Source organism: Pseudomonas sp. NFR02, assembly GCF_900119375.1.
GTDB lineage: Bacteria > Pseudomonadota > Gammaproteobacteria > Pseudomonadales > Pseudomonadaceae > Aquipseudomonas > Aquipseudomonas paracarnis.
This window is the reverse complement of the sequence record NZ_FPJJ01000006.1, coordinates 57,335-113,159: the sequence shown is the minus strand read 5'-3', so window position 1 is coordinate 113,159 and position 55,825 is coordinate 57,335. Positions and strand designations below refer to the sequence as shown.

At 60.7% G+C, this 55,825-nt stretch carries 52 protein-coding genes and 4 pseudogenes (2 of these 56 cut by a window edge); 29 read left to right on the top strand and 27 right to left on the bottom strand.

The window, feature by feature from the left end:
• The 6 genes from BT199_RS18640 to BT199_RS18615 form a co-directional block, all read left to right on the top strand.
• A protein-coding gene (locus BT199_RS18640; protein ID WP_072435250.1) for a serine/threonine-protein kinase crosses the window boundary here: on the top strand, positions 1-1,664 show its 3' portion. Its footprint begins 1,315 nt before the window's first position; 1,664 of the gene's 2,979 nt are visible here — the last part of the coding sequence; the start codon falls outside the window, past its left edge; the stop codon is at positions 1,662-1,664.
• Positions 1,664-2,368: an ABC transporter ATP-binding protein gene (locus tag BT199_RS18635; RefSeq protein ID WP_014720492.1), complete on the top strand. Its 705-nt coding sequence runs from the start codon at positions 1,664-1,666 to the stop codon at positions 2,366-2,368. Before BT199_RS18640 ends, BT199_RS18635 begins: the two co-directional genes overlap by 1 nt.
• Positions 2,368-3,552 (top strand): FtsX-like permease family protein, encoded by a 1,185-nt coding sequence (locus BT199_RS18630; RefSeq protein ID WP_019818122.1) that lies wholly within the window; start codon positions 2,368-2,370, stop codon positions 3,550-3,552. Before BT199_RS18635 ends, BT199_RS18630 begins: the two co-directional genes overlap by 1 nt.
• Positions 3,545-5,257, top strand: coding sequence for a formylglycine-generating enzyme family protein (locus BT199_RS18625; protein WP_072435249.1), 1,713 nt, complete (start codon positions 3,545-3,547; stop codon positions 5,255-5,257). The genes BT199_RS18630 and BT199_RS18625 overlap by 8 nt, the downstream gene beginning before the upstream one ends.
• An 84-nt stretch (positions 5,258-5,341) precedes the next feature.
• Positions 5,342-6,265, top strand: coding sequence for a type VI secretion system-associated lipoprotein TagQ (tagQ, locus tag BT199_RS18620; protein WP_003195532.1), 924 nt, complete (start codon positions 5,342-5,344; stop codon positions 6,263-6,265).
• Between the two features lie 124 nt (positions 6,266-6,389).
• Positions 6,390-6,767: a helicase gene (locus tag BT199_RS18615; protein WP_072435248.1), complete on the top strand. Its 378-nt coding sequence runs from the start codon at positions 6,390-6,392 to the stop codon at positions 6,765-6,767.
• Positions 6,768-6,896: 129 nt separating this feature from the next.
• Here the strand turns inward: BT199_RS18615 and BT199_RS18610 are convergent, their stop codons facing one another.
• Entirely contained in the window at positions 6,897-7,139 is a 243-nt protein-coding gene (locus BT199_RS18610) for a DUF6124 family protein (protein ID WP_046070102.1), read from the bottom strand.
• A gap of 441 nt (positions 7,140-7,580) precedes the next feature.
• Between BT199_RS18610 and BT199_RS18600 the strand changes: the two genes are divergently transcribed.
• The 4 genes and pseudogenes from BT199_RS18600 to BT199_RS18585 form a co-directional block, all read left to right on the top strand.
• Positions 7,581-7,958 carry a PAAR domain-containing protein gene (locus BT199_RS18600; protein WP_072435247.1) on the top strand — a complete coding sequence of 126 codons (378 nt, stop codon included), beginning with the start codon at positions 7,581-7,583 and terminating at the stop codon, positions 7,956-7,958.
• A gap of 59 nt (positions 7,959-8,017) precedes the next feature.
• Positions 8,018-9,421 (top strand): annotated as a pseudogene (locus tag BT199_RS18595) (S-type pyocin domain-containing protein).
• Positions 9,421-9,897, top strand: a complete 477-nt coding sequence (locus BT199_RS18590) for a DUF6392 family protein (RefSeq protein ID WP_046070099.1) — start codon at positions 9,421-9,423, stop codon at positions 9,895-9,897. Before BT199_RS18595 ends, BT199_RS18590 begins: the two are co-directional and overlap by 1 nt.
• Positions 9,898-9,951: 54 nt before the next feature.
• Positions 9,952-10,239 (top strand): annotated as a pseudogene (locus BT199_RS18585) (helicase); the annotation flags it as partial.
• Between the two features lie 55 nt (positions 10,240-10,294).
• Here BT199_RS18585 and BT199_RS18580 read toward each other — a convergent pair.
• A complete protein-coding gene (locus BT199_RS18580) occupies positions 10,295-11,218 on the bottom strand; it encodes a hypothetical protein (protein WP_072435245.1) in 924 nt (307 codons plus the stop codon).
• Positions 11,219-11,389: 171 nt separating this feature from the next.
• On the opposite strand from BT199_RS18580, the pseudogene BT199_RS26985 reads away from it, so the two are divergent.
• Positions 11,390-11,482: pseudogene (locus BT199_RS26985) on the top strand (helicase); the annotation flags it as partial.
• A gap of 129 nt (positions 11,483-11,611) precedes the next feature.
• Here BT199_RS26985 and BT199_RS18575 read toward each other — a convergent pair.
• The 6 genes from BT199_RS18575 to exbB all read right to left on the bottom strand — a co-directional run bounded on the left by BT199_RS18575 (position 11,612) and on the right by exbB (position 18,409).
• Positions 11,612-13,012, bottom strand: a complete 1,401-nt coding sequence (locus BT199_RS18575; RefSeq protein ID WP_072435244.1) for an aminoacyl-tRNA deacylase and HDOD domain-containing protein — start codon at positions 13,010-13,012, stop codon at positions 11,612-11,614.
• A 77-nt stretch (positions 13,013-13,089) separates the two neighbouring features.
• Positions 13,090-15,165, bottom strand: coding sequence for an ATP-dependent DNA helicase RecG (recG, locus tag BT199_RS18570; RefSeq protein WP_003195525.1), 2,076 nt, complete (start codon positions 15,163-15,165; stop codon positions 13,090-13,092).
• Between the two features lie 8 nt (positions 15,166-15,173).
• A complete protein-coding gene (locus tag BT199_RS18565; RefSeq protein WP_003195523.1) occupies positions 15,174-16,094 on the bottom strand; it encodes a hydrogen peroxide-inducible genes activator in 921 nt (306 codons plus the stop codon).
• Between the two features lie 156 nt (positions 16,095-16,250).
• Positions 16,251-16,997 carry an energy transducer TonB family protein gene (locus tag BT199_RS18560; protein WP_003195521.1) on the bottom strand — a complete coding sequence of 249 codons (747 nt, stop codon included), beginning with the start codon at positions 16,995-16,997 and terminating at the stop codon, positions 16,251-16,253.
• On the bottom strand, positions 16,994-17,419 hold the full coding sequence (exbD, locus tag BT199_RS18555) for a TonB system transport protein ExbD (RefSeq protein WP_003195519.1): 426 nt from the start codon (positions 17,417-17,419) through the stop codon (positions 16,994-16,996). Before exbD ends, BT199_RS18560 begins: the two co-directional genes overlap by 4 nt.
• 6 nt (positions 17,420-17,425) lie before the next feature.
• On the bottom strand, positions 17,426-18,409 hold the full coding sequence (exbB, locus tag BT199_RS18550) for a tonB-system energizer ExbB (protein WP_032873316.1): 984 nt from the start codon (positions 18,407-18,409) through the stop codon (positions 17,426-17,428).
• Between the two features lie 188 nt (positions 18,410-18,597).
• On the opposite strand from exbB, the gene BT199_RS18545 reads away from it, so the two are divergent.
• Positions 18,598-19,449 (top strand): SDR family oxidoreductase, encoded by an 852-nt coding sequence (locus BT199_RS18545; RefSeq protein ID WP_072435243.1) that lies wholly within the window; start codon positions 18,598-18,600, stop codon positions 19,447-19,449.
• 125 nt (positions 19,450-19,574) lie between these two features.
• On the opposite strand, the gene BT199_RS18540 is transcribed toward BT199_RS18545, so the two are convergent.
• From BT199_RS18540 to BT199_RS18515, 6 genes are all read right to left on the bottom strand, one after another.
• Positions 19,575-20,315, bottom strand: a complete 741-nt coding sequence (locus tag BT199_RS18540) for a hypothetical protein (protein WP_014720485.1) — start codon at positions 20,313-20,315, stop codon at positions 19,575-19,577.
• Positions 20,316-20,371: 56 nt separating this feature from the next.
• Complete coding sequence (locus BT199_RS18535; protein ID WP_003176922.1) at positions 20,372-20,752, bottom strand: RidA family protein; 381 nt, start codon at positions 20,750-20,752, stop codon at positions 20,372-20,374.
• A 24-nt stretch (positions 20,753-20,776) separates the two neighbouring features.
• Positions 20,777-22,882, bottom strand: coding sequence for a bifunctional GTP diphosphokinase/guanosine-3',5'-bis pyrophosphate 3'-pyrophosphohydrolase (spoT, locus tag BT199_RS18530; protein WP_072435242.1), 2,106 nt, complete (start codon positions 22,880-22,882; stop codon positions 20,777-20,779).
• Positions 22,883-22,942: 60 nt separating this feature from the next.
• A complete protein-coding gene (gene rpoZ / locus BT199_RS18525) occupies positions 22,943-23,206 on the bottom strand; it encodes a DNA-directed RNA polymerase subunit omega (RefSeq protein ID WP_003195508.1) in 264 nt (87 codons plus the stop codon).
• Positions 23,207-23,373: 167 nt separating this feature from the next.
• The gene (gene gmk, locus BT199_RS18520; protein ID WP_019818119.1) at positions 23,374-23,994 is read right to left on the bottom strand and encodes a guanylate kinase; all 621 of its coding nucleotides are present in this window, start codon (positions 23,992-23,994) and stop codon (positions 23,374-23,376) included.
• Positions 23,995-24,004: 10 nt separating this feature from the next.
• The gene (locus BT199_RS18515; protein ID WP_014720484.1) at positions 24,005-24,868 is read right to left on the bottom strand and encodes a YicC/YloC family endoribonuclease; all 864 of its coding nucleotides are present in this window, start codon (positions 24,866-24,868) and stop codon (positions 24,005-24,007) included.
• A gap of 286 nt (positions 24,869-25,154) precedes the next feature.
• On the opposite strand from BT199_RS18515, the gene rph reads away from it, so the two are divergent.
• Both rph and BT199_RS18505 read left to right on the top strand, forming a co-directional pair.
• Positions 25,155-25,877 (top strand): ribonuclease PH, encoded by a 723-nt coding sequence (gene rph, locus BT199_RS18510; protein ID WP_003195497.1) that lies wholly within the window; start codon positions 25,155-25,157, stop codon positions 25,875-25,877.
• 22 nt (positions 25,878-25,899) lie between these two features.
• Positions 25,900-26,268, top strand: coding sequence for a DUF4870 domain-containing protein (locus BT199_RS18505; RefSeq protein WP_003195495.1), 369 nt, complete (start codon positions 25,900-25,902; stop codon positions 26,266-26,268).
• A gap of 59 nt (positions 26,269-26,327) precedes the next feature.
• On the opposite strand, the gene BT199_RS18500 is transcribed toward BT199_RS18505, so the two are convergent.
• Positions 26,328-27,107: an exodeoxyribonuclease III gene (locus BT199_RS18500; RefSeq protein ID WP_003195493.1), complete on the bottom strand. Its 780-nt coding sequence runs from the start codon at positions 27,105-27,107 to the stop codon at positions 26,328-26,330.
• 82 nt (positions 27,108-27,189) lie between these two features.
• Between BT199_RS18500 and pyrE the strand changes: the two genes are divergently transcribed.
• The gene (gene pyrE, locus BT199_RS18495) at positions 27,190-27,834 is read left to right on the top strand and encodes an orotate phosphoribosyltransferase (protein WP_014720483.1); all 645 of its coding nucleotides are present in this window, start codon (positions 27,190-27,192) and stop codon (positions 27,832-27,834) included.
• A 166-nt stretch (positions 27,835-28,000) separates the two neighbouring features.
• Here the strand turns inward: pyrE and argB are convergent, their stop codons facing one another.
• The 4 genes and pseudogenes from argB to coaBC form a co-directional block, all read right to left on the bottom strand.
• Positions 28,001-28,906 (bottom strand): acetylglutamate kinase, encoded by a 906-nt coding sequence (gene argB / locus BT199_RS18490; RefSeq protein WP_003213275.1) that lies wholly within the window; start codon positions 28,904-28,906, stop codon positions 28,001-28,003.
• A 20-nt stretch (positions 28,907-28,926) separates the two neighbouring features.
• Positions 28,927-30,333 (bottom strand): annotated as a pseudogene (locus BT199_RS18485) (phosphomannomutase/phosphoglucomutase); the annotation flags it as partial.
• A 254-nt stretch (positions 30,334-30,587) separates the two neighbouring features.
• The gene (gene dut / locus BT199_RS18480; protein ID WP_014720481.1) at positions 30,588-31,043 is read right to left on the bottom strand and encodes a dUTP diphosphatase; all 456 of its coding nucleotides are present in this window, start codon (positions 31,041-31,043) and stop codon (positions 30,588-30,590) included.
• Positions 31,044-31,048: 5 nt separating this feature from the next.
• Positions 31,049-32,257, bottom strand: a complete 1,209-nt coding sequence (gene coaBC, locus BT199_RS18475; RefSeq protein ID WP_003195481.1) for a bifunctional phosphopantothenoylcysteine decarboxylase/phosphopantothenate--cysteine ligase CoaBC — start codon at positions 32,255-32,257, stop codon at positions 31,049-31,051.
• Between the two features lie 142 nt (positions 32,258-32,399).
• On the opposite strand from coaBC, the gene radC reads away from it, so the two are divergent.
• Complete coding sequence (radC, locus tag BT199_RS18470; protein WP_014720480.1) at positions 32,400-33,074, top strand: RadC family protein; 675 nt, start codon at positions 32,400-32,402, stop codon at positions 33,072-33,074.
• A gap of 54 nt (positions 33,075-33,128) precedes the next feature.
• Here the strand turns inward: radC and BT199_RS18465 are convergent, their stop codons facing one another.
• Positions 33,129-34,721, bottom strand: coding sequence for an ABC transporter substrate-binding protein (locus tag BT199_RS18465; RefSeq protein WP_014720479.1), 1,593 nt, complete (start codon positions 34,719-34,721; stop codon positions 33,129-33,131).
• 457 nt (positions 34,722-35,178) lie between these two features.
• Between BT199_RS18465 and rpmB the strand changes: the two genes are divergently transcribed.
• Together rpmB and rpmG are read left to right on the top strand one after the other, a co-directional pair.
• Positions 35,179-35,412 carry a 50S ribosomal protein L28 gene (rpmB, locus tag BT199_RS18460; RefSeq protein WP_003176907.1) on the top strand — a complete coding sequence of 78 codons (234 nt, stop codon included), beginning with the start codon at positions 35,179-35,181 and terminating at the stop codon, positions 35,410-35,412.
• Positions 35,413-35,423: 11 nt separating this feature from the next.
• Positions 35,424-35,579, top strand: a complete 156-nt coding sequence (gene rpmG, locus BT199_RS18455; RefSeq protein ID WP_003176906.1) for a 50S ribosomal protein L33 — start codon at positions 35,424-35,426, stop codon at positions 35,577-35,579.
• Positions 35,580-35,731: 152 nt separating this feature from the next.
• Here the strand turns inward: rpmG and BT199_RS18450 are convergent, their stop codons facing one another.
• Positions 35,732-36,094 (bottom strand): cupin domain-containing protein, encoded by a 363-nt coding sequence (locus BT199_RS18450; protein WP_014720478.1) that lies wholly within the window; start codon positions 36,092-36,094, stop codon positions 35,732-35,734.
• 230 nt (positions 36,095-36,324) lie between these two features.
• Here BT199_RS18450 and BT199_RS18445 point away from each other — a divergent pair, with 230 nt between their 5' ends.
• On the top strand, positions 36,325-37,818 hold the full coding sequence (locus BT199_RS18445) for an aldehyde dehydrogenase (RefSeq protein WP_003195472.1): 1,494 nt from the start codon (positions 36,325-36,327) through the stop codon (positions 37,816-37,818).
• 177 nt (positions 37,819-37,995) lie between these two features.
• Complete coding sequence (locus BT199_RS18440; protein WP_072435241.1) at positions 37,996-39,138, top strand: MFS transporter; 1,143 nt, start codon at positions 37,996-37,998, stop codon at positions 39,136-39,138.
• A gap of 125 nt (positions 39,139-39,263) precedes the next feature.
• Here the strand turns inward: BT199_RS18440 and BT199_RS18435 are convergent, their stop codons facing one another.
• Positions 39,264-40,832: a phospholipase D family protein gene (locus BT199_RS18435; protein WP_072435240.1), complete on the bottom strand. Its 1,569-nt coding sequence runs from the start codon at positions 40,830-40,832 to the stop codon at positions 39,264-39,266.
• A gap of 61 nt (positions 40,833-40,893) precedes the next feature.
• Positions 40,894-42,318: an aminotransferase-like domain-containing protein gene (locus BT199_RS18430; protein WP_003195467.1), complete on the bottom strand. Its 1,425-nt coding sequence runs from the start codon at positions 42,316-42,318 to the stop codon at positions 40,894-40,896.
• 166 nt (positions 42,319-42,484) lie between these two features.
• Here BT199_RS18430 and BT199_RS18425 point away from each other — a divergent pair, with 166 nt between their 5' ends.
• Positions 42,485-42,709, top strand: coding sequence for a DUF1127 domain-containing protein (locus tag BT199_RS18425; protein WP_072435239.1), 225 nt, complete (start codon positions 42,485-42,487; stop codon positions 42,707-42,709).
• Here BT199_RS18425 and BT199_RS18420 read toward each other — a convergent pair whose 3' ends face one another.
• Positions 42,710-44,002 (bottom strand): NAD(P)/FAD-dependent oxidoreductase, encoded by a 1,293-nt coding sequence (locus tag BT199_RS18420; protein ID WP_072435238.1) that lies wholly within the window; start codon positions 44,000-44,002, stop codon positions 42,710-42,712.
• Between the two features lie 115 nt (positions 44,003-44,117).
• Here BT199_RS18420 and BT199_RS18415 point away from each other — a divergent pair, with 115 nt between their 5' ends.
• The gene (locus BT199_RS18415; protein WP_003195461.1) at positions 44,118-44,471 is read left to right on the top strand and encodes a YkgJ family cysteine cluster protein; all 354 of its coding nucleotides are present in this window, start codon (positions 44,118-44,120) and stop codon (positions 44,469-44,471) included.
• A 71-nt stretch (positions 44,472-44,542) separates the two neighbouring features.
• On the opposite strand, the gene BT199_RS18410 is transcribed toward BT199_RS18415, so the two are convergent.
• Entirely contained in the window at positions 44,543-45,031 is a 489-nt protein-coding gene (locus BT199_RS18410) for an Lrp/AsnC ligand binding domain-containing protein (protein WP_003176896.1), read from the bottom strand.
• Between the two features lie 156 nt (positions 45,032-45,187).
• Between BT199_RS18410 and dadA the strand changes: the two genes are divergently transcribed.
• The 6 genes from dadA to BT199_RS18380 all read left to right on the top strand — a co-directional run bounded on the left by dadA (position 45,188) and on the right by BT199_RS18380 (position 51,287).
• Complete coding sequence (gene dadA / locus BT199_RS18405) at positions 45,188-46,489, top strand: D-amino acid dehydrogenase (protein WP_014720473.1); 1,302 nt, start codon at positions 45,188-45,190, stop codon at positions 46,487-46,489.
• Complete coding sequence (locus BT199_RS18400) at positions 46,461-46,814, top strand: RidA family protein (protein WP_014720472.1); 354 nt, start codon at positions 46,461-46,463, stop codon at positions 46,812-46,814. The genes dadA and BT199_RS18400 overlap by 29 nt, the downstream gene beginning before the upstream one ends.
• An 80-nt stretch (positions 46,815-46,894) precedes the next feature.
• Positions 46,895-47,968 carry an alanine racemase gene (alr, locus tag BT199_RS18395; protein ID WP_034129082.1) on the top strand — a complete coding sequence of 358 codons (1,074 nt, stop codon included), beginning with the start codon at positions 46,895-46,897 and terminating at the stop codon, positions 47,966-47,968.
• Positions 47,969-48,084: 116 nt separating this feature from the next.
• Entirely contained in the window at positions 48,085-48,633 is a 549-nt protein-coding gene (locus tag BT199_RS18390; RefSeq protein ID WP_014720470.1) for a cupin domain-containing protein, read from the top strand.
• A gap of 182 nt (positions 48,634-48,815) precedes the next feature.
• The gene (locus BT199_RS18385; protein ID WP_019819811.1) at positions 48,816-49,226 is read left to right on the top strand and encodes a c-type cytochrome; all 411 of its coding nucleotides are present in this window, start codon (positions 48,816-48,818) and stop codon (positions 49,224-49,226) included.
• Positions 49,227-49,364: 138 nt separating this feature from the next.
• Positions 49,365-51,287, top strand: coding sequence for an acetyl-CoA hydrolase/transferase C-terminal domain-containing protein (locus BT199_RS18380; RefSeq protein WP_014720468.1), 1,923 nt, complete (start codon positions 49,365-49,367; stop codon positions 51,285-51,287).
• A gap of 116 nt (positions 51,288-51,403) precedes the next feature.
• Here the strand turns inward: BT199_RS18380 and BT199_RS18375 are convergent, their stop codons facing one another.
• Complete coding sequence (locus tag BT199_RS18375; protein WP_003195447.1) at positions 51,404-51,976, bottom strand: xanthine phosphoribosyltransferase; 573 nt, start codon at positions 51,974-51,976, stop codon at positions 51,404-51,406.
• 58 nt (positions 51,977-52,034) lie between these two features.
• Positions 52,035-54,044, bottom strand: coding sequence for a DNA helicase Rep (gene rep, locus BT199_RS18370; RefSeq protein WP_005792464.1), 2,010 nt, complete (start codon positions 54,042-54,044; stop codon positions 52,035-52,037).
• A gap of 266 nt (positions 54,045-54,310) precedes the next feature.
• On the opposite strand from rep, the gene BT199_RS18365 reads away from it, so the two are divergent.
• Positions 54,311-55,825 carry the 5' portion of a putative bifunctional diguanylate cyclase/phosphodiesterase gene (locus BT199_RS18365; protein WP_014720467.1) on the top strand. The gene runs 150 nt beyond the window's last position, so 1,515 of the gene's 1,665 nt are visible here — the first part of the coding sequence; the start codon lies at positions 54,311-54,313; the stop codon falls past the right edge of the window.

Here is a 55,825-nt window from a genome sequence, read left to right as displayed (position 1 = left end):
ATGGTCGCAGCGACGGTTGGCTGCCAGCCTCCCAGGTCAGCGACTGGAAACAAAGCCTGGTGCTCAAGTTCACCGAGCGCTCCGGCCGGGCTCCCGTGATGTTCCTGCGCCAGCCCGGTGAGGTGGAAAAACTGCTGGCGGACCCTGCCGCAGCGAAAAGCGCCTTGGCCAAGGCGCAGAACAACCGTGAAGACAACCAGCAAGTCCTGGCCCTGGAACCCACCGCCAGCGCGGTGCCGCAGAACCAGTTCTACCTGTTGCCGATCTTCGATTCCAAGGAGAGCTTCGACGACAACGGCCAGCCGGTGCAGTTGCTCAACGTGGCCTCCATCGACCCAGGCAGCCGCGCCGCTGCCAGACCCGCCAGCCCGACGCTCAGCGCCAATGCCGACGCGTTCCGCACGGCGGTGGTGCTGGTGGTGGACACCACCGTGTCGATGCAGCCCTACATCGACCAGATTCGCGACGTGGTGCACGAGCTGCAAACCCGCATTGCCGAGCGTGGCGAGTTGGACAGCGTCAGCTTCGGCATGGTCGGCTTTCGCAGCAGCATCCAGAAAACCCCGGGCCTTGAGTATGTCGCCAAGACCCTGATCAGCCTCGACCAAGGCCGCGACCCGCAGCGCTTTCTGGATATGGCGCGCCAGGTCAAAGCGTCGACGGTGTCCAGCCACTCGTTCAACGAAGATGCGTTTGCCGGGGTGATGCAGGCAGTGGACGGCATGGATTGGTCCGGCTACGGCGGGCGCATCATCCTGCTGGTCTCCGATGCCGGCGCGCTGCGCAAGAACGACCCGTTCGCCGCCACCCAGATGAACGAAGCGGAAGTGCGCCAGGCGGCGCTGGGCAAGCAGATCAAGATCTACGCGCTGCACCTGCGCACCGATGCCGGCAAGAAAACCCATGCCGGCGCCGAGAGCCAGTATCGCGTCCTCACCGCCGACGCCAACCCGCAGATCGGCGACCTGTACACGCCGGTGCCAGGGGGCGATGTGCGCAAGCTGGGTGAGCGCGTCGATGAGATCGGCACGGTGTTCGCCAACCTGGTGCATCAGGTGCGCAGCAACACGCCGCAGCCCGTGCCGTTGCTCAATGCCGCGCCGAGCCTGGCGGACAAGTCCGCCGCCGTCGGCTATGCCATGCACATGGACTTTCTCGGGCGCAAGACCGCGAGCCAGGCACCGCAATTGGTCAGCGCCTGGACCGCTGATCGTGACCTGACCAACCCGGCGCTGCCAGCGTTCCAGGTGTGCGTGATGTTGACCAAGCTGCAACTCAACGACCTGCAACAATCGTTGAAGTTGATCGTGGATGCGGCGCGCAAGACCCAAAGCTCGCCCAAGGATTTCTTCCAGGAAATCGCCAGCGCCTCGGCCTATATGAGCCGCGACCCGCAGGCCCTGCGCAAGGGCGGCAACCTGGCTGACGGCGGCCTGCTCGGTGAATACCTGGAGGGCCTGCCGTACCGCAGCAAGTCGCTGAACATGACCCAGGACCTGTGGTTGTCATTGAGCGTGGCCGAGCAGGAAGACTTTATCGACGAGCTGGATTCGAAAATCCGTCTGTATGAAACCTTCCATAACGACGTGGCTAACTGGGTCCGTTTCGGCGATGCCGAACCGGGCGATGCGTTGTATCGCGTGCCGCTGTCGACGCTGCCGTAATGTTGAACCTGAGCGCGGTGCACAAGAGCCGGGGCGTCGGTAGCCAGCGCTACAGCCTGGTGATCCCTGCGTTGCAGCTGGGCGCGGGTGAACAACTGGCAATTGTCGGCCCCAGTGGTTGCGGCAAGAGCACCTTGCTCGACCTGCTGGCGCTGGTGTTGGCGCCGGATCAGGTGGGGCAGTTTGCATTCAACCAACACGACGTCGGCGCGCTGTGGCGTGCCGACCGGCAATCGGCGCTGGCCGCGTTACGCAGCCAGCACTTGGGCTATGTGCCGCAGACCGGGGGGTTGCTGGGGTTTCTGGACGTGCGCGGCAATATCGCGCTGTCGCGCCAACTGCTGGGCTTGCAGGACGACGGCCGCGTGGCGCGCCTGGCTGAGCAGTTGCAGATCAGCGATCAGTTGGCCAAGCGCCCGGCGGCGTTGTCGGTGGGCCAACGCCAGCGGGTCAGCTGTGCGCGGGCTCTGGCCCATGGGCCGCAACTGGTGCTGGCTGATGAGCCGACGGCGTCCCTGGACCCGCTCAACGCCGAACGCGTGATGCAGGCGCTGCTGGCCCAGGCCCGCGAACACCGTACGGCCTGTGTGATCGCCACCCATGATGAACCGCTGGCCCGCGCCAGTGGCTTGCAGGTGCGGCGTATCAGTTGCCAGCGCGATCCAGACGGCGGTATCACCGCAACCCTCGGGGAGGCGTGCTGATGCGCATCGGCCTGGTTGCTTCGCTTGCGTGGCAGGACTACCGCAACGATGGGTGGTTGTCGGCCTGTTCGGTGTTGGCATTGGTGGCGGTTATCGCGCCATTGCTGGTGTTATTCGGGCTGAAATTTGGACTGGTTAGCAGTTTGACCGAACGCTTGGAGACCGACCCCGCCAGCCGTGAAATCATCCCATTGGGCGGTGGTCGATTCAGCGCGGCGTTTATCGCGCAACTGGGTGAGCGCAGCGAGGTGGCGTTTGCTGTGCCGCGCACACGGCAAATTGCCGCCACGGCGCAGGTGGGCACCCTGACCCTGGAAATGCTGCCGACTGCCGCAGGCGACCCGTTGTTGGCAGGCTTGCCGATGCCCCACGGCCTGGACCAGATCGTGCTCAGCCATACCGCCGCCGAAAAGCTCGCGGCAAGGCCCGGTGACTGGCTGGAAACCAGCTTTGCGCGGCAAGTGGCGGGGCGCGTCGAGGCCCAGCGCACGCGGTTGCAGGTGCTGGCGGTGTTGCCGCTGGAGGCCTTCGTTCGCGAGGGCCTGTTTGCCGATCTGGCGTTGTTGGAGGCAGCGGAAGATTATCGCGATGGCCGTGCGGTGCCGGCGTTGGGTTGGGCCGGTGAAGCGGCGAGCGTGAGCGAACAGCGTATCTACCCGGCGTTTCGCCTGTACGCGCGCAGCCTCAGTGATGTGGAACCGTTGCGGGTGTATTTCGCCGGGCAGAACCTGTTGGTTTCAACCCAGGCGCACACCATCGCTCAAGTGCAATCGTTGAGCCGCAACCTGTCGATTGTGTTCTGGATCATCGCCGGGTTGGCGTTGGCCGGGGCGTTTGCGGCGATTTTCGCGGGCACCCTGGCGGCGGTAGCGCGTAAGCACCGTGAACTCTCGGTGTTGCGCCTGCTGGGGTTTTCCACCGCCGCCTTGTTGCTGTTTGTGCTGCTGCAAGCGCTATACAGCGCGGGTTTTGCCGCTGTGCTCAGCGTTGGGCTGTATGGCCTGGCTGAGGCGGCGTTGAACAAGCTTTTTGTGCAGGTGCCGGGCGAGTACGCCAGCCACCTGTTGGCGCGCCATTATGGCCTGGCCCTGGTGGCGGTGCTCGGTGTCAGTGCCGTGGCGGCCGCCTGTGGTGGTTGGCGGGTGGCACGTATCCAGGCTTCTGAAGGAATCAGAGATGTATAAATTACTGGGCGCCTGCGTGGCGCTGAGCCTGGCCTCGCTGGCCTGGGCCGATGAGGCAAGTGACAAGCTCGACAACCCCAAGCCGTTGCCGGACGACGTGAGCCTGCCGCTGCCCTGCGAAGGTAACATGGTATTCCGCTACGCCTACATTCTGGCCCAGGGCACCCTGGATGACCGTGAAATCAACCTGGGCTACCCCTTTGCCGAAGGCGAGGCGGGTTATCAGCAGTCGTTTATTTCCGGCTACCGGCGCGACTTCATCAACGGCCAGTTCACCCTCAAGGACTTGCCCAAGGACTGGAGCAAGGTCATCGCGCCGCAGATGCCGAAGACCGACGCCAAGACCCCGCTCAAGCCCATGCTGTACTTTATCGGCAAATACGAAGTGACTGCTCGCCAGTACGCCCAGGTGATGGCCCAGGCGCAATCCCTGGCCAGCGGAGAACCGGCTCCCGCATGTGAGGCGCCCAGCGGCATGGCCGGGCGTTTGCCCAAGGTGAAACTGTCGCGCTTTGAAGCCGAGCGTTTCTCGGCGGTGTACAGCGCCTGGCTGATGAAATACCACCGCGAACTGCTGCCGGTAAGCGGGCGCGGTGCGTCGGCCGAAGACGGCGGCCTGGGTTTTGTGCGCCTGCCCACCGAAGTGGAGTGGGAGTACGCCGCACGCGGCGGCCAGGCGGTGAGCCGCCAGGACCTCGAAGGCCGTCTGTATCCACGGCGCGCCGAGGGCAGTGAAAGCGATGGTCCGCTGGCCGATTACGCGGTGTTCAACCAAGTGGCCGGCGGCACCGGCCAGGCGGCGCGGTTGATGCCCATCGGTACCAAGTTGCCCAACCCCATTGGCATGTTCGACGTGATCGGCAACGCCGCGGAAATGGTCCAGGAATCCTTCCAACTGGTACACGCTGGCCGCCGCCAGGGCACCTACGGCGGCTTTGTGGTCAAGGGCGGCAACTACCTGGAAGGCGAGGGCACGTTGTTCACCGGCATGCGCCGCGAATACCCGCTGTTTGCCGCTGATGGCACCGAGCAAAGCAACCAGACCACCGGCTTTCGCGTGGCGATTGGCGCGTTGTCGGCGCCGCGCTCGCGCTACAAGGAATTGTTTGCCCAATGGCAGAAGGAAGGCCGTCTGGCCGCGCTGACCGATGCCATCGACGACGCCCAGGACCCGACCAAGCGCCTGGACAGCATCATCGCCGCCAGTGTCGATCCCAAGCTTCAAGCCGAGCTGGGCCTGGTCAACGAAGAGCTCAAGCGCAACGTGTCGCTGATCGCCCAGCAACGCGAAGAAGCCGCGGGCAATTTGATCCAGTCGGCGGCGTTGGTGGCCGAGACCATCAGCAACTACAACATCCGCCTGGCCAACCTGCAGAAGAGTCGCCAGCAGGCGGTGGACAGCAAGGACGAGGCCAGCGCGCAGCTGTTTGACATGGCCATTACCAATGGACGCAGCGCGTTGGACGGCGCGGTGGCGATTTACATCGACAACCTGGCCACCGGCACGCGCTACACCGATGCGGTGATCCAGGCGCAGTTTCAACGGATCAAGGAAGAGTTGGATCGCAAGCCAGTGCTCGGCAAGAGCCTGGTGACGCGCGCGACACTGTTCGTTCGCCATGTCGGCAACTACCGCAAGCAACAGCGGGCCGACCCGGCAACGATCTTGAAGGAATTGCTCGCAGCGAGCGGTCAGCGGTCTTGATCGTTGGCTGTCTAGCGAGCTTGGAAGGGACTCAGGCGGCGGTGGGCCGTGCTGGGCAAGTCAAACTTAACAGAGATCACATCTATGCTTTTTTCCCGTAAGGCGGTTTCCAAGCGTCACCTGCTGCTGATCGCAGCTGGTTTCAGTACCGTGTTGACTGGTTGCGCTACGTCGCCTGCGTCCAAGGTGGCGTCGAGCACCAAGGTCGAGTACTACCCCAACTGCTACGAGCCGGTGCAGCACCTGCGCGCCACCGATTCGGACATGACCAAGTCGGTCGTCACCGGTGCCGCTATCGGCGCGGCCGGCGGTGCCCTGCTGGGCGCGCTGACCGGCGACAAGGACAGCCGTGGCCGCAATGCCGCGATCGGTGCCGCAGGCGGCGCCCTGGCTGGCGGTGCGGCGGGTTACTACACCGAGCGCCAGAAACAGATCACCGATGACAACCAGCGCATCGCGTCCTACTCCACCGACTTCAACAAAAGCGCCTCGGACATCGACCGCAGCACCGCCTATGCCAAGGCCTCGCAGCAGTGCTACCAGAGCGCATTCACCAAGCTGGTGGCTGATCGCAAGGCCAAGACCGTCAACGACACCGAAGGCCGCAAGCGCCTGGCGGAAATCGTCGCGGGCCTGAAGGAATCCAATGACCTGATCGTAACGGTCAACGGCAAGGCGAGCGAAGACCTGAACAACTACACCCAGGCCTACGAGAAAGACCTGCAACAGGTCGGCGTACAGCGCAGCGATGTGGTGACCGTGGCCACCGCCGATACCACGCCAGTGGTCGCTCCGGCCAAGGGCAAGAAAGCCGTCAAGCCAGCCAAGAAGCCGGTGCTGCCGACAGTGCCGAAAGAAGCGGTAACCACCGAACGTAGCATCCAGACCGTGCAGGCCAAGCAAGCTGAAAGCAAGCAGGTCGCCAGTGCAGGCAAGACCCAGATCGAAGCAACCTGCCGCAATCCAAACCTGGCCGATTGGGCGCCAGTGCCATGCCCTAACGTTTAAGTACTTGTTGCTATAAGCGTTAAACGCCAACCGATCTGCGCCTAAAGCGCGAGATCGGTGGCGTTCTTTTTGCAAATCGTTACACTGCTGCGGCCACTCCAATAAATACACCGAGGCCGTGTGCATGAAATTTCGTCTTCTCCTGTGGGTGCTGGGCCTGATGATGGGCAAAGCCAGCCGCACCAACCCCGCCTTCCAGCAGCAACTGGGTGACAAAGACCTGGCCTTCCAGCTGCAGACCCTCGACGGCAAGGTTGCCCGTCACTTCATCGTCAAAGACCAGCGCATCACCAGCCGCTCAGGTGTCCACCCGGCGCCGGCCTTCGCCATTGCCTTCAAGGATGCCGCCTACGGCTTCGCCACGATGCAGGCGAAGAACAAGCAACTGGCGTTCATGACGGGGATTCAGGACAAGTCGATCCAGATCAAGGGCAACCCGGCACTGGTGATCTGGTTCCAGGGGCTTACCAAGTATTTGAAGCCGAAGAAAAAGAAGAGCTGAGGTTTTTCAGTAAAACCGAGTTGGATTCATCGGGAGCAAGCCCCCTCCCACACTTGGAATGCATTCCATAGCTGGAATTCGGTCAAATATGGGAAGTGACTTGCTCGCAAAAGGGGTCAGTCCGTCATCTCACGGGCTTACCTGTCCTGAGACAGTGAGTACTCGATCAGCCAACAACTGTGCCAGCTCGATCAATTGCGCAACGCCCAGCAGTTCCTCTCGTGGTGAACCTTCTAAGTTAAAGGCCAGGTCGCAGCTCAGCGCATTGGCCGAAGCAAGTGTTTCGCTGAGGTTGATCAACAGGTCTTCGGTGCTGATACCGTCGGCAACGGTGAACAGGCGGATGGGAGGGTTGGGGGTGGGTTTGATCATTATGAAATTCCTTAATCTAAGTGGAGCTGCCACTGATCGCCGCGATGCGATGGGGTGGCAGCTGTGCGCAGGTTCGCGGACCGGAGATTAAGGAAACCGGCATACCCGAGGGTATCCCGCGCACAGCCACCATAACGCAGCACAGTAGACGATAAAAAAGCGTCAACTGAAAGGAGGCGGTACTTAATCAATCCGGGCCGCGACGCCCGACCGCTGAGTTCGCAGCGGTGTACGGAGACTAGAGAGCGGATTTCCTAGGGGCAACCCCAAAACCTTGTCGGACGTTTCGGTTTTTACCAATACCTAGCCGAACGGTCAGTTATCTGGCTTTCCATCAGTCAGCAACATCTTCCTGCGCGTCACAGCGGCGCGATCCCCTTTGCACGACTCAACGCCACGACGGTGTTTGAGCCCCGCGCACGCCCTAAAAAAGGAAAGGACATGAAGGACACCGATACTGAAATCCAACAATCTCGCCCAGTCAAAGCCATCTATGACTATGCGACACTTGGCTCCAAAACGCGCATGGGCGGCGAAGTCATTACTGCAAGCACCAGCCTTGAAATTCATGACTTGCGGGTCGCTTGCGTCGGCGACCGGGTGCGGTATCACGATGGCAAAGAGAGCGAAATTGTCTCAGGAGCAGGTTTCGCGGCGACCTACAAAGGCCTGCCAATCGCAATTGTCGGCAGTGCTACCGACAACGGCGACACCGTGACGGGTGGCCTGCAAAATCTGGCTCAGGTGGTGGAGTACGCGGACGACGATGGCATTCCCGGCCTTCTACAGCCTGGATATCGCCTGGAGAGCCAGATGTGAAGCGCTACAACATCACCACTGGCGCAAAGACCACGGCCGGTGGTGAAGTGATCAGCGGTATGGCGCGTACCAGCTTCAGCGGCCAAATGATCGCCAGGGAGGGTGACCGGGTCGCTTGTCCGGCATGCGGCACTGAAGGTTTCATTGCGCTCACCGGACCTCATCTGCACGAAGAATGGGGCGGCAAACAAGCTGCGCTTGAGGGTGATTTGTGTATATGCAAATGCGATCCGCCACCGGAGCTGATCGCGTGCCAGTGGTCCAAATCTCAGGTGTTCGAAACACAACCTCAACGTGACACCTTCACTTGGACAGGCCTAAACACACCCAACCCTCCCGTTTCCAACTTCTCCGTCCCCGGCGCAGTGAATCGTGGTGCTGATGCATGCGTATTCGCCAAATCATGCGTTTCGGTGCCAGCCGGTTCTACGGCGGCAGGAACTGGCCCTGAACAGGCTAAGAACTTCGGCACCACCGCCGTTATGGCGTCGACCGGTACTGCGGGTGCTGTCGGCAGGGTCGCTGGAACACTCGGCAGCGACCTTGGTGCCTGGGCCGTGCGCGGGCTGGCCGCAGCCAGTTCAACACTCAATGTTGTACTTCTGGCTTTTTGGCCGCGAGATATCGGTGACTCAACGCTGTACAGCCCCGCACAGTTGGCAGGTATGCGCTCGGCCAGTACGCGGGTGCGTTTTCAGTTTCGCCAGGACGAGTCAGGTGAGCTGCGTGTTTACGGCATACATACCAAGCCTGAGAGTGGGGCTGATCGTGTACCCGTTGCGCAAGCCAGATGGAATACGGATAACAGCGCGATGGTGGCGGTGCTCGATGGCATCAGCATCATGTAGACGCCGAACCATGGGCCGGTGGTCAACGTGCCGAGCCCGTATCCGGGTACACCGGAACGCTTGGATAATTTGTTCGTTCATCCGGTTGCAGTGGGGCAAGATTCGGCGATTAGTCACTACCCAGGTCGGGAAGCTGAGAACGCCACCTGGCAGGATACGATCATTTCGTTTCCTGCTGATTCGGGTCTGCCGCCGTTGTATTTGGTGTTTGCCAAGCCAATGGTTACTCCACTGGAAGTTGGGGCATATGACGACTTGAGCAGTCGCAGCATCAAAGATGGTTATGACATCGATCATCTTCCGGCTCGTAAAGTGCTTGAAGCCGTTTTATTAAAACTTGACGGAGAAATGGATCCACGGGAAATAAGGGATTATCTTCGACGAGCCCCAAGCATCGCTATTCCTGCCCGAGTCCATCAAAAATACAGTGAGACCTATGGGGGACGTAGTACCAAAGCAAAGCAGGTGCAGGATGCCTCCGACCTTAGGGCAGCAGTGGACAGCAATTTCAATGCGATTAAACGCGGCCTTCTTGAAGAAGGCTTCACCGATGCGGACATTGAAGTGGCTCGAGAGCAGCTGCATAGGCTCGCTAAAGAACAGGGGTGGTATTGATGAATGCGAAAACTATCGAGGGCTGGATCAGGAGTCTTGGCAGGCGCTACGACGTTTTGATTGCCGAAGGGTTGATACCGAACCAGCCATTACAGGAACTTTATGAAGGGCGGGATCGCCTTTACTTGGAACCGGCATTGGGTCTTTCCTTGAGTTTTTGGGCAGAAACCAAGCGATTGGAAACGCTATTCATCACTCTGCTTAAAAGTACTCCCTCAACGGTTGAATATAAGGGCGAGCTGCCCAGACCGCTCGCTTCTACGATGACAAAATCCGACATTCGGTCGCATTTCGGCGTCCCTATAGAGTCAGGTGCTCCTGTAAAAATGCCACAGCCCGGAGGCATGACTGGAGGATGGGATGCCTATCATCTTGATCCAAGCACCCATCCCAATATCAAGCTGGTTTGCAAGTACTCCTCAACTTTTCAGGTGAAAGCGTTGGTATTTACATTAATCGATAAGAGCCACGTCTGATCTGCGCTCCGTTCTCAATTAGTACTCGTTCCCTCGCTCTGCGTGGGAACGATTAATCCCGCCTTCCAGCTGCAGACCCTCGACGGCAAGGTTGCCCGTCACTTCATCGTCAAAGACCAGCGCATCACCAGCCGCTCGGGCGTACACCCGGCGCCGGCCTTCGCGATTGCCTTCAAGGATGCCGCCTACGGCTTCGCCACGATGCAGGCGAAGAACAAGCAACTGGCGTTCATGACGGGGATTCAGGACAAGTCGATCCAGATCAAGGGCAACCCGGCGCTGGTGATCTGGTTTCAGGGCCTGACCAAGTATTTGAAGCCGCGCAAAAAGACGGTACGTTAGTTACTGTTGACTGCCGGTGTGTTGAAGGCGCCGGGAACGATATCGACTTTACGGCTTAATTGGGCCACAGGGCATTTTCTTCGCTCTCACTTCGTGGCCCCTGTTGAGTGCGCTTAATATCTTTTTCATCGTCCTGACGGCCGGTATAGGTGACGTCTACATTTTCCTCTTCATTGCCTGCCCATAAGGCTACGGTTTCAGTGTTGCCCGCGTTTTCTGCAATGTCGATGTGTGTTGGGACTTCGGGGTTTACCAAGACGTATGCAGATTGTGATTCAATTTTAATGGTTGTAAAGGAGCGTGACCTTATTTTGTCGTTCTCTCCTTGGGCAACTATCCAAGTTGCCTGATCGTCAGAACGCTGGAGGTTGCTCATCATGGTATTACTTCCTGAACCACCGACAAGGTGGGCGGAACCAGCGGTGCCACCATGTAACTCGTCATCGCCGTCTTGGCCATATAGCTCTCCTCCCCCCGCGCCGAGTTTGCCTATATCTGCGCCATTCCCAAGATAGACTTGAGCATGCCCACCGCCGGTCTCCACCTGGTCGTCATCAGCCCCGGTGTCAATGTGTATGTCTGTTTTGACGTCAGGGTCGACGATTACTGTATCTTTACCCCCGTAGGTCGTAATAAAGAGCTTGGCTTGGTTGCCACTGGGATTGGACTCATCAATATCTAGCTTAATGGCTACACCGTTCACAATTGCAGTTAACCGATTATCAAACTTCTTTATATAGACAAGGTCATCCGAGTTGCCTGTATTTATTTTTACTGTCGAGGCCGGGTGGAAGCCGCGCTCATTGAAGACCGCCCCGGGATCTCTGTGCGAAACAACAGCTGTTTGTCCATAATGACTTATTATGATTTTATTGTTGGGGCCTCCCACGTTCTCGGTTGATGAAGGCAGGGGGTAGGAAAGATCGCCAAGGTCAGGGCGTTGTGACGCGTTAAGAAACTGGTTAATGGGCATGGACATAGTAAGAAACTCCGCGTTAGTCAAGTAGGACAAATTACGTGCTTATACTGTGTGAGCCGACTAAGTGTTACAGTTCCATTTTGTATGTGTCTGAATGTTCTGAGTCTGTGGGCTATGGACTTAATTCCCGCTGCCTCTACCTGTGGCTCTGTAGCGCGTGTTCATCGTAATCAGGACAAGTCGATCCAGATCAAGGGCAACCCGGCGCTGGTGATCTGGTTCCAGGGGCTGACCAAGTGTTTGAAGCCGAAGAAAAAGAAGTAGGCGGTCAGGTAGACCGAGTTGAATTCATCGCAGGCAAGCCAGCTCCCACAGTTGACCCTATTTCAACGTTGGAACGCGGTCACTGTGGGAGCTGGCTTGCCTGCGATAGCGGTGTAACAAGCGCCAGATTTACCCCTGGCTGAACTGCGAAGCCAATTCGCGCAACAGCACTTCGGCATCCAGCACTTTACCGACCACATCCTCCGCCTTCTCGCGGCTCAAGCCCAGGCGCTCAAGCAATGCGTCCGGAATGGATTCATCCGGCCCGGAGCCAATCCCCCGGCTGCGCAACAGGCGCACCGCCAGGCACACCAGGTTCGGATACTCGGCGTATTGCCCGTCGTACGTCGGGTCGTGCTGGAAGCGCAGGGCGGTGCACAATTCGTCCGGCATGTCCCAGTAGCGCATCAGCCAGGCGCCGATCTGTTCGCGGCTGATGCCCAGCAAGTGTTGCTCGACGTAGCTGTGGCACAGGTGCGGGTTGACCTCCAGGTGCCGGCAGATCAGCGAGAAGTGGGGCGGAAACACGTGGGCCAGCAGCAGATAGCCGAAGTTGTGCAGCAAACCTGCCAGGTAGGTCAGGCCGGCTTCCGGGCGCTGGGCGCGGGGCATGGCACGGGTCAGGCCTTCAATCACGGCGGCGGTGTAGATCGACTGGTGCCAGTACGGCGTGGACAGGTGCGGGCGGTCCTTGGGCAGGCTCAGGGTTTTGCCCAGGGCCAGGCCCAGCGCCAGGTTGATCACAAGATCAAAGCCCAGCACGCGCACGATGGCGTCTTCGACTGAGCGGATCTTGCCCGGCGAAGCGTAGTAGGGCGACGCGGCCCAGCTTACGACCTGGGCGGCGAGGGCCGGGTCGGTTTCCACCACGCCGGTGATGTCGTCGATGGTGGCATTGGGATCGACGCGCAGCTTGATGATCTTCTGCGCGGTGTCGGCCAGCGGTGGAATCTCGATGGTCGCTTCCAGGCGCTGCTGAATACGACGCGCGGTGAAGGCTTGCATCGCCTGGGTGATTTCCTCGCGGTCATCATTGGGGCGGTCGAGATTCGGGCGGATGTTGCTCAAGGGTTCCCCGAACTGCGCGGCGCTGGCCTTGGTGAGCAGGCTCTTGAAGGCGTCGCTGGGGATTTCCAGCAACAGCCCGGCTTCGCCCGAATGCACCAGCAGGCTCGGCTCATTGAGCAAGCGGCCTTCGTACAGGCACGGCGAACTGGTCAGGGGCGGCAAACCCGGCAGCAGGCTCAGGTCATGCTTGCCCAGCATGCGCTCGACACGCTCGGGGGCGACGGCCGTGAGGCGGCGACCGGTGAGTTCGGCGAGGCGGTTGAGGTCCAGCAACTGGCTTTGGGGGAACAGCACCATGAGCGCGCCAACCGCATCTTCAAGCAACACCGCCTGGACCTTTTGTGCAGGGTTCAGGCCAGGCTGTTCGATGACTTCCGCGTAGGGGATGGCGAGCTTTGCGAGCAGCGCCCGAATGACCGGCGGGGCGGTCAGTGGGGCTGTGGCGAGGGCAACTTCTGACATGGCCTGATCCAATTTCTTACATTCATTGGAGTATAACCAGCTTGATACGGGTGTTGGTCGGATAAGTGCGTCAGGCGTCACACTTGGCCGTATTGCTGGCCGTGCCGCAGCCAGCGGTTGAGCAAGGGGCTGACGTGATCGGGCCAACGTTCGAGCAATGCTTGCGCAGCATCGCGCACGGCGGGCAGCAGGTCGGCATCGCGCATCAGGTCGGCGACCTTGAATTGCAGCAGGCCGGTCTGGCGCGTGCCGAGCATTTCACCGGGGCCGCGCAGTTCGAGGTCTTTTTCGGCGATAACAAAACCGTCGTTGGTTTCGCGCATGATGCCCAGTCGCTGGCGACCGATCTGCGACAGTGGCGGGTGATAGAGCAGCACGCAGTGGCTGGCGGCACTGCCCCGGCCAACCCGCCCGCGCAGCTGGTGCAGCTGCGCCAGGCCCAGGCGTTCGGGGTTTTCGATGATCATCAGGCTGGCGTTGGGGACGTCCACGCCCACTTCAATCACGGTGGTAGCCACCAGCAATTGCAGGTTGCCGGCCTTGAACTCGGCCATCACTGCGGCTTTTTCCGCCGGTTTCATACGGCCATGGATCAACCCCACCTTGAGCTCACCCAAGGCACTGGTGAGGTCTTCATAAGTGGTTTCGGCGGCCTGGCAGGTCAGTTCTTCGGACTCTTCGATCAGGGTACACACCCAGTACGCCTGGCGGCCTTCGGCGCAGGCACCGCGCACGCGCTCGATCACTTCGACACGTCGGGTGTCGGTGACCAGCACGGTGTTGACCGGCGTACGCCCCGGCGGCAGTTCGTCGAGGATCGAGGTGTCGAGGTCGGCGTAGGCGCTCATGGCCAGGGTGCGTGGGATCGGCGTGGCGGTCATGATCAACTGGTGCGGGTTCATGCGCCCGCCCACGCCTTTCTGGCGCAGGGCCAGGCGCTGTTGCACGCCAAATCGGTGCTGTTCGTCGATGATCACTAGCGCAAGGTTCTTGAACTGCACTTCGTCCTGGAACAGCGCATGGGTGCCCACCACCATCGGTGCTCCGGCGGCGATCTGCTCCAGGGCGGCCACGCGGTTTTTGCCTTTGAGCTTGCCAGCCAGCCACGCCACCTCCAGGCCCAGCGGTTCGAGCCAGCGCTTGAAGGTGATGAAGTGTTGTTCGGCGAGGATTTCCGTCGGTGCCATCAGCGCCACTTGATAGCCAGCTTCCAGGGCTTGCAGGGCGGCGAGGGCAGCGACCACGGTCTTGCCGGCGCCTACGTCACCCTGGATCAACCGCAGCATCGGTTCTTGCTGGCTGAGGTCGTAGGCGATTTCATTGCCCACGCGCTGTTGCGCGCCGGTCGGCGCAAAGCCGAGGTTGGCCAGGTATTGCGCAGGCAGCCGCGTGGCCTTGGGCATCGCCGGGGCGCGCAGGGAACGCATGCTTTCGCGCAGGCGTTGCTGGGACAGCTGGTGCGTGAGCAGTTCTTCAAAGGCCAGGCGATGCTGGGCCCAGTGATGACCGAGGGCGAGTTCGTCCACATCGGCATCGGCGGGCGGGTGATGCAAATACCGGATCGCATCGGCCAGGGGCGCCAGCTGATAGTCGCGGGCCAGCTCCAGGGGCAGCCAATCGGGCAGGCTTTGCGGGCCGAGCATGGTCAGGGTCTGCATGCACAACTGGCGCAGGCGTTGCTGGGTCAGGCCCTCGGTCAGCGGGTAGATCGGCGTGAGCGTGGTGTCCACCGGTGGCGGCTCATCGCCGGTAATGGCGCGGTATTCCGGGTGGTAGATTTCCAGGCCCGATGCGCCTGGGCGTGCCTCGCCATAGCAGCGCACGCGGGTGCCACGCTTGAGCCCTTCCTTCTGCGCGTTGCTGAAGTGGTAGAAGCGCAAGCTCAAGCCGCCAGTGCCGTCCTGCAGGCGCACCACCAGGCTGCGGCGCTTGCCCATCACCACGTCGGCGCCACTGACGGTGCCTTCGATCACCGCGTCTTGCCCAGGGCGCAAATGGCCGATGGGCACCACGCGGGTGCGGTCCTGGTAGCGCAGGGGCAGGTGGAACAGCACGTCCTGAAGGTTCTCCAGGCCGACCTTGGCCAGCTTCTCGGCCATGGCCTCACCGACACCCTTGAGTGCCGTCACCGACACCTGCGACAGCTCAGTCATACCGTGGCTTAGCTCGCAACGGGCGGCTTGGCCACCGAACACAGACGGATCGAGTCCGCGAGGATCTCAATCGCTTTGGGGCGCGGGAAGCTGGCGCGCCAGGCAATCGCTACGGTACGGAACGGCACCGGCGGCGTGAGTGGGCGAACTTCGATCACGCCCTGGGCGTAGTGATGGCTGTCTACCGCAGACAGCGGCAGGATCGAAATGCCCAGGCCGGAAGCGACCATATGGCGAATGGTTTCCAGGGAGCTGGATTCCACCGTGGTGTGCTTGGCGCCGTCGTTGCCCTTGGTCAGGGTCGGGCAGGCTTCCAGCACCTGGTCGCGGAAGCAGTGGCCTTCACCGAGCAGCAGCAGGCTCTTGTCGTTGAGCAGGCCGGCGTCGATGGTGTCCTTCTTGGTCCACGGGTGAGAGGCTGGCATCAGCACATAGAACGGCTCGTCGTAGAGCGGCAGGGTCAGCACGTCCGCTTCGTTGAAGGGCAGGGCGATGATGATCGCGTCCAGCTCGCCGTTGCGCAGTTTGTCGCGCAGCACGTGGGTGAAGTTTTCTTCGATATACAGCGGCATCTGCGGCGCGACGCGATGCAGTTGCGGGATCAGGTGCGGGAACAGGTAGGGGCCGACCGTATAGATCGCGCCGACCTTGAGCGGCGCGGTCAGCTGGTTCTTGCCGGCCTGGGCCAATTCGCGAATGCTTTGCGCCTGTTCCAGGACCTTCTGCGCCTGGGCAACGATGCCTTCGCCCACCGGGGTGAGGCGAACGGCGCTCTTGCTGCGCTCGAAAATCAGCACACCGAGTTCGTCTTCAAGCTTTTTCACACCCACCGACAGCGTCGGCTGGCTGACGTGGCAACGCTCGGCTGCATGGCCGAAGTGCTGTTCTTGGGCGAGGGTCACGATGTAGCGTAATTCTGTGAGAGTCATAGCGGGCGTCCATGAGGTTGCGGGCCAAGCATACCGGCTGCAATCGATAGACGCACGTTATCAGAACTTTGCTGGGGATTGAGTGGGGAGTGTCGGAATTTTGCTGAGGTAATAAAGCGAATGTGGGAGGGCACCAGTCCCTCCCACAGTGCTCTGTCAGCGGCGACGCTTGTCGATGTTGTAGACGAACGGCGCGACCAGTTCGACGCTGCCGTTTTTCAACAGGTCTGCCGGTGGCTTGGGTAGCGGCTGAGCCTTGCGGATCATCTCAAGCGTTGCACGGTCCAGGTCGGCGTTGCCGGAGCGGCCTTCCAGTTCGTAGGACAGCACATTGCCTTCGCCATCGACCACGAAGCGCAAGCGGTTCATACCTTCCTTGCCACTGCGTTGGGCGCCGGGCGGGTACTTCTTGTACTTCTGCAGGTGCGCCAGCAACGTGCTTTGCCAGGATGCCTGGGCGGCCAGCTGCTGTGCCGACGGGCCCGGTGTAGGCTGGGCGGACTTCTGCGCAGGTGCGTTGCTCGGCGGCGTTTCGCTCGGTGGCTCCTCGGAAGGTTTCTCCTTGGGCGGCTCGGGCTTCTTCTCCACCGGCTTTGGCGGTTGTGGCTTAGGCTTGGGCTTGACCGGCTTGGGCACCTGGATCGTTGGCTTGGGCGCCTCGGCCAGCTTCGGCAGGGGCAGCTCTTCGACCGGTGGTGGCGGCGGCGCAACGACCTTGGGCGGTGCTGGAGGCGGCGGTGGCGCTGGCAGCGGCGCCAGGTCGATGACCATGGCGGCAGGTGGCAGCTGGATCGCCTGCGGCGCGGACCATTGAAGCGCGATGATGATCGCGACGGCATGCACGCCCAGCACGACGGCGAGGCTGGTGCCATAACGCGTCAGTTTGTGGCGCGTCGTGATCATTTCTTGGCTGCCGTCTCAAGTCCGACCAGGCCTACCTTGAGGTAGCCGGCTGCCCGCAGGGCATCCATCACGCTCATCAGGTCGCCATAGTCCACGCCTTTGTCGGCCTGGAAGAAGATCGTCGTGTCTTTCTTGCCTTGGGTCTTGGCATCCAGCACCGGCCCCAGGGTTTCAGCCTTGACCTCTTCTTCGCCCAGGAACAGGCGTTGGTCCGCCTTGACGCTGAGGAATATCGGTTTCTCTGGCCGCGGCGCCGGCTTGGCGCTGGACGCGGGCAGGTCCACTTTGATGTCCACGGTCGCCAGCGGTGCCGCCACCATGAAGATGATCAGCAGCACCAGCATCACGTCGATAAACGGCGTGACGTTGATTTCGTGGTTCTCGACGAGTTCGTCGTCGCCTTGATTCAAATGCAGGCCCATGGCCGATTACCCCACTTTCACCATGTGCGGTTGCGAGCTGCGCTCGGTAGGCAGGTGATCGAGGTCACGGCTGACCAGCAACAGGACTTCAGCCGATGCATCCGATACCTGAGCCTTGTAGCCGGCAATCGAACGGGCGAAGACGTTGTAGATCACCACCGCAGGAATCGCGGCAACCAGGCCCAGGGCGGTAGCCAGCAGGGCTTCGGCGATGCCAGGGGCAACGACGGCGAGGTTGGTGGTCTGGGTTTTGGCGATGCCGATGAAGCTGTTCATGATGCCCCACACGGTACCGAACAGGCCGACGAAGGGCGCAGTGGAACCGATGGTGGCGAGTACGCCGGTGCCGCTGCTCATGTTACGGCCGCAGGCGGCAACCAGGCGCTCCAGGCGGAAGCTGACGCGCTCCTTGATGCCTTCTTTTTCGCGAGTGTTGGCCGACAGGCGCATTTCTTCCAGTGCGTCGTGCACCAGCAGGTTAGCCAGGGTGCCCTTCTTGGTCGCGGTTTCGCTCGCTTCCTTGAGGGTGGTGGCTTTTTTCAGGTGGACGATTTCAGCGCGCAGACGACGCTTGGCGCCCAACAGCTCGAAGCCTTTGGCAATCCAGATGGTCCAGGTGATGATCGAGGCAATGGCCAGGCCGATCATGACGGCTTTCACCACCACGTCAGCATTCTGGTACATGCCCCATGGTGACAAGTCGTGGGCCATGCCCAGGGTGTTGTCTTCCTCAAGCACCACGCCGGTTTCGTCGGCAGGTGCGGCGGCGCCGGCGGCCTGGGCCGGGTCGGTGGCCACTGGCGCGACGGCAGGCGTTGCCGCAGTAGCGGCATTTTGCTCGGCAGCTGCCGGAGCGGCGGGGGCAGTGGCGTCAGCGAATGCGGCGGTCGGTGCCAGCAATACGCTGAACAGCATCGCAGCAATCGCACGCCAGGCGCGGGAGGGGCTGTGAAGCTTGGTTGGCGAAGCGGGGTTTGTATGACGTGTCATGCTGGCCGGACCTGAGAGAAAAAATGGGTGATCGTCCTTCCAGACCATTTCGGGTCGAGGACAAATGGGCGGTTATTATTGCAAGTAATTCTTGTTAACTAAAGTGGCACTGTTACTTTATTTCGCTTTTTACTGGCCGTTGATCCACTCGCGCGGCTAATCTGCGCCTTTGAGAATGGAGTTTTGTGATGTCTGTGCCTTCTGTTGTGATTGCCGGTTGCGGTGATGTGGGTAGTCGGCTGGCTAGCCAATTGCTGGCCTCGGAATGGGAGGTTCACGGCCTGCGCCGCGATATTTCGCGCCTGCCCGACGGGGTGATCGGCATCGCCGGCGACCTGTTCAAAAAGGACTGCCCTGACACCTGGCCCATCGGCGGGGTGGATTACCTGGTGTACTGCGCCGCTGCCACTGACCACGACGAAGCCGGCTATCGCGCCGCCTACGTGCAAGGGTTGCTGCATGTGCTGGAGTGGCTGGAAGACTACGGCCAGACGCCCAAGCATTTGCTGTTTGTCTCCAGCAGCAGTGTGTATGGGCAGCAAAACGGCGAGTGGGTCGACGAAACGTCCGAGACGCAAGCGAAGGGCTATTCCGGGCAGGTGATGCTGGAGGCTGAACAGGTGGCGCTCAACAGCGGTATTCCAGCGACCATCGTGCGACTGACCGGGATTTACGGCCCGGGTCGTGAATGGCTGATCACTCAGGTTCGCCAAGGCTATCGCGTAGCGATTGACCCGCCGTTGTATGGCAACCGTATCCACGCCGATGACGCCGCGGGCCTGCTCGCCTTTTTGCTGCGGCATGTGGAAAAGGGCGGTTCGCTGGACAAGGTCTACATCGGCGTTGACGATGCGCCGGCACCACTGGCCGAGGTGGTGGCCTGGTTGCGCGAGTACCTGGGTGTGACCGAGTGGGCTGAAGATGCAAGTGTGCGCCGTGCTGGCAGCAAACAATGCAGTAATGCGCGTATCAAGGCGCTTGGCTGGATGCCGACATACCCGACTTACCGGGAAGGCTATGCGGCGATTCTGAAAGGCTGAAGCGCGCAAAAAATGTGGGAGCTGGCTTGCCTGCGATAGCGGTATATCAATCACATCTTTGTTGGATGTAATACCGTCATCGCAGGCAAGCCAGCTCCCACATTTGGATTTGGGTGAGGCTTTTATTACTTTTCAAGCAACCATTGGCGAGGGCCTGGCGTAAACGAAGGCACTTCATCGGCCTGTGCGGTATTGATCGCCTGGAAGATCTCCAGTTGCTCACCCTTGCGCGCGAAGATCCAAGGGTTGCCCTGGCCGTTCAGTTGCAGCCAGATGCTGTCATAGCCGCCGCTCATGGAGGCGCAATCGCCTGCCAGACAGAGTGAATAACGATCAACCCCCGGTAGGCCAGCGACCTTGCCGTCTGCCTGGAACTGCACCGTGGCGCCGCTGCCGGTGCCGTCGCTGATCTTCCAGTCGCCGCCCATATAGGCCGCGTACAGCGCGCGTTCGAAGTTGGCGCCCAGTGGCGCGCCTTCTGGGGCCGGGTCTTTGGCGCGGGCAAACAGCTGCTCGGGCTCGTTGTCGTTGGCCACTTGCAGCAGTTGCTTGCCTTTGCGCTTGAGTTCGGTGGCAGAGCTGCCATAGAAATCCACGTTCCATGCGCCGGGCTCTTCACCCGACAACTTGCCTTCCGCCACTTCAAAACCGTTGTAGTAGCGGGCCTGCAAGGCCTTGGTGTTGACCTCCCACTCAAGGTTGGGGCCATAAGACTGCAGGGCTTCACGCAAAGGGCCGCCCTTGGCTGCCGCGTCGATGGCGGCCTGGTTGATCCAGGTACCGCTTACATCCAGGTCGGCGGGGTTACTGGCACAGCCACCGAGCAACAGGGCGAGCAACGAAGAGGCTACAAGCGCTTTGCGCATTACGAAATCCTTCTGAAACGAAGTCGGCGCAGCCTTTTGGGGCTGCGCCGGGTGTTTTACTCGATGACCAGAATGGCGTCCATCTCAACCTGTGCACCCTTTGGCAGGGCGGCCACGCCGATGGCGGCGCGGGCTGGGTAAGGTTGTTCGAAGTACTTGCCCATGATCTCGTTGACCTTGGCGAAGTGGCTGAGGTCGGTGAGGAAGATGTTCAGCTTGACGATGTCCTTGAACGAACCACCGGCAGCTTCAGCCACGGACTTGAGGTTTTCAAAGACCTGTACGGTCTGGGCTTCGAAGCCTTCAACCAGTTCCATGGTCTTTGGGTCCAGCGGGATCTGGCCGGACATGTAGACGGTGTTGCCCGCCTTGATCGCCTGGGAATAAGTGCCGATGGCGGCTGGAGCTTTATCGCTGGTGATAACTGTCTTGGTCATGAATGACTCCTTGTAATGGATCGGTTATGCACGCATGCGGGTGATGCGGATCACACCGGTCAAGGCGCGCAACTTTTTGATCACGCGGGCCAGGTGCACACGGTCGTGCACGCTGACCACCAGTTGGACCACGCTGATGCGACCATCGCGTTCGTCCATGCTGATTTTCTCGATATTGCCGTCGGCGGCGTTGACGCTGCTGGCCAGCAGGGCGATGAGGCCGCGCTGGTGCTCCAGCTCAACTCGCAGTTCGACGTTGAATTCGCCGGTGACATCTTTGGCCCACGAGAGCTGGATGCATTTTTCCGGGTTGTGGCGGATTTCAGTGATGTTGCGGCAGTTGTCCAGGTGCACCACCATGCCTTTGCCGGCGGACAAGTGGCCAACAATCGGGTCGCCCGGGATCGGCGTGCAACATTTGGCGTAGCTGAGCACCAGGCCCTCGGTGCCGCGAATCGCCAGTGGGCCTTCAGGGCTCGGCAACTGTTCGCCTTCGCCCAGCAGGCGGCGCGCAACCACGTAAGCCATGCGGTTGCCCAGGCCGATATCTTCCAGCAGGTCTTCGATGGTTTCCTGGCGGTACTCGTGGAGCATCGCTTGCACGCGCTCTTGCGGGATCTTGTCCAGGGCGCTGTCGAAGCCGTTGAGCACCTTGTTCAGCAGGCGTTCGCCCAGGCTGATGGATTCGGAGCGGCGCTGCAATTTCAGCGCGTGGCGAATATGCGTACGCGCCTTGCCGGTGACCACAAAGTTGAGCCAGGCCGGGTTGGGGCGAGCGCCCGGTGCGCTGACGATCTCCACCGTGGAACCGCTTTGCAGTGGTTCGGACAGCGGGGCCAGGCGCCGGTTGATGCGACAGGCGATGCAGCTGTTGCCGACATCGGTGTGCACTGCGTAGGCAAAGTCGACCGCCGTGGAGCCTTTGGGCAGCTCCATGATCCGGCCTTTGGGCGTGAACACGTAGACCTCGTCCGGGAACAGGTCGATCTTCACGCTTTCGATAAATTCCAGGGAGTTGCCGGCACGTTGCTGCATTTCCAGCACGCCCTTGACCCATTGGCGCGCGCGAGCATGGGTGCCTTTGGGCTGCTCGTCGCCGCTGGACTTGTACAGCCAGTGGGCGGCAATGCCGTTGTTGGCCATTTCTTCCATTTCGCGGGTGCGGATCTGGATCTCGATCGGCACGCCGTGCATGCCAAACAGGGTGGTATGCAGCGACTGGTAGCCGTTGGCCTTGGGAATTGCGATGTAGTCCTTGAAGCGGCCCGGCAGCGGCTTGTACAAATTATGTACAGCGCCCAGCACGCGGTAGCAGGTATCGACCTTGTCGACGATAATCCGGAACGCGTACACGTCCATGATCTCGTTGAAGGCCCGGCGCTTGCCGCGCATCTTTTTGTAGATGCCGTAGAGGTGCTTCTGCCGGCCGCTGACCTCGCCCTCGATTTCGTCGATCGCCAGGCAATGGCTCAGGGACTCTTCGATCTTGTTGACGATTTCCTTGCGATTGCCCCGTGCGCGCTTGACCGCCTGGTAGATGCGCGCCGAACGCATGGGGTGCATGGCTTTAAAGCCGAGGTCTTCGAATTCGATACGAATGGCGTGCATGCCCAGCCGGTTGGCGATGGGCGCATAGATTTCCAGGGTTTCCTTGGCGATGCGTCGGCGCTTTTCGCCGGACAGCACTTCCAGCGTGCGCATGTTGTGCAGCCGGTCGGCCAGCTTGACCAGGATCACCCGAATGTCTCGGGCCATGGCCATGGCCATCTTCTGGAAGTTTTCCGCCTGGGCTTCGGCCTTGGTCTCGAAGTTCATCTGGGTCAGCTTGCTGACCCCATCGACCAGTTCGGCCACGGTTTCGCCAAATTGCGCACTGAGCGCTTCCTTGGCAATGCCGGTGTCTTCGATCACGTCATGCAGCATCGCGGCCATCAGGCTCTGATGGTCCATGTGCATGTCGGCAAGAATATTGGCCACCGCAAGAGGATGGGTGACATACGCCTCGCCGCTACGGCGGCGTTGGCCGTCGTGGGCTTGTTCGGCGTAGAAATACGCTCGGCGAACCAGGTTGACCTGGTCGGCGCCGAGGTAGGCCGATAAGCGATCGGCGAGGGCGTCTATGCTCGGCAAAGTGTGAACTCCTGCCGATGGCTGTGACCCCGCGCCGTGCTACGTCGACCAGGCATAGGCTTAGACGTCCTCGTTGGACTCGCCTTCGAACGCTGCAAACAGCGGTTCGTCTTCAACGATTTCGGCGTTGGCGATGAACTCGTAGCTCATCAGGCCTTCAGCGATTTCACGCAGGGCTACAACGGTAGGCTTGTCGTTTTCCCACTGGACCAGGGGCTCTTTGCCGCCAGTGGCCAGTTGACGGGCACGCTTGGTAGAGAGCATGACCAGCTCAAAGCGGTTATCCACGTGTTCTAGGCAGTCTTCAACGGTTACGCGGGCCATGGTATTCCTCGGAGCGAATGCAAGATGCGCGCTGCCCGGTTGGGCGAGCGGACTGAGCAGTTTAAAAAATCACCAGCGTTTAGGGAAGCGCTGATTTTTCGCAGGCCTTCGCAAAACCGCTACAAGTGCCAATGTAAGGCCCTTGCAGCTGTTTTGGGAAGCGCCAATCAACCGAGCAATTCGGCGAGTAATTTGCCGAAACGCTGCTGTTGGCGCTTTTGCTGCAGTTGGTTGGCGCGGAAAATCGCCTTCAAATCGTCCAATGCGTGGGTAAAGTCGTCATTGATGATCAGGTAGTCGTAGTCGACGTAGTGGCTCATTTCGCTGACGGCCTCACGCATGCGACCTTCGATGATCTCGTCGCTGTCCTGGCCACGGTTGGTCAGACGCTGGTGCAGGGCTTGGAGCGAGGGCGGCAGGATGAAGATGGAGCGCGCCTTGGGCATCAGCTGGCGCACTTGCTCGGCGCCCTGCCAGTCGATCTCCAGAATCAGGTCGTGGCCTTCGTCCAGGGTCTGTTGCAGGTGGCTCTGCGAGGTGCCGTAGAGGTTGCCGAACACTTCGGCGCGCTCCAGGAAGTCACCGTGTTCGATCATCTTGACGAACTCGGTACGCTCGACGAAGTGATAGTGCACGCCGTCCACTTCGCCCGGGCGCATGGCGCGGGTGGTGTGCGAGACCGAAATGCGGATCTGCTCGTCAGCGTCGGTCAAGGCCTTGACCAGGCTGCTCTTGCCCGCGCCCGAAGGGGCGGAAATGATGTAAAGGGTGCCGGTGCTGTGGGTCATGGAGGGTGCCTTACTCAATATTCTGTACTTGTTCGCGCATTTGCTCGATCAACACTTTGAGGTTGACCGCCGCCGTGGTGCTGCGCGGGTCGAACGCCTTGGAGCCCAGTGTATTGGCTTCGCGGTTGAGTTCCTGCATCAGGAAGTCCAGGCGCCGACCGGCGGCACCGCCCGACTTGAGTACGCGGCGCACTTCAAGGATATGGGTACTCAGGCGGTCGAGTTCTTCGGCCACGTCGCTCTTCTGTGCGAGCAGGACCATTTCCTGTTCCAGGCGCGTCGGGTCGAGGTCGGCCTTCATGTCGGTGAAGCGGTCTAGGACCTTCTGGCGCTGGGTGGCGAGCATCTGCGGTACCAGTTCACGCAGGGTCACTACGTCGGCTTCGATCGATGTCAGCCGCTCGCTGATCAGGCGCGCCAGTTCGGTGCCTTCGCGCTCACGGCCGGCCTTGAGTTCCTTCAGGCCCTGGTTGAACAGGGCGAGGGCTTCGGCATTCAGGGCCTGTGGGTCAGCCGCGTCGGCCACCAGCACGCCGGGCCAGGCCAATACTTCCAGAGGGTTCAATGCGGCCGGCTGCTTGATCAGGCCGGCGATGGTTTCGGCAGCGGCCACCAGTTGGGCGGCGCGGTCGCGGTCGACCTGCAGCGGCTTGCCGGTGGTTTCTTCGGTAAAGCGCAGGGTGCATTCCAGCTTGCCACGGGAAATGCCCTGGCGCAGCGCTTCACGCACGGCGCCTTCGAGGTCGCGGAACGACTCTGGCAGGCGCAGGTGCGGCTCCAGGTAACGGCTGTTGACCGAGCGCAGTTCCCAGCTGAGGGTGCCTTGGGTCCCGGCTTTTTCGACACGGGCGAAGGCGGTCATGCTGTGCACCATGGAGGTACCTCGCGTTGGATAAATAGAAATTGGCCAGGCCGACCTGTAGGAGCGAGCTTGCTCGCGAAGAACGCAAGGCGCCGCGCTGAATCAGCAAGCCCCCGTAATTTTTGGCGTTTTTCGCGAGCAAGCTCGCTCCTACAGTCTGGAGGCGCAGGATTGTAGCGCAGTGGGAGGTAGGCGCCCAAACCCTGGCATTGGTAACCGGATTTTTTAGAAGTGCCCCGAACCGGCTTGCGGCTCTATAATGCTCGGCAGTTTTTCGTCCTCAGTACAGGTATCCCCTATGAAACGTCCAAGTGGTCGCGCTGCCGATCAGCTCCGCTCGATCCGCATCACCCGCAACTACACCAAACACGCCGAGGGATCCGTACTGGTCGAGTTTGGCGATACCAAGGTCATCTGCACTGTCAGCGTCGAAAACGGCGTGCCGCGCTTCCTCAAGGGCCAGGGCCAGGGTTGGTTGACCGCTGAATACGGCATGCTGCCGCGCGCGACGGGCGAGCGTAACCAGCGTGAAGCCAGCCGTGGCAAGCAAGGCGGGCGTACCCTGGAAATCCAGCGCTTGATCGGCCGTTCCCTGCGTGCTGCCCTGGATATGTCCAAGCTGGGTGACGTGACCCTCTACGTCGACTGCGACGTGATCCAGGCAGATGGCGGCACCCGCACGGCGTCCATCACCGGCGCCATGGTGGCCCTGGTCGACGCACTGAAAGTGATCAAGAAGCGTGGCGGCCTGAAAGCGGGTGACCCGCTCAAGCAGATGATCGCCGCTGTGTCGGTTGGCATGTACCAGGGCGAGCCTGTGTTGGACCTGGACTACCTGGAAGACTCGGCCGCCGAGACCGACCTCAACGTGGTCATGACCAGCACCGGTGGTTTCATCGAAGTGCAGGGCACTGCCGAAGGCGCGCCATTCCAGCCGGCTGAGCTGAACGCCATGCTGGCCTTGGCCCAGAAAGGCATGACCGAAATCTTTGAATTGCAGAACGCCGCGCTGGCTGACTGAGCCGGCCCCAAGGAGAAGCGCCATGAATGACAGCCAGTTGCCGGTCCCGGCCCCGTCCAAGGAAGTACGCCAGTGGGCAATGTTGTGTCATTTTGCGGCATTCCTGGGGTTGGTATTCCCCTTCGGCAGCTTGCTGGGGCCGTTGATCCTGTGGCAATTCAAGAAGGACATGGACCCGCTCATCGATGACCAGGGCAAGGAGGCGCTGAATTTCCAGATCACCGTGGCGATCGCCTGGCTGGTGTGCCTCTTGTTGGGCTTCGTGGTTGTTGGCTTCTTGCTGATGACCGTGCTGGTGATCGGGGCGTTGATACTGACGATCATCGCCGGTATCAAGGCCAACAAAGGCATTGCCTATCGCTATCCGTGGACCTGGCGCCTGGTCAAGTAACCGAACGGCCACAAAAAAACCGACATCAGTGTCGGTTTTTTTGTGCCTGGAAAACGACCTCAGATGGTCAATGTCCAGTCGTAGTCCACGATCAGCGGCGCGTGCTGCGAGAAGCGCGGCTGGCGCGGCAGGCGTGCACTGCGTACGAACCGGCGCAGGCCTGGGGTCAGCAGCTGGTAGTCGAAACGCCAGCCCAGGTTGAGCATCTCAGCCTGTTCGTTATCTGGCCACCAGCTGTACTGGTCGCCTTCGCGGCTGACTTCGCGCAGGGCATCGACATAGCCCATGTTGCCGACAATCTCGTCCATCCAGGCGCGTTCCGGCGCCAGGAAGCCTGGGGATTGCTGGCTGTCGCGCCAGTTCTTGATATCCAGCTTCTGTTGCGCCACGTACAGCGAGCCACAATAAATGTACTCGCGACGTTTACGTCGCTGTTTATCCAAGTAACGGGCGAAATCGTCCATTAGCTTGAATTTCTGGTTCAAGTCTTCATCGCCGTTCTGCCCGGAAGGAAGCAGCAAGGTCGCGATGCTGACCTTGTCGAAATCGGCTTGCAGGTAACGCCCGTAGCGGTCGGCTGTCTCGAAGCCGAGGCCGCTGATGACCGCCTTGGGTTGCAACCGCGAGTACAAAGCCACGCCACCTTGGGTGGGCACTTCGGCATCGCAGGCATAAAGGAAGTAGCCATCCAGTTGGAAGGCTGGGTCGTCCAGTTCAAAGGCGGAGGCACGGGTGTCCTGCAGGCAGATGACGTCGGCATTCTGTGCTTGCAGCCAACTGAGCAAACCACGCTCGACTGCAGCCTGAATACCATTAACGTTCACACTGATGATCCGCATAAATGGCCCCAAAAATCGCGTGCGTGTATGATACACGCCGTCCACCCAATTAGCTAAATCCGTGGTATCTGAGGCTTTTTTCATGCAGGCGTATCAGCGCGATTTCATTCGTTTTGCCATCGATCGCGGCGTTTTACGCTTCGGTGAGTTCACCCTCAAGTCCGGGCGCACCAGCCCGTACTTCTTCAATGCGGGCCTGTTCAACTCAGGTTCGGCCCTGGCTCAGCTGGGCCGTTTCTATGCGGCAGCCATCGTTGAGAGCGGTATTTCCTTCGACGTACTCTTTGGCCCGGCCTACAAGGGTATTCCCCTGGCAGCGGCGACGGCGGTAGCGCTGGCGGAGCATCACGGGCAGGACTTGCCGTGGTGTTTCAATCGTAAGGAAGCCAAGGCCCATGGTGAAGGTGGCAGCCTGGTCGGCGCGCCATTGACCGGCGAGGTGCTGATCATCGATGACGTGATCACCGCGGGTACTGCTATCCGTGAAGTGATGCAGATCATCGCTTCCCAGGACGGCGCCAAGGCTGCCGGTGTGCTGATCGCCTTGAACCGCCAGGAACGCGGCAACGGTGAGTTGTCGGCGATCCAGGAAGTGGAGCGTGACTTCGGCATTCCGGTGGTGAGCATCGTGTCGTTGAACCAGGTGTTGCAGTTCCTGGAAGATGACCCGCAGCTCAAGCAGCATTTGCCGGCGGTGCGTGCCTACCGCGAGCAGTTCGGCGTCTGACACTGAATCCTGTGGGAGCGGGCTTGCCCGCGATAGCGGTGTGTCAGGCGGTGCATTTTAGAATGTACTGCCGTCATCGCAGGCAAGCCAGCGCCCACATTTGAACTGTGTACAAACAAAAAGCCCCGCTCAATTCGATTGAGCGGGGCTTTTTGCTTTGCAGCGGTTAAGGACGCTTGCGGTTACTGATCAGCGTGCCCACACCAGTATCGGTGAAGATTTCCAGCAGGATTGCATTTGGCACGCGGCCATCCAGGATCAGCGAGCTGCCGACGCCGCCCTGCACCGCTTCCAGTGCGCAACGGATCTTCGGCAACATGCCGCCGTAGATGGTGCCGTCGGCGATCAGGTCGTCTACCTGCTGGGTAGTCAAGCCGGTCAGTACCTTGCCTTCCTTGTCCATCAAGCCGGCGATGTTGGTCAGCAGCATCAGCTTTTCAGCCTTCAGTGCTTCCGCCACCTTACCGGCTACCAGATCGGCGTTGATGTTATAGGACTCGCCATTAGCACCCACGCCGATCGGCGCAATTACCGGGATGAAGTCGCCCTTGACCAGCAGGTTGAGCAAATCGGTGTTGATGCCGATGACTTCGCCCACCTGGCCGATGTCGATGATTTCCGGCTGGGTCATCTCCGGCGTCTTGCGGGTCACGGTCAGTTTCTTGGCGCGGATCAGTTCCGCATCCTTGCCGGTCAGGCCGATGGCGCTGCCGCCGTGGCGGTTGATCAGGTTGACGATGTCTTTGTTGACCTGGCCGCCGAGGACCATTTCCACCACGTCCATGGTTTGCGCGTCAGTGACGCGCATGCCATCGATGAAGTGACTCTCGATGGACAACCGCTTGAGCAGGTCGCCGATTTGCGGGCCGCCGCCGTGGACGACCACGGGGTTGATCCCTACGGCCTTCATCAGCACGATGTCGCGCGCAAAGCCGGTTTTCAGCTCATCGCTTTCCATGGCATTGCCGCCGTACTTGATCACCAGCGTCTTGCCGACGTAGCGTCGAATATAAGGCAACGCTTCGGACAGGACCTTGGCGGTGTTGGCAGCGGCTTCGCGTTCGAGGGTCATTCAGGGCTCCGGGCAAAAAATCAGAACGGTAATTGGAGATCAGGGGCAACACGTTTCAACTGGGCGTGGAACACGTCCTTGATGCGCTGCAACTCAGCCTCGGTATCCGCCTCGAAACGCAGGACCAGCACCGGTGTGGTGTTGGACGCGCGAACCAGGCCCCAGCCTTTGGCGTAATCGACTCGCACACCATCAATGGTGGTCAGGTTGGCGCCTTCACCCCATTGCGCATCGTGCAATGCGTCAATGATGCTGAATTTGCTCTCCTCGGTCACATGGATATTGATCTCTGGCGTAGAAATATCATTCGGGAAGGTCTGAAACAGCTCTTCGGCCGTGGATTTCTCCTTGCTGAGGATCTCCAGCAGGCGAGCGGCGCTGTAAATACCATCGTCAAACCCGAACCAGCGCTCCTTGAAGAACACGTGGCCGCTCATTTCACCGGCCAACAGCGCGCCGGTTTCCTTCATTTTCTTTTTGATCAACGAGTGACCGGTCTTCCACATTAGCGGGCGACCGCCGTACTCCTTGATCAATGGCGTCAGGCGACGCGTGCATTTCACGTCGAAGATGATCTCGGCGTTGGCATTGCGCGCAACCACGTCGCGGGCAAACAGCATCAACAGGCGGTCCGGGAACACGATCTCGCCGGTTTCGGTCACCACGCCCACACGGTCCCCGTCGCCATCGAAGGCCAGGCCGACGTCGGCGCCCACTTCCTTGACCTTGGCGATCAGGTCCACCAGGTTTTCCGGCTTGCCTGGGTCTGGGTGATGGTTGGGGAAGTTGCCGTCCACTTCGCAGAACAGTGGGATCACTTCGCAGTTCAGGGCTTCGAGCAATTGCGGGGCAATCACACCCGCTGCGCCGTTGCCGCAGTCCACCACGACTTTCAAGCGGCGGGCGAGCTTGACGTCACGGGTGATTTCATCGGAGTAGCGTTGCAGGATGTCAACCTTGGTGATGGTCCCTGTGCCGCGGGTCAGGTCGTTGGTCTTCAGGCGGGTGTGCAGGGCCTGGATCTGCTCATTGGCCAGGGTGTCGCCAGCGATGACGATCTTGAAGCCGTTGTAGTCCGACGGGTTGTGGCTGCCGGTAAGCATGACCCCGGATTTGCCCGCCAGTACGTTGGCGGCGTAGTACAGCGCGGGGGTTGGCACCAGACCGACGTCGCTGACGTGGCAGCCGCTGTCAGCCAGGCCCTGGATCAGTTGCTCGACCAGCTCCGGGCCAGACAAGCGGCCGTCACGGCCTACCGAGACGTTGGGTTCGCCTTGGGCCAGACTCTGGGAGCCGATGGCGCGGCCGATCCAGTAGGCGGTTTCGGCGGTCAGGGTCTTGGGGACCACACCACGGATGTCATAGGCGCGAAAAATGCTGTCGGGAAAGGTCGGGGCTACGCGGGCTGCGGTACTCATCGCGGGGGAAACTCCATCTGAAAGGGGGCAAGGCGGGCCTGATGTGGCTGGCCGGCAGGCTCAAACTGAAGGGTATGACGGCGTTTTCGGCAGAGAGTTCGTGGTGTAAAAATGCCATCGGCGCTTCGGCGCTAGCATTATTTTTACGTAGTCCTTTGATTTCATTAGAGAAATCTCGATGATTATTTCCGCGCATTCTTCATCCTGAAAAGCCGGGCGGTGGCGCGTGGCCGGACGATTGCATCCGGCCACGTTCAGCTTAGTCAGTGACTGCCGGAGTGCCCAAAACCGCCTGCGCCGCGTTGGGTTTCGTCGAATTCCTGCACCAATTCAAAATGCGCCTGCACCACCGGCACCAATACCAGTTGGGCGATGCGCTCGCCGACGGCGATGTTGAAAGCAGTCTGGCCACGGTTCCAGCACGACACCATCAACTCGCCCTGGTAGTCGGAGTCGATCAGGCCGACCAAGTTGCCGAGCACGATGCCATGTTTGTGACCCAGGCCGGAGCGCGGCAGGATCAGCGCCGCCAAGCCAGGATCGCCGACATAGATCGACAGGCCAGTGGGAATCAGGATGGTTTGGCCCGGCTCAAGGACGGTGTCCTCTTTGAGCATGGCGCGCAGGTCCAGGCCGGCGGAACCCGGCGTGGCGTACGCCGGCAGAGGGAATTCGTTGCCGAGGCGTGGGTCGAGAATCTTGGCTTGCAAAGCGTGCATGGACATTAAACCTGGTTCAGCCGTTGGGCGATAAAAGAGATCAGTTGGCGGGCAATCTTGCCCTTGCTGGTCTGGGCGAAAAGGGTGGCGTGCAGTTCGCGGTCGATCACGCTGCACGCATTTTCCTCGCTGTTGAAGCCGATGCTCGGGTTGGCGACATCATTGGCAACGATCAGGTCGAGGTTTTTGTCTTTCAGTTTGCGTGCGGCGTAGTCCAGCAGGTGCTCGGTCTCGGCAGCGAAACCGACGCTGAACGGACGGTCTGGACGGGTTGCGATGGTGGCCAGGATGTCCGGGTTACGCACCATTTGCAGGAGCAGGCCGTCGCCGCTCGTAGGGTCTTTCTTGAGCTTCTGCGGGGCCACGACCTCCGGGCGGTAATCCGCAACCGCTGCCGAGGCGATAAACAGGTCGCAGGGAATGGCGGCTTCGCAGGCCGCCAACATGTCCCGGGCGCTGACTACGTCGATCCGCGTGACGCGATCAGGGGTCGGCAGATGCACGGGACCTGTGATCAGTGTGACCCGTGCGCCTGCCTCGACCGCAGCTTCTGCCAACGCGAAGCCCATTTTTCCTGAGCTATGGTTGGTGATGTAGCGCACCGGGTCGATGTTTTCCTGGGTCGGGCCGGCGGTGATCAGCACGTGCTTGCCGGTCAGGGCCAGATGCTGGAAGCACTCGGCGGCGCACTGCGCCAGGTCCGTGGCTTCGAGCATGCGGCCCAGGCCGACGTCGCCGCAGGCCTGGCTGCCGGAAGCCGGGCCGAACACCTTGAGGCCGCGGGTTTGCAGGAGTTGGGTATTGGCCTGGGTGGCCGGATCGCGCCACATGGCCTGGTTCATGGCCGGTGCTATAGCGACGGTGGCGTCGGTGGCCAATACCAGGGTGGTGAGCAGGTCATCGGCAATGCCCTGGGCCAGGCGGGCGATCAGGTCGGCAGTGGCCGGGGCTATCAGCACCAGGTCGGCCCATTTGGCCAGTTCGATATGGCCCATGGCGGCTTCTGCGGCCGGGTCCAGCAGGTCGAGGTGAACCGGGTGGCCGGACAGGGCTTGCATGGTCAGCGGGGTGATGAACTCACTGCCACCACGGGTCATGACCACGCGCACTTCGGCGCCCTGGTCCAGGAGCCTGCGAACCAACTCTGCGCTCTTGTAGGCGGCAATGCCGCCGCCGACGCCGAGAACGATGCGTTTCCGATACAGACGCTGCATTGGTTTGCCTTTCCAGTTCAGTGATGCCAGTTCAGTGACGCCTGCGATGACCCCTCCCCAGGTGAAATCGCCGGCAAAAAAGAGGGCCCTACGATAACACAGCGCCCGCCGGGCAACAGCGGAGCAGATACAGGGAGGTGGGATGAGTATTCGTGATTGGCCCGTGGCGGAGCGTCCGCGGGAGAAATTATTGGAAGGCGGCGCAGCGAGCCTGTCCGATGCCGAGCTGTTGGCGATTTTCCTGCGTACGGGGGTTGCCGGGCGAAGTGCGGTGGATCTGGCGCGCCATCTGTTGGCGCAATTCGGTGGCCTGCGCCCGTTACTGGAGGCCAGCCAGACGTTGTTCAGCCAGCATCTGGGGCTGGGCCCGGCGAAGTTCGCCCAACTGCAGGCGGTGCTGGAAATGTCCCGGCGCCACTTGGCTGAGCGCTTGCGGGCTGACTCGGTGCTGGAGAGCCCGTTGGCCGTGCGCGAGTACCTCAAGGCGCTGCTGCGCCATGAGCCCCATGAGATATTCGGCTGCCTGTTTCTGGACTCAAAGCATCGGGTGCTGGGGTTCGAGGTCATTTCCCAGGGCACCATCGACGCTGCGATTGTCTATCCGCGACAAGTGGTCAAGCGCGCCTTGGCGTACAACGCGGCGGCGTTGATCCTGTGCCACAACCACCCGTCGGGGAGCGCGGAGCCCAGCGCGGCTGATCGAAAATTGACCAAGCTGCTGCAAAAGGCGCTGGACGTGGTGGATGTGCGGGTGCTGGACCATATCATCGTGGGCGATGGCGACCCGCTGTCGATGGCTGAATACGGTTGGCTGTAACGGTCCGGCCTCTGTAGGAGCGAGCAAGTTCGCTCCTACAGGTGGGAGTGTGCCTTAGGGCTTGAGGCTGACTTTCGAATAGTCCTGGCGCCCGAACGGGCTTACCTGGTACCCCTGGATGTTCTTGCGGGTCAAGGCAAACGCCGTCGGATGCGCCAGTGGCAGCCACAGCGCCTGTTGCTGGATCTGCGCCTGGGCCTGCTGATACAGCTTGCTGCGCACACCTTGCTCACTGGTGGTTTTGCCCGCGCTGATCAACTTATCCAGGGTGGGGTCGCAATAGCGGGCAAAGTTGGTGCCGGACTTCACCGCGGCGCATGAGAACTGCGGCGTCAGGAAGTTATCCGGGTCGCCGTTGTCGCCGGCCCAGCCCATGAACAGCAAGTCGTGCTCGCCGGCCTTGGCGCGGCGGATCAACTCGCCCCATTCGATCACGCGAATCTCGGCCTGGATGCCAACCTTGGCCAGGTCGGCCTGCAACAGTTGGGCGCCGAGGTTCGGGTTGGGGTTCAGCAGGCTGCCCGTAGGGCGGGTCCATATTGTGGTCTTGAAGCCGTCCTTGAGCCCGGCGCGGCCCAGCAGCGCCTTGGCTTTGGCGAGGTCCTGCGGGTAGCCTGGCAACTCCTTGGCATAGCTCCAGGTGTTCGGCGGGTAGACACCGTTGGCTGCTTCGGCGGTGCCTTCGAACACGGCCTTGAGGTAGCTGCCCTTATCAAAGGCCAGGTTGATCGCCTGGCGCACTTCGGGCTTGTCCAGCGGTGGGTGCTGGCTGTTGATGGCGACGAACGCGGTCATGAAGGCGGCGGTTTTTTCCACCTTCAGCGCCGAGTCTTTTTCGGCCTCGCCCACATCCAGGGGCTTGGGTGACAGGGCGATCTGGCATTCATCGCGGTGCAGCTTCTGCAGGCGTACGTTGGCGTCCGGGGTGATGGCGAAAATCAGGTTATCCACCGCCGGTTTGCCGGCGAAGTAGTCCGGGTTGGCCTTGTAACGCACCACGGCATCTTTCTGGAAACGCACGAACACAAACGGGCCGGTGCCGATTGGCTGGCTGTTGAGCTTCTCGGGTGTGCCGGCCTTGAGCAATTTATCGGCATATTCAGCCGGATAGATCGAGGCAAAGCCCATGCTCAGTGCTGGTAAGAAGGTGGAATCGGCATGGTCGAGGGTGAAGCGCACGGTCAGTGGGTCAAGGGCGTCGATTTTCTTGACCAGTGTGGGCAATTGCAGGGATTGGGCGTGAGGAAAGCCGCTCTGGGCGATCTTGTGCCACGGGTTGGCCGGGTCGAGCATGCGCTCGAAGCTGAAGCGCACGTCTTCGGCGGTCAAGGTGCGGCTTGGGCTGAAATAACTGGTGCGATGGAATTTCACATCGGGGTGCAGTTTGAAGGTGTACGTCAGCCCATCGGGCGACACTTCCCAGCTGTCTGCAAGGCTCGGTACCAACTTGCCACTGGCCGCGTCGAATTCCACTAAACGGTTCATCAGCACGTCGGCCGAGGCGTTGGTGGTGGTCAGTGAGTTGTACTGCACCACATCGAAGCCTTCGGGGCTGGCCTCGGTGCATACGCTCAAGTTGGTGGCCGCAACGGCCATCGGCGCAATAAAGAGAGGGGCAAGCAATAGCGGTAGGGCAGCGAGGCGCATATTCGGTTTCCTGTGCAGATCGAAGGCCCATCTGCGAGTGCAGTCTGGAAAAAGCCTACCGTAGAGGTCTGATTGATAAATGACTAGCCCATTTTTGCCTGTGCTTTTGGCCAAAATGCTGTTTTGATGGCGCCTCAGCGTGTTTCGCCGTGCACTTCCCTGTGACCGCAGGCGTTGTAAATCATTCTGTGCGACGAGCGGTCGGCTGTTACAGCGGCCCCTCCTGGCAGCGGTTCAGGCACTTGTGGCCAAGATTTACGCTGCTAAAAGTACACAGGTTGTTGTTGCACTGGGGTCTTTCTGGTATAAAGCAGCGCTCTTTTCTAGGGGCCCGGTTCCTTCACTGTAGGTGTAGCCGGTAAGACCCTAAAGAAACGCGGCGCCTGGCGCCAAATGACTGAGAGATTAAGCGGCCAACCCATGCCGGGTTGGGCATGTGGTTTTAGAGGGCTGAGGCATGTCGAGAGTCTGTCAAGTTACCGGTAAGGGTCCGGTGACTGGGAATAACATTTCCCACGCAAATAACAAAACCCGTCGTCGTTTCCTGCCGAACCTGCAGCATCACCGCTTCTGGGTTGAAGAAGAGAAACGTTTCGTGCGTCTGCGCGTATCTGCTAAAGGCATGCGTATTATCGACAAGCGTGGCATCACTGTCGTGCTGGCCGAAATCCGCGCCGCTGGCAAGATCTAAGGAGCTCTATCATGCGTGAATTGATTCGAATGATCTCTAGCGCCGGTACTGGTCACTTCTACACTACCGACAAGAACAAGCGTACTACCCCGGACAAGCTCGAAAAGAAAATGTTCGACCCGCGCGTTCGCAAGCACGTGATCTACAAAGAAGGCAAAATCAAGTAATTGATTTTCCTCCTTGTGAAAAAAAGCCCGTATCTCACGATGCGGGCTTTTTTTTGCCTGGGGTTTGGTGATCAGGCTTGCTGATCGTTCCCACGCTCTGCGTGGGAATGCCGTCTCGGACGCTCAGCGTCCCGTTGTCGATCAATCAATGATCAGGCTTTCTCTTCAAACACCACGTAGATCTTGCGGCACGCTTCCAGCACTTCCCAGGTACCGCTGAAACCGGCAGGGATCACAAAGCGATCGCCTGCCCGCAGGGTCTTGGCATTCCCCTCGGCATCACGCAACACCGACACGCCTTGCACGATCTCGCAGTACTCATGCTCGGTGTAGTTGACCTTCCACTGGCCCACTTCACCTTCCCAGACGCCGGCGTTCATCTGGCCGCATGGGCTGTTGTAGTGGTTGTAGAGTGTCTGCTCGGGATCGCCCTTGAGGATTTTCTCGGCGGCAGGGCGGTAGCGTTCGGGGGCGGTGTTGGCTTGGCTGAAATCGACGATGTCCTGGATGCTCATGTGCATTTCCCGTCTGGCCTGCGGTTGGAGAGTCCAAAGTCTATGTTTATTAAAATGAACATCGCAAGGGCGTTTGCCGCCGTTATGTCAAATATATTGAAACATCCCCAGCCGCTGGTTTAGGGTGGCAGCTGCCTTGAGCCGAACAGCAGGCTGGTCGGGCAAGCATTCGTGATGGCGCCGGGATAAACCTCCCAGGCCCTTGTATTCAATAAGAGGAGGACACTCGCATGACCACCCTGACCCGTGCCGACTGGGAACAACGCGCCAAGGCTCTGAAAATCGAAGGCCGCGCCTATATCAATGGCGAATACACCGCCGCCGTTTCCGGTGACACCTTCGAATGCATCAGCCCGGTGGATGGGCGCTTGCTGGCCACTGTCGCCAGCTGTGATGCCAGCGATGCCCAGCGCGCCGTGGAAAATGCGCGTGCCACTTTCAATTCCGGCGTGTGGTCGCGCCTGGCACCGGCCAAGCGCAAGTCCGTCATGATCCGTTTCGCCGCGCTGCTCAAGGCTAACGCCGAAGAGCTGGCGCTGCTTGAAACCCTGGATATGGGCAAGCCCATCAGCGATTCCCTGAACATCGACGTCCCCGGCGCGGCGCAAGCCCTGAGCTGGAGCGGCGAGGCGATCGACAAGATCTACGACGAAGTCGCCGCCACGCCCCACGATCAACTGGGCCTGGTGACCCGCGAGCCCGTCGGTGTTGTTGGCGCCATCGTGCCGTGGAACTTCCCGTTGATGATGGCGTGCTGGAAACTCGGCCCGGCGCTGTCCACCGGCAACTCTGTCATCCTGAAGCCGTCCGAAAAATCCCCGCTCACCGCCATCCGCATCGCCGCGTTGGCCGTTGAGGCTGGTATTCCAAAAGGCGTGTTCAACGTGCTGCCTGGCTATGGCCACACCGTGGGTAACGCCCTGGCGGTGCACATGGACGTCGATACCCTGGTGTTCACGGGCTCCACCAAGATCGCCAAGCAACTGTTGATCCGCTCCGGCGAGTCGAACATGAAGCGTGTATGGCTGGAAGCCGGTGGCAAGAGCCCGAACATCGTGTTTGCCGACGCGCCGAACCTGCAAGCGGCGGCCGAATCCGCCGCCAGTGCCATTGCCTTCAACCAGGGCGAAGTCTGCACTGCCGGCTCGCGCCTGCTGGTCGAGCGTTCGATCAAAGACACCTTCCTGCCGCTGGTGATCGAGGCCCTCAAGGGCTGGAAACCCGGCAATCCACTGGACCCAGCCACCACTGTGGGTGCGTTGGTGGATACGCAGCAGATGAACACCGTGCTTTCGTACATTGAAGCCGGCCACGCCGACGGCGCCAAGCTGGTCGCGGGTGGCAAGCGCACCCTGGAAGAGTCCGGCGGCACCTACGTCGAGCCGACGATTTTCGACGGCGTGACCAATGCCATGAAGATCGCCCAGGAAGAGATCTTTGGCCCGGTCCTGTCGGTGATCACTTTCGACAGCGCCGAAGAAGCCATCGCCATCGCCAACGACACCCAATACGGCCTGGCTGCGGCGGTGTGGACGGCGGATATCTCCAAGGCACACCTGACGGCCAAGGCTCTGCGCGCCGGCAGCGTGTGGGTTAACCAGTACGACGGCGGCGACATGACCGCACCGTTCGGTGGTTTCAAGCAGTCGGGTAATGGCCGCGACAAGTCGCTGCATGCATTCGACAAGTACACCGAGCTGAAGGCGACCTGGATCAAGCTCTAAGCAACACTGCTGATCCCCTGTAGGAGCGAGCCTGTGTGGGAACTGGCTTGCCTGCGATAGCATCACTGAGGTGTGGCTGACACACCGAGGCGTCTGTATCGCAGGCAAGCCAGCTCCCACATAAGCTCGCTCCTACAGTTCGTTTTGCGAAGCAGAATTATCCACAGGAGCGTGGCAATGCGTTGGGCGACATATTTCGCCGTGCTGGCCTCGGTACTCAGCGTTGGCCTGGCCCTGGGTGTCAGCATGCCGTTGGTATCCTTGCGTCTTGAAGGTTGGGGTTATGGCAGTTTCGCCATTGGCGTGATGGCGGCGATGCCGGCATTCGGCGTACTGCTGGGCGCCAAGATCTCCAGCCGCATGGCGTCCTGGCTCGGCACTGCCAACCTGATGCGCCTGTGCCTGTGGGCCGGTGCGGTGTCCATCGGCTTGCTGGCGATCCTGCCCAGCTACCCGGTGTGGCTGGTGCTCAGGCTGATGATCGGGGTGATCCTGACCATCGTATTCATCCTTGGCGAAAGCTGGATCAACCAACTGGTGGTCGAGCAGTGGCGTGGCCGGCTGGTGGCGCTCTACGGCTGCAGTTATGCCTTGAGCCAACTGTCGGGGCCGTTGCTGTTGGGCCTGATTGGCACCGACCATGACTACGGCTTCTGGGTCGGCGCGGGCCTTTTGGTGCTGGCGCCGCTGCTGTTGCTGGGACGTACCGGCGCGCCGACGGCGGATTCGTTCAGCGTGACCTTTGGCGACCTGTGGCGCTTTTGCCTGGGCCTGCCGGCGATTGCCTGGGCTGTGGCGTTGTTCGCTGCCTTCGAAGCGATGATTCTGACGTTGTTGCCGGTGTACTGCCTGCAACAGGGTTTTACCGCTGAGATCGCCTTGGCGATGGTCAGCACGGTGGTGGTGGGCGATGCGTTGCTGCAATTGCCCATTGGCGCGCTGGCCGACTACCTGCCGCGACGCACTCTGTTTCTGGCCTGTGCACTGCTGTTGCTGGCGTCGAGCCTGGCGGTGCCGTTATTGATGCACACCTTGCTGATCTGGCCGGTGTGGGTGCTGTTCGGCGCCAGTGCCGGCGGTTTGTTTACCTTGTCGCTGATTTTGATTGGCGAGCGCTACCGCGACGATGCGTTGGTGCGTGCCAACGCTCACGTGGCGCAGCTGTGGGGCATTGGCTGCCTGATCGGGCCGCTGGTGGCAGGAGCGGGCAGCCAGTGGATCAGCGGGCATGCGCTACCGCTGCTGATGGCCGCCGGGGCGCTGGGTTTGGTGGTGCTGTTGCTGCGCCAGGGGGCTTTCGGCGCTACGCAGCCGGCCTGACCTTTAAACGCGGCCAATATGGGAGCTGGCTTGCCTGCGATGACGGTTTGTCAGCCAGCGGATTTGTTGTCTGGCACACCGCTATCGCGGGCAAGCCCGGCTCCCACAGGTGATCCGCAGGGGTATTAGAGCATGCGTTCCAGGCCAACACTGGTGGCGAACCAGGCGTTGAACCGCCGCCACCAACTGCCCGGTTCGCGCGTCAGAGTGTGCATCTGGCCGTTGTCTTCTGTCACCCACACCACTTGGCCGTCCTGCAGTTTGGCCTCATAGCTCAACGCTGGCGCCATACCTTCCAGCGCCAGGTTGCGCACGTGTTCGGCCAGTTCGGGGCTGTCCACCAGTACGCCGACTTCGGTGTTCCACAGCACTGAGCGCGGGTCGAAATTGAATGAGCCGATAAACGACTTTTCTCGATCGAAAATCATCGCCTTGCTGTGCAGGCTGGAGTCCGAGCCGCGCCAGCTGCCATGCCGAAACAGGTGCGGGCCGCTGCTTGCGCTGGGGTCGCCCGGCTGCCGGCGCAGCTCATAGAGCTTCACCCCGTGCTCCAGCAGTGCCTTGCGATACGGCGCATAACCGCCGTGCACGGCCGGTACGTCGGTGGCTTCGAGGGCGTTGGTCAGCAGGCGCACCGAAACACCCGCATCGGCACGCCCTGTGAGGTAGACCAGCCCAGGTTGGCCCGGTACGAAGTAAGCCGAAATCATGATCAGCTCATGGCTGACACCCGCCAGCTCTGGCGCCAGCTGAGTGGTCAGCAGCAGTCGGGGGTCGGGGTCTGCCCTGGCCAGTACCTTGCTCGGTGCGTCCCACAGCGCCTGGTTCCAGGCCCAGATCAACTCGCGGCGCCAGATGTCCATGCGGGGCTGGGTCTGGTAAGTGCGCAGGCGGTTATACAGCGCGTGGTTCTGCTGACGGGACTGAGCCAGGGAGGCTTCAAGGCGCCCGCGGGCGACGGCGAGGTCGACCTTGGAGGGTTTGTTCGAGACGAAGTCATCGATAGGCTTGCTCAGGGCGCTGTTCCAGTACTGGTCGAAGCTGTGACCCAATTGCTCGGCTACCGGCCCGACGCTGAGCATGTCGATGTCGGTGAAATTCAGGTTGGGTTCGGCGTCGAAATACTCGTCGCCCAGGTTGCGCCCGCCAACGATGGCCACGCTGTTATCGGCCAGCCACAGCTTGTTATGCATGCGCCGGTGTTGCAGCGACAGGTTGAATACACGGCCCATGGCGCGTGTAACGCCGGTGCTGCGCCCCAGGTGCAGCGGGTTGAACAGGCGTATCTGCACCTTGGGATGGGCGGCGAGGGTGGCGATGATCTGGTCGAGGCCATCGCTGGTGGTGTCGTCCAGTAGAATGCGTACGCGCACCCCGCGGTCGGCGGCCTTGAGCAGTTCGTCCACAAGCATGCGTGTGCTGATGCCGTCGTGCACGATGTAGTACTGCAAGTCGAGGCTGGTCTGGGCGTTGCGAATCAACTCGGCGCGGGCCATGAAGGCTTCACTGCTGTTGGGCAGCAAACGAAAGCCCGAGCGCCCTTGGTAGGGGGCGGCCTGGGCCTGGATCGAGCGACCGAACGAGGAGTCCTTCGCCGGCAGGGCATCGCTGGGGATGCGCGGGGTGTCGACCGTGGCGCAGCCGCCCAGGGCCAGGGCGGCCAGCAGGCAAAACGGTAAAAGCCGTCGAATCATCAAGGAAACTGCTTCCAGGTCAGGGCGGTTGTGGCATATGACGGCAATTGCTCGGGAAAGGTCAGTCCGCCGTCTCTTCCAGCATCTTGCCAGCGGCAGCACCTACCTTGCGCACGGCCTCTTCAATCTGCGCTGTTGGCTTGGCAGCGTAGTTCATGCGCAAGCAGTTACGGTACTTGCCGGAAGCGGAGAAGATACTGCCTACCGCCACCTGTACGCCTTGTTCCACCAGCACGCGGTTGAGCTTCAAGGTGTCGAAGCCCTCCGGCAGCTCGATCCATAACATAAAGCTGCCCTGGGGCCGGCTGGCACGCGTACCAGCGGGAAAATAACGGCTGACCCAATCCAGCATCAAGTCGCGATTACGTTGGTATTGGGTGCGCATCCTGCGTAAATGCGGCTCGAAATGACCGCCTTTGAGGAATTCTGCAATGGCAATCTGCGGCTGTGTAGCCGTAGAACCGGTGCTGATGTATTTCATGTGCAGCACCCGTTCCAGATAGCGTCCCGGTGCGACCCAGCCAATGCGCAGACCGGGCGCCAGGGTTTTGGAGAACGAGCTGCACAGCAGCACACGCCCGTCTTCATCGAAGGATTTGATGGTGCGCGGGCGTGGGTAGCTGTAGGCCAGCTCGCCATACACATCGTCTTCGATAATCGCCACGTCAAAGCGCTGGGCCAGGGTCAGCAAGGCGCGTTTGCGCGCTTCCGGCATGATGTAGCCCAAGGGGTTGTTGCAGTTTGGGGTGAGCTGGATGACTTTGATCGGCCACTGTTCCAGCGCCAGTTCCAAGGCCTCCAGGCTGATGCCGGTGAGCGGGTCGGTGGGGATTTCCAGGGCTTTCATGCCCAGGCCCTTGAGGGTCTGCATGGCACCGTGGAAGCTGGGCGAATCCACCGCGACGATATCGCCGGGCTCACAAATGGCGTGAATGCTGGCGGAGAGGGCTTCGTGGCAACCGGTGGTGATCACGATGTCTTCGGCGCTCAGTTGGCAACCGGAGTCCAATGAAAGCCGGGCGATTTGCTCACGCAGTTCCATACAGCCGAGGATATTGTCGTAATACAGCCCCGGCAGGTCTTGGCGCCGGCTGACACGGGCGAGGCTACGCAGCAGCGGCTTCAAGGTGGGCGACAATACATCCGGCATGCCCCGACCCATCTGTATGACGTCTTTGCGCGGCACCGCACGAATCAGTTCCAGCACCAGGTCCCACTGGGAGATTTCCACTGGCCGTTGGGCCGGGCGGCCAATCTCGGGCAGTGCCGGCAGTTCACGGCCCACCGGAACAAAATAGCCCGACTTGGGCTTGGGCATCGCCAGGCCGTTGTCTTCGAGCAACCGATACGCCTGCTGCACGGTGCTCAGGCTCACCCCATGTTCCACACTCAAGGCCCGCACCGAGGGCAGTCGATCGCCCGGACGATAGAAGCCCTGTTCAATGCGGGTGCCGAGCAATTCGGCGAGGTTGACGTAAAGAGTCATGGTGGTCGCTCCCGAAGGACCAGTACAGATAAAGGGAAAATACAGGATTCAGCCACGCATAGGGAGTATCTGTATGGATCTAATAAAAGTTGGCTGAATCTGTAATGGTTCTGGCCGCCCGCGCATGCTTGTCACTCAAGGCAACAGGCCAATGAGGGGCAGTCAAATGAGCGGCATGAGCGATGTACGGCTGGCGTTACGCAGTCAGGAACTGGAAGCAGCGCAGGAACAGGCGCTCACTGCCCCGGCGCCTGGCCGCTGGAATCTGTTCTGGCGCCGTCGCCATACGCGCAAGGCCCTGCTGGACCTGAGCCGCGAGCAGTTACGCGACATCGGGCTGACCGCCGAGCAGGCGCGCCGTGAGGGTTTGAAACCCTTCTGGCGCGATTGATCAGAGCAGTTCTTTGAGGCGGTGCCAGAGCATCCCCAGGGCCAGCAACGGCGAACGCAGGTGTTTGCCGCCGGGGAAGGTGATGTGTGGCACCTGAGCGAACAGATCGAAGCGCCCCTGTTGCTGGCCGCTGATGGCCTCGGCCAGCAGCTTGCCCGCCAGGTGCGTGGCGTTGAGGCCATGGCCGGCATAGGCCTGGGCGTAATACACGTTGGGTTGATCGGCCAGGCGGCCAATCTGCGGCAGGCGGTTGGCGCCGATGCCGATCATGCCGCCCCATTGGTAGTCGATTTTCACGTCTGCCAATTGGGGGAATACCTGCAGCATCTTCGGCCGCATGTAGGCGCCGATGTCCTTGGGGTCTCGACCGGAGTAGTGGCAGGCGCCGCCGAACAACAGGCGACGGTCGGCGGACAGGCGGAAGTAATCCACCGTCACGCGCTGGTCACACACGGCCATGTTCTGCGGTAACAGGCTGGTGGCTTGCGCCTCGCTCAAGGGCTCGGTGGCAATGATGTAGCTGCCGGCGGGCAACACCTTGCCGCTCAGTTGCGGGTTGAGCCCGTTCAGGTAGGCGTTGCAGGCCAGTACCAGGGTCTTGGCGCGCACAGTGCCTTGGGCGGTGTGCACCTTGACCTCAGGGCCATAGTCGATACGGGTCACTTGGGATTGCTCGTACAGCGCCACGCCCAACTGCTGGGCAACGGCAGCCTCACCCAGTGCCAGGTTCAGCGGGTGCAGATGGCCGGAACCCATATCGATCATGCCGCCTACATAGCGCTCAGAGCCGATTACGGTGCCCATCTCGCTGGCTTGCAACAGGCGCAATTCGTGGCGGTAACCCAGGCTGCGCAGCTCTTCGGCATCCTCGGCCAGGCCCTGCAGGTCGCGGGGTTTGTTGGCCAGGTCGCAGTAGCCCCAAGTCAGGTCACAGGGGATCTGGAAGCGCTCCACACGCTCGCGCACGATCTCCACGGCTTCCAGGCCCATCAGCTTCATCTGGCGCACGCCGTCGCTGCCGATCACCTGGGTGAACTGATCCAGCCCGTGGCCGACACCGCGAATCAACTGGCCGCCATTGCGCCCGCTGGCGCCCCAACCGATTTTGCGCGCCTCCAGCAACACCACGCGAAAGCCGCGCTCGGCCAATTCCAAGGCGGTGTTGAGCCCGGAGAACCCCCCGCCGATCACACAGACATCGGCGTTTACCTCACCGGTCAGCGTCGGGTAATCCGGTTGCGGCACGCTGCTGGCGGCGTAGTAGGAAGCGGTGTGCCGGGCGCTGGCGGTCATGGGGAACCTCCCTGTCTGGAAAATTTGACGCAGGATACAGTGGTCGCACGACGCTGTCTGCGCGGGGCGTTTTGCGTCAGAATCCACGTCTATTCGCCGTTCGGTATGGGTTTCGATGAGTTGCAACAGTCAGAAAATCAGCGCGCTGCGTCGCCAGATCCCTTCGTTCGAGTGCGTCCCCGGTTGCCACGACTGCTGTGGGCCGGTGACCACCTCGCCCGAGGAAATGTCGCGCCTGCCGCGCAAGACCGCTGCCGAGCAAGAGGCGGCGATGGACGAGCTGAACTGCGTGCACCTGGGGCCCAAGGGTTGCACGGTGTATGACGAGCGGCCGCTGATCTGTCGCCTGTTCGGCACCACCAAGACCTTGCCGTGCCCTAATGGCCGCCGGCCAGTGGAGCTGATTCATCCGCGGGTGGAGAAGCAGATTCATGAGTACATGGCGAGTACCCGGCAGGTGTTGGTCTAGCGGATTTACTCGGTTAAAACCAAGGGAGCAGGCACGCCAGCTCCCACATTTGACCGTGTTGTGTCAGTGGGTCAGTCAGGGATCGGCAGGTTCAGGCTTTCTTTCACCTCTTCCATCACGATATAGCTCTTGGATTCGCGCACATGGGGGAGTTTGAGCAGGATATCGCCCAGCAATTTGCGGTACGAAGCCATCTCCGAGATTCGCGCTTTCACCAGGTAGTCGAAATCACCCGACACTAGATGGCACTCCAGCACGTGAGGCAGTTTCAGCACGGCTCGGCGGAATTCTTCAAAGGTGTCACCCGACTTGTAATCCAGGCTGATCTCGACAAATACCAGCAAACTTCCCTTCAAATGCTGGGGATTGAGCCGTGCGTTGTAGCCCATGATGATCCCTTCGCGCTCCAGGCGCCGCACGCGCTCGGTGCAGGGCGTGGTGGACAGCCCGACCTTTTCCCCCAGCTCCGTGAACGAGATGCGCCCGTCGGTTTGCAGGATGCGCAGGATATTGCGGTCGATCTTGTCCAGCTCCCGTTTGGTCTGGGTGTTGGTACGCATAGGGGATACGCCTCTGTCAAAAGGGTTTTTGCCAAGAATTGTCGCCAAATATAGGCATTTATATAGTGAAATGCACTGTCGATTGTTTTTTACACTGCGCTCATCATTGCTCGAATAACACACGTCAGCGGCCAAGCCCGCGATGAGGATATAAAAATGCGCGTTCTGGTCTTGGGTAGCGGCGTCATTGGGGTGACCAGTGCCTATTATTTGGCGCGGGCCGGCTTTGATGTCGTGGTGGTTGATCGTCAGCCTGCCGCTGCCATGGAAACCAGTTTCGCCAACGCCGGCCAGGTCTCCCCTGGGTATGCTTCGCCCTGGGCCGCGCCGGGTGTGCCACTCAAGGCGATCAAGTGGCTGTTGCAACGCCACGCGCCGTTGGCAATCAAGGCCACTGCTGATATCGACCAATACCTGTGGATGGCGCAGATGCTGCGCAACTGCACGGCCAGCCGCTACGCGGTGAACAAGGAGCGCATGGTGCGCCTGTCCGAGTACAGCCGCGACTGCCTCGACGAATTGCGCGCCGAGACCGGCATTGCCTACGAAGGGCGCAGCCTCGGGACTACCCAACTGTTCCGCACACAGGCCCAACTCGATGGTGCCGCCAAGGACATCGCCGTGCTGAAAGAGTCCGGCGTGCCATTCGAATTGCTCGACCGCGCCGGCATTGCCCGGGTTGAACCGGCTCTGGGCAGCGTCACCGATATCCTCGCGGGTGCCTTGCGCCTGCCCAACGACCAGACGGGCGATTGCCAGATATTCACCACGCGCCTGGTCGACATGTGCAAACAATTGGGCGTGGAATTCCGCTTCGAACAAGACATCCAGCGCCTGGACTACGCAGGCGACCGCATCAATGGTGTGCTGATCGACGGCAAGCTGGAAACCGCCGACCGCTATGTACTGGCCCTCGGCAGTTACTCGCCCAAGTTACTCAAGCCATTGGGCATCAAGGCGCCGGTGTACCCGCTCAAGGGCTACTCGCTGACCGTGCCGATCACTAACCCGGCAATGGCGCCGACCTCGACCATTCTCGATGAAACCTACAAAGTCGCGATCACCCGTTTCGACAACCGTATTCGCGTCGGTGGCATGGCTGAAATAGCCGGTTTTGACCTGTCGCTGAACCCGCGGCGACGTGAAACCCTGGAGATGATCGTCAACGACCTTTATCCTCAGGGCGGCGATCTGGCCCAAGCCAGTTTCTGGACCGGCCTGCGCCCGACCACCCCAGACGGCACGCCGATTGTGGGTGCCACGCCGTTCAAGAACCTGTTCCTGAATACAGGCCACGGTACCCTCGGTTGGACCATGGCCTGTGGTTCGGGTCGCTTGCTGGCCGACCTGATGGCGAAGAAAACGCCGCAGATCAGCGCCGCAGGCCTCGATATTTCCCGTTATGGCAACCACCAGGAGTCCGCACAACATGTCAATCCAGCGCCAGCTCACCAATGAGCGCATGAGCCAGATCGTTGTCCACAGCGGTACCGTGTACCTGGCAGGGCAGGTAGGCGACGACATGAGCGCCGGGATTGAACAGCAAACCCGTGAAACCCTGGTCAATATCGAGCGCTTGCTGGACTTGGCCGGTACTGACAAGTCCAGGTTGCTGTCGGTGACGATCTACCTGAAAGACATCGACGCCGACTTCGCCGGCATGAACGCGGTGTGGGACAAGTGGCTGCCCAAAGGCGTCGCCCCGGCCCGCGCCACTGTGCAAGCCAAGCTGTGCGAACCCGAGATTCTGGTAGAGCTGTCAGTCGTGGCTGCGCTGCCTTAACAATGATCCCTCTCCCGGTGCCGGCGTTGTTGGTCTGCACCGGTTTTTTTATTGACTTTGCTGCCTAGAAGCCTGCCGACATGCGTCCAGCCCGTGCCCTGATCGATCTCCAAGCCCTGCGCCATAACTACCAATTGGCCCGAGAAGTCACCGGGGCCAAGGCCCTCGCCGTGATCAAGGCGGATGCCTACGGCCATGGCGCGGTGCCCGTGGCCCAGGCACTGGAGGCGCAAGCCGACGGGTTCGCGGTGGCGTGCATCGAGGAAGCGCTGGAACTGCGCGCCGCCGGCATTCGTGCGCCGGTGTTGCTGCTGGAAGGTTTTTTCGAGGCCGACGAGCTGCCGCTGATCATCGAGCAGGATTTGTGGTGCGTGGTGCATTCGCTGTGGCAGTTGGACGCCATCGAGCAAGCTCGTTTGAGCAAGCCGCTGACAGTGTGGCTGAAGCTGGACTCGGGCATGCACCGTGTGGGCCTGCACCCCAAGGATTACCAGGAGGCGTATCAGCGCCTGCTGGCGAGTGGCAAAGTGGCAAAAATCGTGCTGATGAGCCATTTTGCCCGCGCCGATGAGCTCGATTGCGTCAGCAGCAACGAACAAGTAACGGTGTTTGAGGCGGCGCGCCAGGGGCTGGCGGCTGAGGTCAGCCTGCGCAACTCACCGTCTGTATTGGGCTGGCCGAGCGTGTCCAGCGACTGGGTGCGCCCCGGTATCATGCTTTACGGCGCAACGCCCTTTGGCGAAGACCAGGCCCTCGCCGCGCGCTTGCAGCCGGTGATGACCCTGGAATCCAAAGTCATCTGCGTGCGCGAGTTGCCAGCCGGTGAGCCGGTGGGCTATGGCGCCAGGTTCGTCACGCCCAAGCCGATGCGCATCGGCGTGGTTGCCATGGGCTATGCCGACGGTTACCCGCGCCATGCGCCTACCGGCACACCGGTGCTGGTCGCTGGCCAGCGCAGCCGGCTGCTGGGGCGCGTGTCCATGGACATGCTGTGTGTCGACCTCACCGACTTGCCCCAGGCGGGCCTTGGTTCCACCGTAGAGCTGTGGGGCAAGCACATCCTCGCCAGCGATGTGGCCGTGGCCGCCGAGACCATCCCTTATCAGATTTTCTGCAATCTGCGCCGAGTGCCAAGGCTCTATAGCGGCGCTTAGCCGCCGGCAACGAACCGAGCACGCCGGGATTTAGGCCCAAGTGTTGTAAATACTGAACGCTGTCGCCATGATAACGCTCAATTACAACAAAGCCTGAATCCTAGGAGGCTCCTGCATTGGACGTCGGCGAACGACTGCAATCCATCCGTAAACTCAAAGGTCTTTCCCAGCGTGAGCTCGCCAAGCGTGCGGGCGTCACCAACAGCACCATTTCGATGATCGAGAAAAACAGCGTCAGCCCCTCGATCAGCTCCCTGCGCAAGGTGCTGGGCGGTATCCCCATGTCCATGGTCGAGTTCTTTTCCGAAGAAGTCCTCCAGGAAATACCGACGCAGATCGTCTATAAAGCCAATGAGCTGATCGACATCTCTGACGGTGCCGTCACCATGAAACTGGTGGGCCGGGCGCGCCCAAGCCGGGCCATCGCATTTCTCAATGAAATCTACCCTCCGGGTGCCGACACGGGCGAAGAAATGCTCACTCATGAAGGCGAAGAAACCGGAATTCTGGTGGAAGGGCGCCTGGAATTGGTGGTCGGCCTTGAAACTTTTGTGCTCGAAGCGGGCGATAGCTACTACTTTGAAAGCACCAGGCCTCATCGTTTTCGCAATCCGTTCGACGTGCCGGCGCGACTAATCAGCGCAGCCACACCCGCGAACTTTTAAGAATAGAGGCGCCCTGCCAGCGTTGCAGAGGTTCCCGCAGCTGTACACCGTGAGGCCGAATCTCCCTTTATTTAATAGGGTTGTTTCGGCCAGGCGGGCTAACCGTTATACTTTCGCCGCCTGCGAAACCGTGGCCGCAGGCGTGAATAGCCACCATTGAGGGTGAACGCGTGAACCTAATTATGAAAATGCTGGCTGCACCAGCAACCGTACTGGCCCTATGGGCTGTCAGCGCTCAAGCTGCGACCAATGATGACATTGCCAAGCGCCTGGAGCCTGTGGGCCAGGTTTGCGTCCAGGGCCAGGAATGCAAGGGCATGGAAGTTGCCGTGGCAGCCGGCGGCGGCGGCGCGAAAACCCCCGATGATATCATCGCCAAGCACTGTAACGCGTGCCACGGCAGCGGCCTTTTGGGTGCGCCAAAAATTGGCGACACCGCCGCATGGAAAGAGCGCGCCGACCATCAAGGTGGCCTCGATGGCATCCTGGCAAAGGCCATCACCGGTATCAACGCCATGCCGCCCAAAGGCACCTGCGCTGATTGCTCGGACGACGACCTCAAGGGTGCGATCAAGAAGATGTCCGGGCTGTAATCGGTCGATCTTCGTCAAAAATGCCGCTTACCAGCGGCTTTTTTGTGCCCGCGATTTGGTATTCAGGCTGTTCATTGCAGCAAAGACCCGGCAAGCTCGGTCCAACCCCTAATTCATGGAATGTTCGGGAGCAGTCGGATGGTGCAGTTGTGTTCAATCGAGCAAGCAGTTGACGACGTACTGGAGCGCCTGCCGGCGCATATCCACATGGGCATGCCGCTGGGGCTGGGCAAGCCCAACCTGTTCGTCAACGCGCTGTACCGGCGTATCGCAAAGTTGCCCGAACGGGCGCTGACGCTTTATACCGCGCTGAGCCTGGGTCGGCCTACGCAGGGTGATGGTCTTCAAAAGCGCTTTCTCGAACCCTTCATCGAACGGGTGTTTGGCGACTACCCCGAACTGGATTTCCTCGCGGACCTGCACAGGGGCAGCCTGCCGAAGAATATCCGTGTGCAGCAATTCTTCATGCAGCCCGGTAGCCTGCTCCACAGCGCCGCGGCGCAGCAGGATTACGTCAGCAGCAACTACAGCCATGCGGCCCGCGACATCAATGCCGCCGGCCTGAACCTGGTGGCGCAATTGGTTGCCAGTAGCAGCGAGCATCCCGACCGCCTGAGCCTGAGCTGCAACCCGGATATCACTCTCGACCTGCTGCCCATGATCGCCAAGCGCCGCGCGGCCGGGGAGACCATCCTGGTCGTCGGCCAGGTCCATAGCGATTTGCCCTACATGCCTGGCGATGCCGAGTTGGGCATGGATGAGTTCGACTACCTGCTGGATGAAAAAGACAGCACCACGTTGTTCTCCACCCCGAATATGCCGGTGGGCTTTCAGGATCATTTTATCGGCCTGCATGCCAGCACCCTGGTGCGTGATGGCGGTACGTTGCAGATTGGCATCGGCTCCATGGGCGATGCCCTGACGGCTGCCCTGCTGGCGCGCCAGGCCGACAACGAAGCCTATCGCCTGTTGCTCACCGACTTGGATGTGTACCAGTGGGCACCGTTGATCAGCCGCGAAGGCGGCGTTGAGCCGTTTGCCCGTGGCCTTTACGGTTGCAGCGAGATGTTCGTCAACGGCCTGCTGGTATTGGCCGATGCCGGGATCGTGCGGCGCAAGGTCTACCCGGATGTGGCGACCCAGATGCAGGCCAACGCGGGCACCCTGGACGACGCGGCGCAACCTGATGGCGTGTCGATTCATGGCGGTTTCTTCCTGGGACCGCGCAGTTTTTACCAGCGCCTGCAGGAAATGACCCATGCCAAGCGCCAGGCATTCAACATGACCCGCATCAGCTACATCAACGAGCTGTACGGGCAGGAAGAACTCAAGCGCCTGCAGCGCCTGGATGCTCGGTTTATCAACAGCGCCATCATGGTCACCTTGCTCGGTGCTGGCGTGGCTGATCAGTTGGAAGACGGTCGCGTGCTCAGTGGTGTGGGCGGGCAATACAATTTCGTGGCCCAGGGGCATGCGCTGGAAGGTGCACGCTCAATCCTGATTTTGCGCAGCTGGCGTGAGTCGGCGGGTGAGGTCAGTTCCAATATTGTCTGGGAGTACGGCCACTGCACCATTCCCCGGCACCTGCGGGATATCGTCATTACCGAATACGGTATTGCCGACTTGCGCGGTCAGACGGATGCCAAGGTGATCGAAGCGTTGCTGAACATCACTGACTCAAGGTTCCAGCACGACTTGATTGAGCAGGCGCAAAAGGCCGGCAAACTGCCCAAGGATTTCCAGTTGGATCCGCGTTTTGCCGACAACACGCCAGAGCGGCTTCAGGCGATTCAGGCCAGGCATCGTCGCCTGTTCCCGGAATACCCCCTGGGCAGCGACTTCACGAATGAAGAGCGGGATTTGTTACGAGCGCTGAACTGGCTCAAGAGCAAATTCAAGCTCACGGAAATTCTGGAGTTGGGCAAGGCGGCACTCGACGCGCCGGAGCCGGAGGCGTTTCCCGAGCATTTGCAGCGGATGCGCTTGGATAAGCCGGAGGGCATCAAGGAAGACCTGTATCAACGCTTGCTGCTGGCCGGACTGCAGGCCACCGCCCACTGACAGCGCAACGCAAAAGCTAATGTGGGAGCTGGCTTGCCTGCGATAGCGGTGTGTCAGTCGACATCTCTGTCGACTGACACACCGCTATCGCAGGCAAGCCAGCTCCCACACAGTGATTACTCGATAAAGGTCACGACACCACCGGCCAGCGACTTCACCCGCGCCAGCGACTCAACCCGATAACCCTGTGCATCCAGTTCTGCACGCCCACCCTGGAACGACTTCTCGATCACGATGCCCAAACCGGCGACGGTCGCGCCGGCCTGCTTGATGATCGAGATCAGCGCCTGGGACGCCTTGCCGTTGGCCAAAAAGTCATCGATCACCAGCACGCGGTCGCTGCTGGTCAGGTGGCGCGGGGAGATCGCCACGGTGCTTTCGGTTTTCTTGGTGAAGGAATACACCGTGGCCGACAGCAGGTTTTCCGTGAGGGTCAACGACTGCTGCTTGCGGGCGAAGATCACCGGCACACCCAGGTTCAGCCCGGTCATGATCGCCGGGGCAATGCCCGACGCTTCGATGGTGACGATCTTGGTGATGCCCGAATCCTTGAACAGTGCGGCGAACTCGTCGCCGATCAGTTTCATCAGTGCCGGGTCGATCTGGTGGTTCAGAAAGGCGTCAACCTTGAGGACCTGATCGGAAAGCACGATGCCTTCTTCGCGAATTTTCTTGTGCAGTGCTTCCACGGAAAGCTTCCTCTAATGGCGCGTTGTGCGCCGAAAGTAGATTAAAAAGTAGTCGATTCTAGCGCTTTAACATCGCACGTATGTCCGCCAAGGCGGTGTTGCCGCGAACGGCCTTCACCTCGGTGGGCGTGTCGTCATTGCCTTCCCAGGCCAGATCGTCCGGCGGCAGTTCATCCAGGAACCGGCTGGGGGCACAATCGATGATTTCACCGTATTGCTTTCGCTTGGCGGCAAAGGTGAAGGCCAGGGTCTGGCGTGCGCGGGTAATACCCACGTAGGCCAGGCGGCGTTCTTCCTCGATGGTGTCGGCTTCGATGCTGGAGCGGTGCGGGAGGATTTCCTCTTCCATGCCCATGATGAACACGTAGGGAAATTCCAGCCCCTTGGAGGCATGCAAGGTCATCATCTGCACGCCTTCGGCGCCGTCTTCCTCTTCTTGCTGGCGCTCGAGCATGTCGCGCAACACCAGCTTGCCGATGGCGTCCTCGACGGTCATCTCGCCGTCTTCGTCTTTTTCCAGGGTGTTCTTCAGCGCTTCAATCAGGAACCAGACGTTGCCCATGCGGTAATCCGCGGCCTTGTCGCTGGAACTGTTGGTGCGCAGCCAGTTTTCATAGTCGATGTCCATGACCATGCTGCGCAAGGCGCTGATCGGGTCTTCGCCGGCGCACTGCTCGCGCACCTTGTCCATGAAACGCTTGAAGCGCGACAGGCGATCGGTGAAGCGCGTATCCAGGTGTTCGCCCAGGCCTATTTCGTCGGTGGCGGCATACATGGAAATCTTGCGTTCGGTGGCGTAGTTACCGAGCTTTTCCAGGGTGGTGGAGCCGATTTCCCGGCGTGGCACGTTGATCACGCGCAGGAAGGCGTTGTCGTCGTCCGGGTTCACGATCAGCCGGAAGTAGGCCATCAGGTCTTTGACTTCCTGGCGTCCGAAAAAGCTGTTGCCGCCCGACAGGCGATACGGCACCTGGTGATGCTGCAATTTCAGCTCGATCAGCTTGGCCTGGTAGTTGCCGCGATACAGGATCGCAAAGTCGCTGTAGGGCCGGTCGGTGCGCAAGTGCAGGCTGAGGATTTCCACGGCCACGCGCTCGGCTTCGGCGTCTTCGTTGCGGCAGCGGATCACACGGATCTCGTCGCCATGGCCCATCTCGCTCCACAGTTGTTTTTCAAACTCGTGGGGGTTGTTGGAGATCAGCACGTTGGCGCAGCGCAGGATGCGGCTGGTGGAGCGGTAGTTCTGCTCCAGCATCACCACTTTCAAGGAGGGGTAGTCTTCCTTGAGCAGCATCAGGTTTTCCGGGCGGGCGCCGCGCCAAGCGTAGATCGACTGGTCGTCGTCGCCCACTACGGTGAACTGGTTGCGCGTACCGATCAGCAACTTCACCAGCAGGTATTGGCTGGCGTTAGTGTCCTGATATTCGTCCACCAGCAGGTAGCGCACCTTGTTTTGCCACTTCTCCAGGATGTCCTTGTGCTCTTGGAACAGCTTGACCGGCAGCAGGATCAGGTCGTCGAAGTCCACCGCGTTGAACGCCTTGAGCGTACGCTGATAGTGGGTGTAGACGATGGCGGCGGTCTGCTCCTTGGGGTTGCGTGCGGCCTCCAGGGCTTCGGCGGGCAGGATCAGGTCGTTTTTCCACGAGCCGATCATGTTCTTGATTTCGTCTACGCCGTCGTCGCCCGCGTATTCCTTCTGCATGATGTCGGTCATCAGGGCCTTGACGTCGGTCTCGTCGAAGATCGAGAAGCCGGGCTTGTAGCCCAGTCGCACATGCTCCTTGCGGATGATGTTCAGGCCCAGGTTGTGGAAGGTGCACACGGTGAGGCCGCGGCCTTCGCCGCCTTTGAGCAGGGTGCCGACCCGCTCTTTCATTTCCCGTGCCGCCTTGTTGGTGAAGGTCATGGCGACGATGTACTGGGCGCGGATGCCGCAGTTCTGGATCAAGTGCGCGATCTTGCGCGTGATCACGCTGGTCTTGCCGGAGCCTGCACCGGCGAGCACCAATAGAGGGCCGCCGACGTAGTTCACGGCTTCTTGCTGCCGGGGATTGAGTCGGGACATACGGAATTTTAGGGGTCGTTGTTCAAAAGGGCGGGCATTTTAACAGGCTGGAAAGATTCTGCTGCCATAGAACGACGGTGTGACGTACCACTCGATCTAAATTTGCCGGTTTTGCTACTTTGCCGCAGGATGTGGAGGAATATCCGAGACGATTATTTACAGTCTGCGTATTTGATAACACCTATCATTTGTCATCCTTTGTCATTGTCAGGCCGCACGTCATAATGGCACCGCTAATGAAATTTTGCAGAGTCTAGGGAGTTAGCGTGTCTACGCCTGTCGAACCCTTGCGTTTGCTGCTGCTGGCCGATGAGCCTGAGTGGGCAGCGTTGTTGCGCGAGTGCCTGGCGCCGATGGGCGAAGGGGCTGTGCTGATCAGTGCGCCCAACTGGGACTCGGTAAGCCGCCTGTTCGATGACGACCAGGGTGCTGTGTTATTGACCACGCCCAGCCTGCAGCCAGGCCCTGGCCGGTGCAGCCTGCCGTGTGTATTGCTGCTGGAGCAGGAGCCACTGGTGTCGCCGCTGGGTGTCAGCGATTGGTTGGTGTTGGATGCATTGGACGCCGACACATTGCGCCGCTGCCTGCGCCATGTGCGCGAGCGCGGCGTGCTGGAGAATACCTTGCAGCGCCTGGCCGAGCAGGACCCGCTCACCGGTATTGCCAACCGTCAGGGCTTCCAGACCTTGCTCGCTGCACGCTTGGCGGACAATGACGGCCGTGGCCTGGCCCTCGGTCATCTGGACCTGGACAATTTTCGTCATGCCAACGATGCTCTCGGCCATCAGGCGGGCGACCGGTTGATCCTGCAAGTGGTGTCGCGGCTCAAGAGCCAGCTCGAAGCCGGGGACCAACTGGCGCGCCTGGGCAGCGATGAGTTTGCCTTGTTGATCGATACCCGCCGGGCGCCTCAGCGCGCCGAGTGGATGGCTGAGCGCATCACCGAAGTGATGGCCGAGCCCTACTGGGTGGATGGTGAAAGCTTGTTGATTGGTTGCAGCCTGGGTATGGCCCATGCTCGAGCCCGCGCTGGCGCCGACCCGTTGATGTGGCATGCCCATATCGCCATGCAGCAGGCCAAAAGTACCCAGGGCTGCACCTTCCATATCTTCAATGAGCGCATCAACCGCAACGCCCGCAGCCTGGCCGACCTGGAAAGTGAACTGCGCCGGGCTTTGCGTCGCGATGAGTTGGAGCTGCATTACCAGCCGCGCCTGGACCTGGACGACGGTCATATCGTTGGCCTCGAAGCCCTGGTGCGCTGGCGTCACGGCGAGCGCGGCTTGTTGCCGCCCAGCGAGTTCGTGCCGCTGGCCGAACAGAGTGGCTTGATCGTGCCATTGGGCTACTGGGTGATCTCCCGAGCCCTGCGCGACATGCAAGACCTGCGTGAACGCGGCCTGCCGCCGCTGCACATGGCGGTCAACCTGTCGTTTCGCCAGTTCCAGGACAGTCAGTTGCTGTCTACCCTCAGCCGCCTGATTGCCGAGCGCGGCGTGGAAGCGCAATGGCTGGAGTTCGAATTGACCGAAACCGCCGTGATGCGCCGCAGCGACCTGGTCAAGCAGACCATGGACGCCCTTGGCCGGCTGGGTGTGCGGTTTTCCCTGGATGACTTCGGCACCGGTTTTTCGTCGTTTGTGCACCTCAACAGCCTGCCGATTGCCTTGTTGAAGATCGACAAGAGCTTTGTCGGCGGCATGGAAGAGCGCGAAGAAAACCGCAAGCTGGTGCACGCCATGATCAACCTGGCCCACAACCTCAATCTGGAAGTGGTCGCC

Bases quoted from the DNA above. Each gene is read 5' to 3' on its own strand.
- BT199_RS18600 (WP_072435247.1), top strand. From the start codon at position 7,581: ATGAAGGACACCGATACTGAAATCCAACAATCTCGCCCAGTCAAAGCC.
- dut (WP_014720481.1), bottom strand. From the start codon at position 31,043: ATGCACGCTTTGCAAGCCAAGATTCTCGACCCACGCCTCGGCAACGAA.
- BT199_RS18380 (WP_014720468.1), top strand. From the start codon at position 49,365: ATGGTGCAGTTGTGTTCAATCGAGCAAGCAGTTGACGACGTACTGGAG.
- BT199_RS18505 (WP_003195495.1), top strand. From the start codon at position 25,900: ATGAATGACAGCCAGTTGCCGGTCCCGGCCCCGTCCAAGGAAGTACGC.
- rep (WP_005792464.1), bottom strand. From the start codon at position 54,044: ATGTCCCGACTCAATCCCCGGCAGCAAGAAGCCGTGAACTACGTCGGC.
- BT199_RS18610 (WP_046070102.1), bottom strand. From the start codon at position 7,139: ATGATCAAACCCACCCCCAACCCTCCCATCCGCCTGTTCACCGTTGCC.
- BT199_RS18410 (WP_003176896.1), bottom strand. From the start codon at position 45,031: ATGCGTACCAACACCCAGACCAAACGGGAGCTGGACAAGATCGACCGC.
- tagQ (WP_003195532.1), top strand. From the start codon at position 5,342: ATGCTTTTTTCCCGTAAGGCGGTTTCCAAGCGTCACCTGCTGCTGATC.
- BT199_RS18400 (WP_014720472.1), top strand. From the start codon at position 46,461: ATGTCAATCCAGCGCCAGCTCACCAATGAGCGCATGAGCCAGATCGTT.
- BT199_RS18540 (WP_014720485.1), bottom strand. From the start codon at position 20,315: ATGCGCAAAGCGCTTGTAGCCTCTTCGTTGCTCGCCCTGTTGCTCGGT.
- BT199_RS18385 (WP_019819811.1), top strand. From the start codon at position 48,816: ATGAAAATGCTGGCTGCACCAGCAACCGTACTGGCCCTATGGGCTGTC.
- BT199_RS18415 (WP_003195461.1), top strand. From the start codon at position 44,118: ATGAGTTGCAACAGTCAGAAAATCAGCGCGCTGCGTCGCCAGATCCCT.
- BT199_RS18545 (WP_072435243.1), top strand. From the start codon at position 18,598: ATGTCTGTGCCTTCTGTTGTGATTGCCGGTTGCGGTGATGTGGGTAGT.
- BT199_RS18445 (WP_003195472.1), top strand. From the start codon at position 36,325: ATGACCACCCTGACCCGTGCCGACTGGGAACAACGCGCCAAGGCTCTG.
- BT199_RS18560 (WP_003195521.1), bottom strand. From the start codon at position 16,997: ATGATCACGACGCGCCACAAACTGACGCGTTATGGCACCAGCCTCGCC.
- pyrE (WP_014720483.1), top strand. From the start codon at position 27,190: ATGCAGGCGTATCAGCGCGATTTCATTCGTTTTGCCATCGATCGCGGC.
- BT199_RS18425 (WP_072435239.1), top strand. From the start codon at position 42,485: ATGAGCGGCATGAGCGATGTACGGCTGGCGTTACGCAGTCAGGAACTG.
- coaBC (WP_003195481.1), bottom strand. From the start codon at position 32,257: ATGCAGCGTCTGTATCGGAAACGCATCGTTCTCGGCGTCGGCGGCGGC.
- BT199_RS18430 (WP_003195467.1), bottom strand. From the start codon at position 42,318: ATGACTCTTTACGTCAACCTCGCCGAATTGCTCGGCACCCGCATTGAA.
- argB (WP_003213275.1), bottom strand. From the start codon at position 28,906: ATGACCCTCGAACGCGAAGCCGCTGCCAACACCGCCAAGGTCCTGTCC.
- rph (WP_003195497.1), top strand. From the start codon at position 25,155: ATGAAACGTCCAAGTGGTCGCGCTGCCGATCAGCTCCGCTCGATCCGC.
- exbB (WP_032873316.1), bottom strand. From the start codon at position 18,409: ATGACACGTCATACAAACCCCGCTTCGCCAACCAAGCTTCACAGCCCC.
- BT199_RS18500 (WP_003195493.1), bottom strand. From the start codon at position 27,107: ATGCGGATCATCAGTGTGAACGTTAATGGTATTCAGGCTGCAGTCGAG.
- BT199_RS18515 (WP_014720484.1), bottom strand. From the start codon at position 24,868: ATGGTGCACAGCATGACCGCCTTCGCCCGTGTCGAAAAAGCCGGGACC.
- exbD (WP_003195519.1), bottom strand. From the start codon at position 17,419: ATGGGCCTGCATTTGAATCAAGGCGACGACGAACTCGTCGAGAACCAC.
- BT199_RS18590 (WP_046070099.1), top strand. From the start codon at position 9,421: ATGAATGCGAAAACTATCGAGGGCTGGATCAGGAGTCTTGGCAGGCGC.
- BT199_RS18440 (WP_072435241.1), top strand. From the start codon at position 37,996: ATGCGTTGGGCGACATATTTCGCCGTGCTGGCCTCGGTACTCAGCGTT.
- BT199_RS18615 (WP_072435248.1), top strand. From the start codon at position 6,390: ATGAAATTTCGTCTTCTCCTGTGGGTGCTGGGCCTGATGATGGGCAAA.
- BT199_RS18435 (WP_072435240.1), bottom strand. From the start codon at position 40,832: ATGATTCGACGGCTTTTACCGTTTTGCCTGCTGGCCGCCCTGGCCCTG.
- BT199_RS18535 (WP_003176922.1), bottom strand. From the start codon at position 20,752: ATGACCAAGACAGTTATCACCAGCGATAAAGCTCCAGCCGCCATCGGC.
- BT199_RS18575 (WP_072435244.1), bottom strand. From the start codon at position 13,012: ATGTCAGAAGTTGCCCTCGCCACAGCCCCACTGACCGCCCCGCCGGTC.
- dadA (WP_014720473.1), top strand. From the start codon at position 45,188: ATGCGCGTTCTGGTCTTGGGTAGCGGCGTCATTGGGGTGACCAGTGCC.
- BT199_RS18465 (WP_014720479.1), bottom strand. From the start codon at position 34,721: ATGCGCCTCGCTGCCCTACCGCTATTGCTTGCCCCTCTCTTTATTGCG.
- BT199_RS18625 (WP_072435249.1), top strand. From the start codon at position 3,545: ATGTATAAATTACTGGGCGCCTGCGTGGCGCTGAGCCTGGCCTCGCTG.
- BT199_RS18420 (WP_072435238.1), bottom strand. From the start codon at position 44,002: ATGACCGCCAGCGCCCGGCACACCGCTTCCTACTACGCCGCCAGCAGC.
- BT199_RS18580 (WP_072435245.1), bottom strand. From the start codon at position 11,218: ATGTCCATGCCCATTAACCAGTTTCTTAACGCGTCACAACGCCCTGAC.
- BT199_RS18630 (WP_019818122.1), top strand. From the start codon at position 2,368: ATGCGCATCGGCCTGGTTGCTTCGCTTGCGTGGCAGGACTACCGCAAC.
- BT199_RS18450 (WP_014720478.1), bottom strand. From the start codon at position 36,094: ATGAGCATCCAGGACATCGTCGATTTCAGCCAAGCCAACACCGCCCCC.
- rpmG (WP_003176906.1), top strand. From the start codon at position 35,424: ATGCGTGAATTGATTCGAATGATCTCTAGCGCCGGTACTGGTCACTTC.
- alr (WP_034129082.1), top strand. From the start codon at position 46,895: ATGCGTCCAGCCCGTGCCCTGATCGATCTCCAAGCCCTGCGCCATAAC.
- rpmB (WP_003176907.1), top strand. From the start codon at position 35,179: ATGTCGAGAGTCTGTCAAGTTACCGGTAAGGGTCCGGTGACTGGGAAT.
- rpoZ (WP_003195508.1), bottom strand. From the start codon at position 23,206: ATGGCCCGCGTAACCGTTGAAGACTGCCTAGAACACGTGGATAACCGC.
- recG (WP_003195525.1), bottom strand. From the start codon at position 15,165: ATGACTGAGCTGTCGCAGGTGTCGGTGACGGCACTCAAGGGTGTCGGT.
- gmk (WP_019818119.1), bottom strand. From the start codon at position 23,994: ATGACCCACAGCACCGGCACCCTTTACATCATTTCCGCCCCTTCGGGC.
- BT199_RS18565 (WP_003195523.1), bottom strand. From the start codon at position 16,094: ATGACTCTCACAGAATTACGCTACATCGTGACCCTCGCCCAAGAACAG.
- radC (WP_014720480.1), top strand. From the start codon at position 32,400: ATGAGTATTCGTGATTGGCCCGTGGCGGAGCGTCCGCGGGAGAAATTA.
- BT199_RS18635 (WP_014720492.1), top strand. From the start codon at position 1,664: ATGTTGAACCTGAGCGCGGTGCACAAGAGCCGGGGCGTCGGTAGCCAG.